Source organism: Pedobacter ginsengiterrae, assembly GCF_039537385.1.
GTDB lineage: Bacteria > Bacteroidota > Bacteroidia > Sphingobacteriales > Sphingobacteriaceae > Pedobacter > Pedobacter ginsengiterrae.
The window spans coordinates 230,685-288,355 of record NZ_BAABAK010000010.1 but is presented as its reverse complement, the minus strand read 5'-3'; the positions used below and the strand labels follow the sequence as shown (position 1 = coordinate 288,355).

The 57,671-nt window shown below is 35.6% G+C and carries 46 protein-coding genes and 3 tRNA genes (2 of these 49 cut by a window edge); 16 read left to right on the top strand and 33 right to left on the bottom strand.

The features are described from left to right. The 7 genes from ABD692_RS10775 to ABD692_RS10745 form a co-directional block, all read right to left on the bottom strand. Nucleotides 1-485 carry the beginning of a cellulase family glycosylhydrolase gene (locus tag ABD692_RS10775; protein WP_344766851.1) on the bottom strand. Its footprint begins 1,300 nt before the window's first position, so the window shows 485 of its 1,785 coding nt (coding positions 1-485); its start codon is at nucleotides 483-485; the stop codon falls past the left edge of the window. A gap of 17 nt (nucleotides 486-502) precedes the next feature. Beyond that, nucleotides 503-3,490 (bottom strand): glycosyl hydrolase family 28-related protein, encoded by a 2,988-nt coding sequence (locus ABD692_RS10770; RefSeq protein WP_344766849.1) that lies wholly within the window; start codon nucleotides 3,488-3,490, stop codon nucleotides 503-505. Between the two features lie 23 nt (nucleotides 3,491-3,513). Further along, nucleotides 3,514-4,917, bottom strand: a complete 1,404-nt coding sequence (locus ABD692_RS10765) for a glycoside hydrolase family 30 protein (protein ID WP_344766847.1) — start codon at nucleotides 4,915-4,917, stop codon at nucleotides 3,514-3,516. 146 nt (nucleotides 4,918-5,063) lie between these two features. Next, entirely contained in the window at nucleotides 5,064-6,596 is a 1,533-nt protein-coding gene (locus ABD692_RS10760) for a RagB/SusD family nutrient uptake outer membrane protein (protein ID WP_344766845.1), read from the bottom strand. A gap of 9 nt (nucleotides 6,597-6,605) precedes the next feature. After that, entirely contained in the window at nucleotides 6,606-9,746 is a 3,141-nt protein-coding gene (locus tag ABD692_RS10755) for a SusC/RagA family TonB-linked outer membrane protein (protein ID WP_316756190.1), read from the bottom strand. A 254-nt stretch (nucleotides 9,747-10,000) separates the two neighbouring features. Continuing rightward, a complete protein-coding gene (locus ABD692_RS10750; protein ID WP_344766842.1) occupies nucleotides 10,001-12,919 on the bottom strand; it encodes a ligand-binding sensor domain-containing protein in 2,919 nt (972 codons plus the stop codon). Between the two features lie 75 nt (nucleotides 12,920-12,994). After that, nucleotides 12,995-13,651, bottom strand: a complete 657-nt coding sequence (locus ABD692_RS10745; protein WP_344766840.1) for a GDSL-type esterase/lipase family protein — start codon at nucleotides 13,649-13,651, stop codon at nucleotides 12,995-12,997. A gap of 219 nt (nucleotides 13,652-13,870) precedes the next feature. Here ABD692_RS10745 and ABD692_RS10740 point away from each other — a divergent pair, with 219 nt between their 5' ends. After that, nucleotides 13,871-14,080, top strand: a complete 210-nt coding sequence (locus ABD692_RS10740) for a hypothetical protein (RefSeq protein WP_316756173.1) — start codon at nucleotides 13,871-13,873, stop codon at nucleotides 14,078-14,080. Nucleotides 14,081-14,099: 19 nt separating this feature from the next. Here ABD692_RS10740 and ABD692_RS10735 read toward each other — a convergent pair. Next, a tRNA-Lys gene (locus ABD692_RS10735) sits at nucleotides 14,100-14,172 on the bottom strand. Between the two features lie 438 nt (nucleotides 14,173-14,610). Here ABD692_RS10735 and ABD692_RS10730 point away from each other — a divergent pair. Continuing rightward, nucleotides 14,611-15,393: a hypothetical protein gene (locus ABD692_RS10730; protein ID WP_344766837.1), complete on the top strand. Its 783-nt coding sequence runs from the start codon at nucleotides 14,611-14,613 to the stop codon at nucleotides 15,391-15,393. A gap of 106 nt (nucleotides 15,394-15,499) precedes the next feature. Here the strand turns inward: ABD692_RS10730 and ABD692_RS10725 are convergent, their stop codons facing one another. After that, nucleotides 15,500-15,883 carry a carboxypeptidase-like regulatory domain-containing protein gene (locus ABD692_RS10725; RefSeq protein ID WP_344766835.1) on the bottom strand — a complete coding sequence of 128 codons (384 nt, stop codon included), beginning with the start codon at nucleotides 15,881-15,883 and terminating at the stop codon, nucleotides 15,500-15,502. A 1,085-nt stretch (nucleotides 15,884-16,968) separates the two neighbouring features. Here ABD692_RS10725 and ABD692_RS10720 point away from each other — a divergent pair. After that, the gene (locus tag ABD692_RS10720) at nucleotides 16,969-17,118 is read left to right on the top strand and encodes a hypothetical protein (RefSeq protein WP_344766833.1); all 150 of its coding nucleotides are present in this window, start codon (nucleotides 16,969-16,971) and stop codon (nucleotides 17,116-17,118) included. A gap of 1 nt (nucleotide 17,119) precedes the next feature. Here ABD692_RS10720 and ABD692_RS10715 read toward each other — a convergent pair whose 3' ends face one another. The 4 genes from ABD692_RS10715 to ABD692_RS10700 form a co-directional block, all read right to left on the bottom strand. Then, complete coding sequence (locus ABD692_RS10715; protein WP_344766831.1) at nucleotides 17,120-17,485, bottom strand: hypothetical protein; 366 nt, start codon at nucleotides 17,483-17,485, stop codon at nucleotides 17,120-17,122. 102 nt (nucleotides 17,486-17,587) lie between these two features. Beyond that, nucleotides 17,588-20,035, bottom strand: coding sequence for a TonB-dependent receptor domain-containing protein (locus ABD692_RS10710; RefSeq protein WP_344766829.1), 2,448 nt, complete (start codon nucleotides 20,033-20,035; stop codon nucleotides 17,588-17,590). 118 nt (nucleotides 20,036-20,153) lie between these two features. After that, nucleotides 20,154-21,911: a PspC domain-containing protein gene (locus tag ABD692_RS10705; RefSeq protein ID WP_344766827.1), complete on the bottom strand. Its 1,758-nt coding sequence runs from the start codon at nucleotides 21,909-21,911 to the stop codon at nucleotides 20,154-20,156. 21 nt (nucleotides 21,912-21,932) lie between these two features. Next, the gene (locus tag ABD692_RS10700) at nucleotides 21,933-22,268 is read right to left on the bottom strand and encodes a PadR family transcriptional regulator (RefSeq protein ID WP_316756162.1); all 336 of its coding nucleotides are present in this window, start codon (nucleotides 22,266-22,268) and stop codon (nucleotides 21,933-21,935) included. A 480-nt stretch (nucleotides 22,269-22,748) separates the two neighbouring features. Between ABD692_RS10700 and ABD692_RS10695 the strand changes: the two genes are divergently transcribed. Together ABD692_RS10695 and ABD692_RS10690 are read left to right on the top strand one after the other, a co-directional pair. Further along, on the top strand, nucleotides 22,749-24,212 hold the full coding sequence (locus tag ABD692_RS10695; protein ID WP_316756159.1) for an amino acid permease: 1,464 nt from the start codon (nucleotides 22,749-22,751) through the stop codon (nucleotides 24,210-24,212). 194 nt (nucleotides 24,213-24,406) lie between these two features. Further along, nucleotides 24,407-24,571: a hypothetical protein gene (locus tag ABD692_RS10690; RefSeq protein WP_344766823.1), complete on the top strand. Its 165-nt coding sequence runs from the start codon at nucleotides 24,407-24,409 to the stop codon at nucleotides 24,569-24,571. A gap of 12 nt (nucleotides 24,572-24,583) precedes the next feature. On the opposite strand, the gene ABD692_RS10685 is transcribed toward ABD692_RS10690, so the two are convergent. The 6 genes from ABD692_RS10685 to recO all read right to left on the bottom strand — a co-directional run bounded on the left by ABD692_RS10685 (nucleotide 24,584) and on the right by recO (nucleotide 28,257). Next, nucleotides 24,584-25,480, bottom strand: a complete 897-nt coding sequence (locus ABD692_RS10685) for an NAD(P)/FAD-dependent oxidoreductase (RefSeq protein WP_344766821.1) — start codon at nucleotides 25,478-25,480, stop codon at nucleotides 24,584-24,586. 57 nt (nucleotides 25,481-25,537) lie between these two features. Then, nucleotides 25,538-26,182, bottom strand: coding sequence for a class I SAM-dependent methyltransferase (locus ABD692_RS10680; RefSeq protein WP_344766819.1), 645 nt, complete (start codon nucleotides 26,180-26,182; stop codon nucleotides 25,538-25,540). Between the two features lie 57 nt (nucleotides 26,183-26,239). Beyond that, on the bottom strand, nucleotides 26,240-27,151 hold the full coding sequence (locus ABD692_RS10675; RefSeq protein WP_344766817.1) for a UbiA prenyltransferase family protein: 912 nt from the start codon (nucleotides 27,149-27,151) through the stop codon (nucleotides 26,240-26,242). A gap of 122 nt (nucleotides 27,152-27,273) precedes the next feature. Then, a tRNA-Val gene (locus ABD692_RS10670) sits at nucleotides 27,274-27,348 on the bottom strand. A 45-nt stretch (nucleotides 27,349-27,393) separates the two neighbouring features. After that, a tRNA-Val gene (locus ABD692_RS10665) sits at nucleotides 27,394-27,468 on the bottom strand. A gap of 63 nt (nucleotides 27,469-27,531) precedes the next feature. Next, entirely contained in the window at nucleotides 27,532-28,257 is a 726-nt protein-coding gene (gene recO / locus ABD692_RS10660) for a DNA repair protein RecO (protein WP_344766815.1), read from the bottom strand. 123 nt (nucleotides 28,258-28,380) lie between these two features. Between recO and ABD692_RS10655 the strand changes: the two genes are divergently transcribed. Then, the gene (locus ABD692_RS10655; protein WP_344766813.1) at nucleotides 28,381-30,732 is read left to right on the top strand and encodes an efflux RND transporter permease subunit; all 2,352 of its coding nucleotides are present in this window, start codon (nucleotides 28,381-28,383) and stop codon (nucleotides 30,730-30,732) included. An 814-nt stretch (nucleotides 30,733-31,546) separates the two neighbouring features. Here the strand turns inward: ABD692_RS10655 and ABD692_RS10650 are convergent. Together ABD692_RS10650 and ABD692_RS10645 are read right to left on the bottom strand one after the other, a co-directional pair. Then, nucleotides 31,547-32,596, bottom strand: a complete 1,050-nt coding sequence (locus ABD692_RS10650; protein WP_316756145.1) for a TerC/Alx family metal homeostasis membrane protein — start codon at nucleotides 32,594-32,596, stop codon at nucleotides 31,547-31,549. After that, complete coding sequence (locus ABD692_RS10645) at nucleotides 32,597-33,568, bottom strand: polyprenyl synthetase family protein (RefSeq protein ID WP_316756143.1); 972 nt, start codon at nucleotides 33,566-33,568, stop codon at nucleotides 32,597-32,599. A gap of 336 nt (nucleotides 33,569-33,904) precedes the next feature. Between ABD692_RS10645 and ABD692_RS10640 the strand changes: the two genes are divergently transcribed. From ABD692_RS10640 to ABD692_RS10630, 3 genes are read left to right on the top strand one after another with little or no spacing between them, the layout of a single operon-like run. After that, nucleotides 33,905-34,417: a DinB family protein gene (locus ABD692_RS10640; RefSeq protein WP_344766811.1), complete on the top strand. Its 513-nt coding sequence runs from the start codon at nucleotides 33,905-33,907 to the stop codon at nucleotides 34,415-34,417. 16 nt (nucleotides 34,418-34,433) lie between these two features. Further along, on the top strand, nucleotides 34,434-35,426 hold the full coding sequence (locus ABD692_RS10635; protein ID WP_344766809.1) for an alpha/beta hydrolase: 993 nt from the start codon (nucleotides 34,434-34,436) through the stop codon (nucleotides 35,424-35,426). A 1-nt stretch (nucleotide 35,427) separates the two neighbouring features. Further along, nucleotides 35,428-35,871: a PH domain-containing protein gene (locus tag ABD692_RS10630; RefSeq protein ID WP_344766807.1), complete on the top strand. Its 444-nt coding sequence runs from the start codon at nucleotides 35,428-35,430 to the stop codon at nucleotides 35,869-35,871. Here ABD692_RS10630 and ABD692_RS10625 read toward each other — a convergent pair. The 6 genes from ABD692_RS10625 to ABD692_RS10600 all read right to left on the bottom strand — a co-directional run bounded on the left by ABD692_RS10625 (nucleotide 35,868) and on the right by ABD692_RS10600 (nucleotide 42,644). Beyond that, nucleotides 35,868-36,836, bottom strand: coding sequence for a YpdA family putative bacillithiol disulfide reductase (locus tag ABD692_RS10625; RefSeq protein ID WP_344766805.1), 969 nt, complete (start codon nucleotides 36,834-36,836; stop codon nucleotides 35,868-35,870). The genes ABD692_RS10630 and ABD692_RS10625 overlap by 4 nt on opposite strands. 102 nt (nucleotides 36,837-36,938) lie before the next feature. Then, nucleotides 36,939-38,351, bottom strand: coding sequence for an MBL fold metallo-hydrolase (locus ABD692_RS10620; protein WP_344766803.1), 1,413 nt, complete (start codon nucleotides 38,349-38,351; stop codon nucleotides 36,939-36,941). 117 nt (nucleotides 38,352-38,468) lie between these two features. After that, nucleotides 38,469-39,485, bottom strand: coding sequence for an asparaginase (locus ABD692_RS10615; RefSeq protein WP_344766801.1), 1,017 nt, complete (start codon nucleotides 39,483-39,485; stop codon nucleotides 38,469-38,471). Between the two features lie 160 nt (nucleotides 39,486-39,645). Beyond that, nucleotides 39,646-40,413: a TatD family hydrolase gene (locus ABD692_RS10610; protein WP_344766799.1), complete on the bottom strand. Its 768-nt coding sequence runs from the start codon at nucleotides 40,411-40,413 to the stop codon at nucleotides 39,646-39,648. A gap of 115 nt (nucleotides 40,414-40,528) precedes the next feature. Further along, entirely contained in the window at nucleotides 40,529-41,527 is a 999-nt protein-coding gene (locus ABD692_RS10605; protein ID WP_316756127.1) for an FKBP-type peptidyl-prolyl cis-trans isomerase, read from the bottom strand. Nucleotides 41,528-41,633: 106 nt separating this feature from the next. Next, nucleotides 41,634-42,644: a DHH family phosphoesterase gene (locus tag ABD692_RS10600; RefSeq protein ID WP_344766796.1), complete on the bottom strand. Its 1,011-nt coding sequence runs from the start codon at nucleotides 42,642-42,644 to the stop codon at nucleotides 41,634-41,636. A 192-nt stretch (nucleotides 42,645-42,836) separates the two neighbouring features. On the opposite strand from ABD692_RS10600, the gene ABD692_RS10595 reads away from it, so the two are divergent. From ABD692_RS10595 to ABD692_RS10585, 3 genes are all read left to right on the top strand, one after another. Continuing rightward, the gene (locus tag ABD692_RS10595) at nucleotides 42,837-43,256 is read left to right on the top strand and encodes a nucleoside-diphosphate kinase (RefSeq protein WP_188416819.1); all 420 of its coding nucleotides are present in this window, start codon (nucleotides 42,837-42,839) and stop codon (nucleotides 43,254-43,256) included. Between the two features lie 103 nt (nucleotides 43,257-43,359). Next, on the top strand, nucleotides 43,360-44,085 hold the full coding sequence (bamJ, locus tag ABD692_RS10590; RefSeq protein ID WP_344766792.1) for a BamJ family beta-barrel-assembly machinery protein: 726 nt from the start codon (nucleotides 43,360-43,362) through the stop codon (nucleotides 44,083-44,085). A gap of 57 nt (nucleotides 44,086-44,142) precedes the next feature. After that, entirely contained in the window at nucleotides 44,143-44,322 is a 180-nt protein-coding gene (locus ABD692_RS10585) for a hypothetical protein (protein ID WP_316756121.1), read from the top strand. 58 nt (nucleotides 44,323-44,380) lie between these two features. On the opposite strand, the gene ABD692_RS10580 is transcribed toward ABD692_RS10585, so the two are convergent. Then, nucleotides 44,381-44,671, bottom strand: coding sequence for a DciA family protein (locus tag ABD692_RS10580; RefSeq protein WP_316756118.1), 291 nt, complete (start codon nucleotides 44,669-44,671; stop codon nucleotides 44,381-44,383). Next, a complete protein-coding gene (gene recF / locus ABD692_RS10575; protein ID WP_344766791.1) occupies nucleotides 44,664-45,767 on the bottom strand; it encodes a DNA replication/repair protein RecF in 1,104 nt (367 codons plus the stop codon). Before recF ends, ABD692_RS10580 begins: the two co-directional genes overlap by 8 nt. A gap of 43 nt (nucleotides 45,768-45,810) precedes the next feature. On the opposite strand from recF, the gene ABD692_RS10570 reads away from it, so the two are divergent. After that, the gene (locus ABD692_RS10570; protein ID WP_316756113.1) at nucleotides 45,811-46,260 is read left to right on the top strand and encodes a hypothetical protein; all 450 of its coding nucleotides are present in this window, start codon (nucleotides 45,811-45,813) and stop codon (nucleotides 46,258-46,260) included. A gap of 124 nt (nucleotides 46,261-46,384) precedes the next feature. Next, nucleotides 46,385-47,050 (top strand): tetratricopeptide repeat protein, encoded by a 666-nt coding sequence (locus ABD692_RS10565; protein ID WP_316756111.1) that lies wholly within the window; start codon nucleotides 46,385-46,387, stop codon nucleotides 47,048-47,050. Between the two features lie 361 nt (nucleotides 47,051-47,411). On the opposite strand, the gene pth is transcribed toward ABD692_RS10565, so the two are convergent. The 3 genes from pth to ABD692_RS10550 form a co-directional block, all read right to left on the bottom strand. Continuing rightward, nucleotides 47,412-47,972, bottom strand: coding sequence for an aminoacyl-tRNA hydrolase (pth, locus tag ABD692_RS10560; RefSeq protein ID WP_316756109.1), 561 nt, complete (start codon nucleotides 47,970-47,972; stop codon nucleotides 47,412-47,414). Nucleotides 47,973-48,191: 219 nt separating this feature from the next. Continuing rightward, on the bottom strand, nucleotides 48,192-48,776 hold the full coding sequence (locus ABD692_RS10555; RefSeq protein ID WP_316756107.1) for a 50S ribosomal protein L25/general stress protein Ctc: 585 nt from the start codon (nucleotides 48,774-48,776) through the stop codon (nucleotides 48,192-48,194). 142 nt (nucleotides 48,777-48,918) lie between these two features. After that, a complete protein-coding gene (locus ABD692_RS10550) occupies nucleotides 48,919-49,860 on the bottom strand; it encodes a ribose-phosphate pyrophosphokinase (RefSeq protein WP_316756105.1) in 942 nt (313 codons plus the stop codon). A gap of 357 nt (nucleotides 49,861-50,217) precedes the next feature. On the opposite strand from ABD692_RS10550, the gene ABD692_RS10545 reads away from it, so the two are divergent. Continuing rightward, on the top strand, nucleotides 50,218-53,244 hold the full coding sequence (locus ABD692_RS10545) for a glycosyltransferase family 117 protein (RefSeq protein WP_344766786.1): 3,027 nt from the start codon (nucleotides 50,218-50,220) through the stop codon (nucleotides 53,242-53,244). A gap of 231 nt (nucleotides 53,245-53,475) precedes the next feature. After that, on the top strand, nucleotides 53,476-56,517 hold the full coding sequence (locus ABD692_RS10540; RefSeq protein WP_344766784.1) for a glycosyltransferase family 117 protein: 3,042 nt from the start codon (nucleotides 53,476-53,478) through the stop codon (nucleotides 56,515-56,517). A gap of 254 nt (nucleotides 56,518-56,771) precedes the next feature. On the opposite strand, the gene ABD692_RS10535 is transcribed toward ABD692_RS10540, so the two are convergent. Further along, a protein-coding gene (locus ABD692_RS10535) for an acetyl-CoA carboxylase carboxyltransferase subunit alpha (RefSeq protein ID WP_316756099.1) crosses the window boundary here: on the bottom strand, nucleotides 56,772-57,671 show its 3' portion. The gene runs 63 nt beyond the window's last position; the window shows 900 of its 963 coding nt (coding positions 64-963); the start codon falls outside the window, past its right edge — the gene reads right to left on this strand; the stop codon is at nucleotides 56,772-56,774.

The window sequence follows — 57,671 nt, the reverse complement described above, 5'->3', positions numbered from 1 at the left end:
TTGCACCAGGCAAGCAAACTATCTGTTAAAGCAAATCCCCTATCCAGCCATGTATTTTGGCCAGCAACAGTTTCCTTCTCTATTGGTAAAGTATATAAATTATAATGCATGGGTAAGCGAACCGAATTAAAGCCCCATGCCTTGAGCGAATCGATATCTATTTTTCGGGTGTGGTTATTTAACCATGCATCATAAAATTCTTGAGTTTGCCTGGCTCCCATTAAATCTTCTAAACGCTCGCGAATTTTATATTGCTGGCCATCTTTGTTAATTTTAAGCATGTAGCCTTCCTGCAACATCCAGCCTCCTAAACCAAATCCACGGAGCAAAACATTTTCTCCCTTTGCGTTAACAATTTTCTTTCCTTCGGCCTTTAAAAAACCCTGAGCATAACTGTTAAAACCAAACGCAATAAGGCTAATAATAAATAATAATGATTTACTTTTTTGAACCAGGAATGATTGATTAAAGATTCTTTTAAACATAATAAATAGATTTTCGGTTAAGGTTTTAGGCTATATAATGCTGAGCGTGTGGTTATAAAAAGTGTACTTCCATCTTTACCGCCAAACGAAATTGTGGTTGGCCTTTCGGGTACATTAATTTGTTTAATTTGTTTTCCTGTTTTATCGAAAACATAGATTTCTCCATCGGCGATGTAAAGGTTTCCATCTTTATCTAAGCAAGAATTAAATTCTCCCTTTTCGGCAAAATATACCAAGTTTGATAAATAGCCTTTATTGTCGACCTGAAGACTGACTGTTCGTTTGTCATATTCATCGGTTGCATACATGATTTTATTTGGGAAGCCTTCTACAAGCGCATTAGATCTTGCTAAATCGTACACTATCGGGATAATTGTTTCGCCATCTTCGGCTACAAACATTTCAGTTGGTTTGTTAAGACTAACCGTATTAAAATCGTGCGAATCTCGCCAGCGATTAGCGGGATAAAGCGCTTTATGGATTTTATTTACGGCGCCCATTGGTGCTGTTTTTAACAGTTTTATGGTTTTTTCTGCCTGATCAGGATTAATGGAATAAACCCAAACGCCAAAGCCAGAATTTCCCCAGCCGCTAAACGATGTTCCATCAGCATCGGCTGGGAGCGGAAAAGTTTCGGGTTTACCGTTTACCATATACCCAGGCGTAGGGTAATACTTGAATAAAACCAATAAATTATCTTGCTTATCAACGCCTAAAGAAAGCGGCTCGAATGGAAAATCGGCAACTAAGCTTAAAGCATTCGTTTCAACTGACCATTTGTAAACTCTTCTCATTCTAGATTCGCTGAAGTAAATGTTCCCTTTGCTATCCTTAGTTATTCCATCGGCAAATTCAAATCCCTTTACCAAAAGCTTTGCCTGCGACGACTCTGCTTTTTTATTTCCCGTTGCATTTCCACTAATATATAGCCTGGTAAACTCCCAGGGCCTAACTTCAATACCTGTATTTATATCGTATAACGGCAAAGTTGCCGAATATTTGGTTTGTGCATAATTGTGAACATTCAAAAATTCGATGTTCTTCGAACTCCAGGTTCTAATGCCTGTTGGCGATGGGGTGTTAACTCGGATAACCCTAAACATATAAAAGTTGGCAAAAAGCATATTTTCACAGCTTTCTACTTCCATTGGTAATACGTCTGAGCTTTCTCTACTTTCTTCTTCAAGCTGCATCGCATATACTTTCCAATTTGCTACGCGATTAAATCGAACCTCGTTTCTTACGTGGTGTTCGATAGACATGGCATAAATGCTTGATGGAGTTTTGGTATCAGATACATAAATGCCAGATGTAGAAAATGTATTTGCCGTCCAGATATTTTTAAAAACGCCACCGCCACCATCGGTAATCCATAAGCTCCAGTATTGCGAATCCCAAGCACTATCTTTTCCCTGCAAAATTCTATTTGGCTGTCTGTTTCCTGCCTGATTTGCATTTCGTGGTTGTTGCGGGCCAGGAGTCATAGAACCATGTCCACCAATAAATTTCACATCGTTCATGTAAGATTTACGTCCCGCCATCCATTTACACGCCACGGCAATGGTATTGTAAATCCCTGTGTTTAAACCGATCCCCGTTAAAATATTTGTACCCTCTTTTGGTGCCTCGAGCAGTGCTTTTGGTGGCCCAAAACCACCGAAAGCCTGCGTATTATCGGCCAGCATAAATTGCGTTGCAATTGGACTTAAACCGATAAGAGCGGTATTTTTTTTGAGCTTTATCGTTTCAGAAACCTTATACCAACCTTGAGGTACATAAATATTGGGGTATTTATCAATTGCGTCCTGAATAATTTTGGTATCATCCGTTTCTCCATCTCCTTTTGCACCCAACGTTTTTAAATTTACCCAGGTTTTTATTTCAGGAAAATCGGGAATATCTTTAGGGGCTGGTTTAGGAAATATATTAAGTGGCTGAAAACTTTGAGTTGTTTTATAAACGGCATCTTGTCCTAAATCGTCGATTTGCAAGCCATAAACAAAGTTCTTAACCTTATAAATTTTAGCAATGCCATTTGTTTGGGTTTTACTCATTCTATAAGAAACGAGCACGGGCACATTTTTACAATCTACGTTCCGAAGTACAATCCCATTGAATGCATTATTCTCATTACTGGTGATTATTGCCGGGCCAGAAACATTTTCGAACTGACTATCTTCTATGTATATCTTTTCGAAATAATTAGAATCGACATCGATTACGCGAGGTACGTTTTTAACATTCATCCTCACAATTGTTAAACCAGCTTCACGGGTTTTTATAGCGGCCTTGCGTTGTCCTTCAAAATAAGTATCAATCATCATAAACTGCCAACCTGGAGAAGCTTTTGTTGTATAAATTCCGTATTCTCCTCCAAAAAAACGAACATCTTCCATTTCGTTGCCAACCTCAAACAAACCTGCTTTTCCGTTTCCTGCGTAAACATCAACATGAGCGATAAAACTATGCTGTGCATAATGCGTCCGCAAGGCTACGGCTTCAGGATTGCCATCTTCAATTTTAATATCACAATTTGAGAAAGCACTATAAAATGTACCTGGATTTGCATCGCGAATCGGTTGCCCGTTCTGCACAATTGAACCAGTAAACCAGAACATATATTTTGCGTTCCCTTTATCAGATGGTACAGGTTCTTGAAAGCCTGGTGATTTTTTAGCAAGGATAAATAGTGGCCGGTTATTACCATATCCAATTAAACGTATTGAGTTTGGAATGTAAATGGTTTTACTTATCAGATATTTTCCTTCGGGGATAAAAAGAATTCCGAAATTATTTTTGGTTTTAACACCATTTATTGCCGCTTGTAATTCGTCTGACACATCAGTTTTACCATCAGCAGTAATTTTGAAATTTGCTGGTGTAAAATAAGTAGCATTTGGGTCATCGAGCTTTTGTTTATAAAAAGATTTACTTTTTATGGGATCGGCCTTAACGAAAGTAATTGCTACAAAAACACAAAGGATTATGATTAAATACTTTTTCATTACCATTATCTTATTTTTAACTCTTACCAGATGTAAGTACCTACTGAGCCTTTATCCAAAGTTGCAGATACCATTTTTCCATTAAAACTGATATTGAAATTCGTGGCTTCTTTGCCTGTGTTGGCTACAATTAATACCTTTTTTCCTTCAGGAGTTTTAAAGGCTACGTTTGATAAATCGGGCAACTCATTAGAAGCAATTCTAACGGAGCCTGGACGAACAAATTTTGATGCGTGCGCTATAGAGTAGTATGCAAGATTTCTGCTTACCTTATCTTTATCAATGGTAACTGCACCCTGGCAGGTTGGGCAACCACCTCTATCGGTAAACGGCTTATTTTCAGGATCGGCAGCTAAATTCCACTCTAGAACATTTCTGCTCCAGTTGCGTGTAGCTCCAATGATTAAGCGCCTAACGGGCCCTGTAATGTTTATTGTTGCGGCATTTGGTCTTTCTACAACCATTTGCTCGGTGAAATAAATATTTTTATCTGGATGGGCATCACGAACATCACTTAAAGCTTCTATTTTACCACCGTAAAGATGAAAAGCAGAACCATCGATGTATTTTCTTGCTTCCTTATCGTTCAGAATTGTGATGGGATAATCCGGGCGATCGGCATTATGATCGTAGATAATTATTTTGGTTTTGATGCCTGATTTTTCGAACGCAGGACCAAGATTTTTTTTAACAAAAATTGCCTGATCAGGTGCTGCCATTAACAGGCTTGGATTATTACCAGGATGCAGAGGCTCATTTTGAACGGTTATCGCATCAATTGTAATTCCCTCCTTTTTCATTTCCTGAACGTATTTAACCAAATACTTTGCGTAAGCATCGTAATACTCGGGTTTTAACATACCTCCACGGGCATCATAAGTCGTCTTCATCCATAATGGGGGAGACCATGGCGAACCCAAAACCTTAATTTTAGGATTTATAGCAAGGATCTCCTTCATTACCGGGATTACATCAACTTTATCAAGCCCTAAATCAAATTTAGCCTGGTTTAAATCTGTCTGTCCTTCAGGTAAATCGTTATAAGAAAATACTTTTTCGTTCAAATCTGATGCACCAACGCTTAATCTTATATAGCTTACACCAATATTATTTCCATCGGTTGCAAATAACTCTTTAAGCAAAGCAGCTCTCGCAGGTGCCGACATCTGGATAATGTGCTGTGCGCTTCCACCCGTTAAGCTGTAACCAAAGCCATCAATTGGCTGGTAAGTTTCCTTTTCATTTATTAAAATAGTAGGGTTGCTGTTTTTAGTTGTCGAGAATTTGAGTGCATCGTTTTGTTTTGCAAAAAGTACAGAACGATCGGCTTTGGTAAGCCATAAAGATGCATCGGTTTGGGCAATGGATTGTACTGTAGAGAAGCTTAATGTAAGAGCAAAGCAATAGCTCATCGTCTTTAATTTCATAATGACAACAGGTTAGTAAGTAGAAGATTTAAGGTAATTTCAGAAGCTATGAGCCTTGCCTCGGTATTTTACAGTTTTGCAATATCTTTTGCAAAATTTAAAAGCGTAAAAGGGGGCAGATAAAAAACCCCACCCCCTTAAATATTTTATTTAGTACCGCCGTACTCTTTGTTTTGAAGTATTTTAGTATTATTTAACTCTGCCTGCGGAATAGGAAAGATTTCATTTTTGTTTGCAGTGAAACCTTTGTATGCCAATACCGTTGCAGCTTTACCCCAACGAACTAAATCTGGAAAACGGTGACCTTCACCTGCAAGTTCCAACCTTCTTTCCTTCATTATATTATCCATGGTTACAGCTACTGGATTTAAGCCAACACGAGCTCTAACTGCATTTAGCAATAAGTAAGCACGACTACCAGGACCTACAGCACCACCGCTTTGCAAGATAGATTCTGCTTCAAGCATATAAGTATCTGCAAGTCTGATTTCGTATGAGTTTTGAGGGAAGTTTAACTCGGTTTGTCCTGTAGGCGCTTTATCAGCAACTCTGCCTATGGTTTTTTCTAAGAAGTAACCACTGTTTTGATATCCTTTTTCGTATGTAGCAATACCATTTTTTTCAAGACTATCTAAATTGGCAACAGTTGCTTTATTACGTGGATCGAAGTGAATAAAATCGAAGAATTCTTTAGTAAAAACTAAGAAACTATAACCCGAGTAATAGTCAGGTGCACTGGCTAACACTGGTTTGTATCCACGAGGACCAACAATAATATTTAACAAGTTACCTTCAGAAGCTCCAGCATCGCCCCAACCACCGTTAGAAGCATTTGAGTGAACAATTTCCAAAATCGATTCGGTATTGAATTTATTGTTCACTTTAAACAAATCGCCAAAGTTTGTAAGTAATTTGTAGCCATAAGTTGCGTTTGCCTGTCCTGGAGTAGTTCCGTTTACCAGCGCAAATTGTTCAGCAGCCTGAGCATATTTTGCCTGTTGTAAATAAACTTTACCCAATACAGCCTGCGCTGCACCCTTAGTAAGGCGACCACCTTCACTTGCCCCTTGCACGGTATTAGGAAGGCCTGGAATGGCTTCGGTTAAATCTTTCTCAATTAAGGCATAAACATCTGCAGGTGCTACTTGTAACACATCATAAATCTGTTTTGGATCTACTTCTGAGGTTAGTAATGGAATGTTTTTAAAGAAACGAACCAAATCAAAATAGAATATGGCACGTAAAGCTTTAGCCTCACCTGTATATCTTGCTTTTAACGTCGCATCCATATTAATGCCACCAATTTTCGACAAGAATACGTTTGCACGGAAAATACCTGCATATCCTTTATTCCAAAGATAACCCTGTGGACCAGTTTGCGAATTTAAGGTAAAGGTATTTACAACCTGAAGGTCGTTAATATCTGATGGACCACCACCTCCTGCAACCTGATCGTCAGATGCGGCATCCATAATGGCAACTTTGTCATAAAGTCCACCACTTTGGAAACCAAATCTATCATAAATGGACACTAAAGCAGCAAATGCATCTTGGGGAGTTTTGTAATAATTATCTAAAAGAACCCGTTCCTGAGGATTAATCTCCAAATATTTTTTACAGCCTCCAAATAGTTGCATTCCAGCCAGGATTACAACTAAATAAGTTATTTTTCTTTTCATTTTAATTAATTAAAAATTAGCATTTATACCAAAAACGAACGAACGAGCTTGTGGATATACACCACGATCGACACCAAATACGTTACCACTGTTATTAGAACCTAACTCTGGATCGTAACCACTATAACCAGTTATTGTGAATAAATTTTCAGACAAGGCATATACACGGAATTTTTGAAGACCTATTTTGCTTGTTACTGATTTCGGAAGTGTATAACCGATTTGGAAAGTTCTCAATCTGAAATAATCTCCTTTTTCTAAATACAATGAAGAGAATTTAGTTAAGTTTTTATTTGGATCAGCATCCGTTAATCTAGGCTGAGTACTTGAAGGGTTTGATGGCGTCCAACGATCTAATCTGGAAGTTGAATAATTCGCGTTCGGAATATCTAATCTTCTCAATCCCTGGAAAATCACATTACCTGCAACACCACTACCAAAGGCAGTTAAATCCCAGCTTTTGTAAGTTAAATTAATTGTTAAACCATAAGTGAAGTTAGGCAGGCCATTTCCGATAAAATCTCTGTCATTTGCATCGATAGCATTATCACCGTTTAAGTTGGCAAATTTAATGTCGCCAGGTTTTGCTAAGGGTTGCAAAGGTTGTCCGTTAGGACCAACATAAGCATTAATTTCTGCCTGAGACTGGAAAATACCTTGATTTACGTAGCCGAAGAACTCATTATATGAATGTCCGATTTGAGTACGTGTTATGGTACCAAGAGTTTGGAAACTCGCCTGGCTATCGTCGATAAAGTTGATACCCGGGCTTAATTTATCAATCGTGTTTTTAATAAATGAACCATTACCGCTTACGTTTAAGCCAAACTGACCAATTTGTTTACGGTATGATAATTCAAACTCAAAACCTTTGTTTGACATATCTGCAATGTTAGCTGCAGGGCTACCACTACCAACATAACCTGGTACTGGTGGATTTTGAAGAATACCCACTGTTTTCTTTTTGTATATATCAGCGGTTAAAGTAACGTTTTTGAAGATTGTTGCATCGATACCGATGTTGCTTGATCTTGTTTCTTCCCACTTCAAATCAGGGTTGGCCGAAGCATTCGGGCTATAACCAATGTTAACAACGTTTGCATTACCAAAAGTGTAGTTTCTACCGCTACCAACTGTAGGAACGTAAGCAAAGTCACCAATACCATCATTACCGGTTACACCGTAACTTCCACGAATTTTTAAGAAATTAACAATGTCGTTTTGCGGGAAGAAATCCTCTTTGGTTGGTACCCATCCAATTTGTGCTGACGGGAAATAACCGTATTTATTATTTGCACCAAATCTTGATGACCCATCACGTCTGATTAAGGCAGAGAATAAATATTTCTCTTTGTAGTCATAAGTTAATCTAGAAAACAACGAGAAGATTTTGTGATCTGTACCCTCGCTACCATCTGATGTTCTACTTGCTGCAACTGGTTTAAATCTCATAGATGCAGAATAAAAATCTGTTGCTGGTACATCAAAAAAGGTTGTACTCACGCTACGGCTAAATCCATCGCTATAAGAACCTTGACCTAGTAACAAGCTTAAATTATGATTACCTAAAGATTTTGTGTAAGACAATGTATTTTCAAGATTGTAAGTAATTACATAATTTATGTTTCTTGAAAACTGTGTTCTGCTATTTGAAGTAGATGAGTTTAAATAATAGATCGGGTTAAAACCATCACCACCATAAAAAGCCAGTTTAGAACCCAAAGTTGAACGGAAACGTAAACCTTTAATTGGCTCGGCTTCTAAAAATCCGTTACCCACGATATTATGATCCCAGCTATAATTTCCGATTTGTCTTTTAATACTTGCTAGAGGGTTGCTGATCTCTTGTGCAACTCTTGTTGAAATGCCATAAGGGAAACCGTTAGCATCTCTGAAAACAGGCTGATTGCTGTAAGGAGGTGCATTGTAAACCGTTGGATCGGTGATAATTGCAGGCGTTAACGGATCTAAGTTAATTGCAGAACTTAAAGGCCCACCAAATTCGCTATTGGTGTTTCCAATTCCATTGGTAATTGAATGGCTATAACCTAAGTTTTCGCCAATGGTTAACCATTTATAAAGCTTGTGTGTAGAGTTAATACGAATGTTCGCTCTGTTAAATTTAGAAACCTCTGTAGAAACGATACCATCGATTTTAAAATAACCGAACGATAAGAAAAATGTAGATTTCTCGCTACCTCCGCTTAAACTAACTTCGTGGTTCTGACGGGCAGCACTATTGTTAAAAATTAACGATTGCCAATCCGTTCCTTCACCAAGTGATGCGGCATTTGGATAAGGCAAAACAGGTGTTGTTCCGGTGTAATCATTTAAGTAAGATTCGTTTCTTAAGGTAGCATATTGTGTTGCATTTAAAAGATCTAATTTCCTTGCAGCACGAGCTTCGCCATAATATCCGTTATACGTTAAATTTAAATTTCCGGCTTTACCTTTTTTAGTTGTTACAATAATTACACCTGATGCTGCACGAGTTCCATAGATTGCAGCAGATGCACCATCTTTTAAAACTTCAATGGATTCGATATCGGATTGATTTAAATAACCGATACCACCGTTATCTACCACAACTCCATCAATAACCCAAAGCGGATCATTTTTGCCTCCGAATGATGTGAAACCCCTTAGCCTTACCGTTGAAGCAGAACCTGGCTGACCAGACTGAGCCGCAATTGTTAATCCTGAAGTTCTTCCTTGTAATGCTTGTTCTAAACGAGTTGTTGTTGGTTGATTTTCTAAATCAGCGGCTTTAACGCTTGAAATTGCACCAGTTACAACACTTTTCTTTTGTGTACCATAACCTACCACAACTACATCGCTTAAATCTTTGGAATCTGTTGCCAGCGAAACTGTAATTTTTCCGCCTGCCGGAACTGTAACTGTTTGTGCTGCCATTCCTAATAAACTAACAGTAAGTTTGGCGCCTACCGCTGCCTGAATAGAAAATACACCATTTGGATCTGTAGAGGCGGCTCGGGATGTGCCTTCAACTCTGATTGTAACACCTGGAAGCGGAGTTCCATCTTTCTGATCTGTTACCTTTCCTGTAACGGCAATATCTTGGGCAAATAATGCCAGCGGAAATGCCATGATACAGTAAATGAAGAATACGAATGTAAATCTTCCTCTCATAGAAAATAATTTTAAGTTAATATTTGGTTAGTTTGAGTTTGGGTTTGGTGCCACAACTCAATTCAAATCTATGTACGGGATTTAATATTGTGTAATTTTCTTGTGCTACACAAACCCTACAAAGCTTAATTTTCTTTTGATAAGACCCTACTTTAAGCACTACATAAGCACTACTACACAAATACAAGTAACTGATTATCAATTATTTAATATTTAAAGAAAAACTCGTATGAAAATTGTTAAAAAAGGTTAAATTATGACGTTTTCTGCCTCGAAATCTCGATTAAAAACTCGTACAGATTGGTTTCTGGCTTTAACTGAAGTTTCTTTCTCAACCTGTAACGGCCTACTTCGACAGCCTTTATGGTAACATTCATTAGTTGCGCCATTTCCTTTGAAGATAAGTTCATACATAAGTAGGCGCAAAACTTCAAATCGTTCTGACTTAAATCGGGGTAAAGGTCTTTTAGTTTATTAAAGAAAGCAGTATTAACATGGTTAAAGTGTACGCTCAAATGATCCAGTTCCTGATCTTTTTTCTCTACATCTTTAATTAACCGGATAAGATGCCTGAAACTTGGGGAGTTTTCGTTGAGCGTATCATCGTGATTTTTGATCACAGAAGAAATTACTTCTTTAATTTTGGCTAAGACCTTTCCACGCTGAACCAAATGCATGGTCATGGTAGAAAGTTCCTTGTTTTTATAATTAACATCGGCCTCCAGCTTTTCATTTTGTAAACGTACAATCTCCTTCTCGCTTCTGTCTATTTCCAACTGGTGGAGATAGCTCATGCGCTCCTGTTCCTTTACATGCTTCTTTTTTTGCCAGGTGATTAACATTCTTAAAAGCAAGGCAAAAATTACCAAGTACACAAGCCTCATCCACATGGTGTTATACCAGGCGGGTAGAATTACAAAACTATAACTTACGATTTCCGATTCGTTGCCAACATCGGTTCGGGCCTTAATATTAAATTTATATTGCCCGGCAGACAAGTTGGTATAATCCTTCTCACTTTTACCATTCCAGGCAGACCATCCATCATCGAAACCAACCAGCTGATAACTAAATTTTGTGTTTTTTTCGTGCTCAAATAAAGTAGAGGAGAATTCGAAGTGTATGGAATTTAACGCATTTTTATATTCTGGAATTTTTGATAAATTCTGCCTGGCAATCATTTGCCCATTCTTCACAAAATAGCCGCCAAATACTGTGCTATCTTTCGGTCCGAGTAGTTTAATGTTACCAATTACAACAGTTGGTTTTGCTATATTATCTAAATATTTATTGTAATTAATATGATAAGCCCCTTTGTTGGCGCCTATAAAAACGTTTTCATCATCAAGCGTATAAATAGACTCAAATCCTCCAACTATCTTTCCATCTAACTCTGGCAAATAGAAAACACTAAAAGCATTTGAGCCAGAAGGTTTATGAAAATCGATAATACCAACCTTTTTATTGCTTACGAACCAAACATTTCCATTATTATCTTCCTTTAAATACTGAATCGAGATGCCATTTAAAACCGATCCAAACATTTTAAATCGAGTAAACTTATTTTGTACTTGATTATATTCGTATAATCCATCGATTGTTGCAATAACAACATGGTTCTTTATATGGTAAACGTAATTGTATAACCGATTTGGAAGGCCGTTTTTATCGGTAAATAATGTTGTTTTGGTAACTTTTTTCTTATCGGGCGATAATTCTATTTTATAAACTCCATGGTACGGATGAGAGGCCCAAATGTTATCGTTATTATCCACAACGATAAATCTTAAGGTTTCGGAGATCCCCTCAATTTTACCTTCGCTTATAAATTTACCACTTGCAAAGCTTATTTTCTGCAGGCCTAAATAAGTGCCAGAGAGAATATTTTTAGCTGGAAAAACATTTTCTAATGGCTGAAACATCCAGGTACCGGGAAGTGAGTAAATTGGTGTAGCTACATTTCCATTAATAACCGACGCACCATCTTCATGCGCCATTATTAATTGATTATTAATCTCATCTAAGCCCCAAACTTGTCCTTTTGTATTCTTTACCTCTTCAAAGCCCGATATAGATAAACTTAAATCCTTAGCGCTTGTATTAATTTTCGTTGTATAAAGTCCGTTGGAGGTGCCTATATAAACATTCTGGTTTATTTTTCTGAAAGCATAGCTGGTAATTTGCTTATTCCGATCGGGCGAAATACTTTTTATGGCGCTATTAATTGCAACGTAAGCAATTCCATCATCCAAAGCCAGCCACATGTTTTTATCATGATCTAATAAAATACCACGAACGTTATTATTTTGCAGCCCTTCGCGGTAGTTGTACTTTTGTACCAGATCGCCTTGTTTATTCATCAAATAAACGCCTCCAGAGGTCGTTCCAGCGACATAAAGGTTATTGTTAATCCGACTTGCAAAGAAAATTCTATCGTTAAAGAATACATTATCCAGCTTAGTTTTTAAGGTACTTAGCTGGTTGTTGTAGAGTAGAAAAAATCCTTTTTTTAATGTAGATACCAACAGGGTATCGCCGTTGTAGTTAGAAATTGATGTTATGGAAGATTTTTTTAAAACATCATCACTACAAACGGGCTTCCATACCTCTTTATCGTAAACAAATAAGCCAACATTTTTTGCCTGAGCGTAAACTTTATTATTCGCCTTACCTAAAAAAGACCAGGTTTCTGCTGGCTTATAGGTTTTCATTGCGCCATCCTTATAATGAAGCATTACGTTTATGGAGCGAAAAAAGACTTCATCATTTAAGATGGAAATATCCCAGATATCCGCAATTTTTCGAAGATTCTCAGGAATAAGATTAAGTAAGGACGTGTATTTTAAAATACCACGACTATCAGGAAAGAAATAACCGATTTCATCTTGTGCACCTATATATATCCTGTTTTTAGAATCGATACCGATTGAACGTACCGAAGTAAAATTTGGTAATCGGTAAATGTTCCAAAACTGTCCGTTGAAGGTGAGTAAACCTTCATTGTTTCCAAAATAAAGAATGCCATTTTTATCCTGCTGAACATCCCAGTTTTGCATTCCTCCATTGTACTGTTCGTTATTATAATTTACAACTTGCGGAATCCCCAGTAAATCCTGGGCATAGGTTATACAGGAAAAAGAAAAAAAAGTAACAAAAAGCAGAAATTTCTTCATGGTTAGAAAGGAAGGATTTTACACAATAATAAATATATAAAATTTAATTTTCTAACCTTCGGTTTTAGGTAGCTCTTATTTGAGTAAATGAGGCTTAACTGCTTTTCTCCAAATGGCATAACCTGCTGCGTTCATGTGGAGCATATCACCTACGTAAAGTTCGGTTCTTCCAGCTCCATCTTTGAGCATTGAAGGAAAAATATCTACAAATACTGTGTTTTTTTCTGTAGAAAGAAACTTCTTAATCAAGGCATTAGCACCAATTACCTTATCCCGAAACTTATCGCGACTTGGACTAGGTTTTATAGAAATGTAAACAATTGGAACGGTTGGCAACTTAGCTCTTATTGCTTTATAAAGTGTAATTGTTCTATTCAAAACGGTATCGGCATTCACTTTATCATCTACCACATCATTTTCACCTACATAAAGTACAATCTGACGTGGATTATATGGGAAAACAATATCATTTAAATAGCGGGTAATATCATTAATAACTGCACCACCAATTCCTCTGTTTAACGCATTATACTTAGCAAAAACCTGTGTTAAATCATCCCATTTCCTGATAGAAGAGCTCCCAACAAATAATACAGGGTTTACTGGTGGTTTAAACATTTGATCGTACTTCTTAATCGTTTGCACATCATCGTAAAAAGCTGGCTTCTTTTGAGCGTGCGATACAGAAATAAAAAATATTACGAGTGCAATCAGAGAAAAGTATTTTTTCATTTTAGGTCAATTAATATTCCACAAGGTTACAAACAAATTTGAAAATACAACAGCATTTATCGGGCATTTAGATGTAATTAATGTGTTGCTTTTACGTTATATACCACTCTATATTAAGTCGTAATGAAAAATAAGCCTGTTTTACCCTTAAAAAAAAGGTAAAAATACCCGCCGATAGGTATTTTAAATTATTTAATTTTGGGGCGTTCTTCTAATCAAATGAAAAAAATATTAATTGCATTGTTTTTTTGTGGCATTTTAACCTCTGGTTGCAAAAAGAAAATATGCGGTGTAATTTCAGCTATAAGTACAGAATCCTCTCCAGCGGACGGACAGCCTATATATAAAGTTTATTTAGAAACGGGCGAAGTTGTACCGATGAAATCGAAGGGAAGTTACCAGGTTGGCGAAGCTTATTGCAATGATTAATTTTATTAATTTTCTGTAGTGACCCCTCAGGGGTTCGAACCCTGGACCCACAGATTAAGAGTCTGTTGCTCTACCAACTGAGCTAAGGAGTCAAAATATTTATATTCAAATATAAATTAAAAAGGTGATGTAATAAACATCTACCCGACAACAAGTTACACAATAATTCAATTATAGTATATCAAAGAATTCTACAATGGAAGTTCAGGCTATATAGGTAAACTTAAGTGTTGTGCGCCAAAATTGCGCCATTTATGAGGGGTGATGCTTTGCTTTCTTTCAGTGGTTTTTAGCGAAAGATAGCGGGTTAAGCTAGGAGATATGCATTCAGCAAGACTAAGTTCGCGAAAAACAAGCACGCCATCATTTCATTCTGTCATGGTTTTAATTTTTGCTAAGCGTCCTTCGGACTTTACTGCAACGACCTTCGCTCCATACGGATGTCGGTACGCAATAATATTTAAGGTAAGTGTATTTGAACAGCAATAATTATTGGTAACTTATCAATCTCTAAAGGAACAACTATTGTTATGCTCAAAACCTCTCTCATTTTCTACCTTTCTTTGTTGACCTTGACATGTTTAGCCCAAGTTAAATTAAAGAATTTTGATGTTTGGACTGTCAAAGCCATTGACACCTCTTCTTTTAATACTCTTACAACATTTGAGACACAAATGGATTCACTCTTAAATGCCCAACGAACTGAGCAACTTCGAACATTACTAGGTGGCAACAGCTTTATAGAGGGGACTTCTCAAGAGATTATTGATTCTGCTATCAATAATCAAAAGATACTAGCGTCACTTAGATATAAGGATAATAGGAGTCGATATAGTTTCAGGCAATATAAAAATTCGATTGAGCTTAATGACCAGACAAAGCAGATCGATGATTATGGGAGTGAATGTAAATGTACAATTGATAACGACACCTTGAAAATACAAATGGGAATATTCGTGTTTGGCGGTTTCGAGTTTACTATCAAGGTTTTTAAGAACATATTTACTAGCCATTACCTTATTGACCAGTATAACTTGAAGATCTTTAAGTTAAATGACCGAGACTCACTAAGCTCGGCTATACAAATTCTTATGGCGCATCAGGATCTTAATTTATCAAAATCATTGAAGCTTAGGATGGGCGAGCAGATTTATGGATATCTAACCTTTCAGACCATTAATTACTTACGAGCAAATGACTACGAGGATGGTTTGGCGGGAGATCAGTATAATTCTGCCAACATGGACAGAATGTATGTCAAAGGAAATCTTCAATTTAAGTGCAAGATTAATAAAGCAATACTCCATGATTGATATCTACATGTTTTACTACTGAACAGCTAGAGTTAAAAGATTAAATAAGCTACTTTCGAACTTTACTGCAACAACCATAGCTCCATAGGCCTGTCAGTACGCATTTTCAATCAATTAAGGGCCTCATATCGTACTTCATCTTAAAGTTTACAACTGCTGTATCGCCTTTCTTTAGTTTCAAATTTCTGGTATATATATGATGATATCCAATCCAAGCTGCTTTTAACTTTTGGGAGCATCCAGTAATATCTAATGTATACTTGCCATCTTTATCTGTTGAAGTCTGCCTTAGTTTATCAATAGTTGAGATTACAACAACAGGCATAGCTAATCCTGTATCTTCATCTATAACCTGACCAGTGACAATGATTCTATCCGCATTACTGCTTAAAACGCTTTTGGTATACTTTAGCGGATTGCAGCTGATTACAACTGATGCAACTAGTATTAGCGCAATCTTGCTTTTAATGTTTTTAAGGTTGTTAATCATGGTTTTTGTACAATCTACAATATACCGCTTTTATCGAATATCAGGTCATTTTAGGCTGATTACTGATTATTTAAACATAGATCGAATCCAGTTGCTTTGCAACTGCTGATTCTCACACATTTTCTCAGTTCGCAGATGGTGAACAAAACATCAATTTAACTTTTAATCTACTTTATTAATGCTTACTTTGCGATTAAATAAACGTCTCTTGAAGTACTTAAGCGTAATTAAAACAAACTGGATACATCTAGTTGGATTTTATATTTCAACCTATATAGGTCTTATAATATTTAGGTTATTGGGAATGCAACGATACTCATATGAGAGTTGGAACAGTACCTTGTTCTTAAATTTACTTACGATTCCCTTATTGTTCTTTACCTATGGCCTAATAATTTTAATTTGCTTCCATCTCATTATTATTCTAATGGACTTATTGGCGTTTAGGTTTATCCCAGTAAGATTTGAATACATATTGATAGTCGAATGGCTTGTTATAATTCCCCCGTTCGTTTATTGGGCATTTAAGTACGATTATTGGCTGTGGCTTTTTTTGACTGCATCATTTTTATGCACACAATTCATTAGAAAGCGATGGTTGAAAGGCATTGTAAATGAATAAAGTTTATGATACCAAATTCAAATAGCCCCTCGTAAAAATTGATTAAAGACTTTCTATCGATATATAAGGGCACTAGTTTCATAAAAATTGCTAATCAATTGAATATCCAAAATTAAAATGTATCCCTTAAATAAAGAAATAATTTCAAAATATCGACACCTATAATGATGAGTTAACACAATCATCAATTAAAAACTATGACACTAAAGCACCTAAGTTCGAAACCAAATTTTTCAAACTATGCTAATTATCGCCTCATAATATTGCATTAATTAAAGAGTTGGATCAAATATTTTGTGTTATTATAATCAATCATTACACAAATTTAAGCTTTAATCTGCCGAAGCGTCCCAGAACTTCCCGCATAAATGCTCAACCCCTTCACACACCCAGTTTATTAGTTTGCTTCTTTGCTTAGATTCAATTAAAGCTTCTATATGTTCCATAATTACTTCAAATCAAGATGGTACAGAATCAAACTGCATTTAAAGTGGCTGAAGTTGAAGTAAGCTACCAGCATTGGCTAATGGGAAGTATAACATTTACACTCAAACATAAATTAAAAAAGGCCGATATAAATACATTACTTCAGCCTCCTAATCAATTAAAATAAATTATTTACTACCTAAAACAGCACTTATCCCATCTGTAAACTTCTTTAATTTTATAAATCCTGTTATTGAGCTGTTTCGCTTATCGAGTTGAATTTGTAATGCCCCTTCGGTAGCCTTCATTCTAAACTCTTCCCCTTTTAATAAACTTACTTTTGTATCGATATTCTGATCCATCGGTAATTCATTTTTTAGCTCTCGGGCAATATATTTTTCGAGTTCATCCGTTTTACTTACTGGATAAACGGCATTGTAAGTATATTCTGTTTCGGTATCTTTAACTCTGATACTTAAATTAGAATCGTTGCTTTTGCAACCCAGTGTTACCGCTATTACCAGAAGCACAATGGTGTAAATTATCTTTTTCATTCTTTTTGAGTTTTGGTTCACTAGTAAATAGTTCGCTAGTCAATCTTTGCAATCTGACTATTGGAAATTGATTAAGAGTTTATTGAGAATTTAAATACTAAACTACCCTCCTGCTCTTCCTTTTATATCATCGGTAGCGGTATTTCTCGATCTTGCAGATTTTACATTTTGATTTCCGAAACCATAACTGATACTGAAATTAGCTCTTCTACTGGTATATCGATTGGTAACCTGAAGATTTACATTTTGATATTCTAAAGCACCTTTCCAATAGTTGGTTAAAAGAATATCATCCATATTTAAACGCAATTTTAGCTTTTTATTGAGCAAACTTTTCTGAATACCAGCGTTTAATGCGTATTGTGCAATGGTTGTTTGCTCTACACCCGATACTTTTGGCGAACTATACCAGAAACTGACTTCGACTGTAAAGTTTTGCGGTAGAATAAAGGTTTGATTGGTGTTAAAATTATAAGCCACTTTCGAAGCACGAAAAGCCGCACCTTCTAAATTCCCATCTTCAAATTTGTTGTAGTAAACACTTGCATTATTTTGCATATTCCACCATTTGGCAACCTTAACCGGGAAATAAACTCCAGCCGAATAATTTTGAGCACGGCCTAAATTTTGTCTAATTACGCTAACAATTCTAGATACTTCATCCTGTTGACTAATTTGAGTAATCATATCGCGGGTATCGGCATAATTTAAAGAAAATGATACTTGTTTGTAACCGTACGATACTTCGAAATTATCGGTGAATTGGGGTTTTAAATAAGGATTTCCCTGATCAACAGCATACGGATCCATATAAAATGAAAAGGGATTAAGCTGCTGATAATTTGGGCGATCTACCCTGCGGCTGTAGGAATAACGGATATTGTTATTTTCGTTAAGTTTCTGATTAACAAAAACGGTAGGGAAAAGCGACAAATAATTACGATCAACTTCTTTATTGCTGGTGATTGAATTACCATTTGAGTGTGTGTGTTCTGCTCTCAAACCTAACTGAACCTGCCACACCTTCCATTCTTTAGAGAAATTACCATAAATGGCATTAATGTTCTCCTTATAAATAAAATTGTTCGATTTGTTTAGTTCGTTTTGCCAGCTGCCTGATAAAAACTGTTCTGATATGAAGTCGTTATTGGTAACGACATAACTGCTTTTTAAACCAGTTTCGAATTTCATCGTTTTATTAATCGGTAAGGTAAAATCGGTTTTCGCAGCAAAAATATCAATGTTTGCATCGGTATTATTTCTTAGCAAAGTTGTATTGGTCTGTTGCCCGCCCTGATTTAAATACCTGGCATTAAATTGCTCATCCTTCTTATTGTTGAAGTTAGAGTAATCAACATCGAAAGAAATATTTTTGCCTGTTTTATCAAAATCGTGCTTAATGTTAAAGTTTGCTGTTAGGTTATTAGCAGGCGAATTCGAATAAGCATCCTGAAGTACAGAATTTGAACTTGCCACATTTGATTGAACTTCATTAATCAATGTATTGCTAAAATTATTAAGTTTTGTTTTAACGGTATTCGCATCAATCATCACTCCAAAAACTGTTTTTTCAGAAGCATAATAATCGGCACCTAGCTTGCCCTGAAAACCTACACCTTTATTTTTACGATCAAAATCCTGAGTAAAAGCGCTTGCCAAACCATTAGCGAAAGTTGTTCTCGTAAGAAAAGTATTATTAAAACTAGCTTTTCTAGCTACCGTACCATTTCCAAAGATATTCCACTTACCTTCTCTATGATTTAAGTTCAGGTTTAAGCCTGCCCGAGCCAAATCTGTCGGCGAATCGGGCATAATGCCTTGTCCACCGTTTAGCGATAATGTTCCATTTGTACCGTAAGCCTTATTTCTTTTCAATTTAATATTGATAATGCCCGCATTCCCTGCGGCATCGTATTTTGACGATGGGTTTGTAATCAACTCAATTGTAGCAATCTGGTCGCTACTCATGTTACTAAGCAAAGTGGTAATATCCGCTCCCGATAGGAAATTCGTTTTTCCATCAATCATTACCGTTACACCCGATTTATTATTCAGCTTAATTTGCTCACTTTGTCGGTCGATTTGTACGCCTGGTGCCTTTTCTAAAACCTCCAAGGCCGTACTTCCAGATGATACAATGCTATTTTCGACGTTTAAAACCGTTTTATCTATTTGATGTTCGACATATGGTTTACGACCTTGAACACTTACTTCTTTAAGTTGCTTTGCTTCGCCATTTAAAACAATTGATGGTAATTTTAAATCTCCTGTTAAAGCAAAGCTTTCGGTTTTTTTGGTTTTATGTCCCATCATCGAAACAGACAGACGATAATTACCCTCTATTAACTGGTCGAAAATAAATTCTCCATCTACATTGGTAGAACCGCTTTTTACTATCGTTGTATCAGGAGAATTTAAAACTTTTACCACGGCAAAGGCCAGTGCTTGTCCTTTTTCATCAACAACTTTCCCCGAAAGTTTGCTGTTTTTTTGGGCAAAGGAAGCCCCACATGCGATTAAGCATGCAATTAGCGTAAGTAATGTTTTCATGGTTTCTTTTCTTTTTAAATCATCCCGACTTTAGCTTAGCGCTAATTAGCAGCACAAAGAAATCTTTTAACTTAGCGTTAGCACCAAAAGATTTCTCTGCCTTGGCCGAAATAACAAGTTATTGGTTGTCTTGATTTTCTTCAATGTTGATACCTAATTCTTGCTTAACTTCTCTAATCCTGTTTGATACAGAATCCTGATAAACCGAATCAACGGGTTTCTGTTTCTGCAGCACTTTTAAATCAGATAGTTCCTGTTCAAGTTTTTGCTTTTTTACAGCTTCTTCTTTTAATTGAGCAACGCATCTTAATCCATCTTCAGTCATAATCCAGGTACTGTAATCGTTGGAGTCGTTTTCTTTATCGGCACAATCCCAGGTTCCATAATTGTTAATGTAACGGTAAGAATCTTCTTTGATAATCACTTTTGTTCCAACAGGTATTTCCAGATTGATCCATACTTCCTGATTTCTCCAGATACTTCCTTTTCTTAACTGAAAGCGAGGATTAAATATTAACGATGATTCTTTAGCGGTATAGGTATAACTTATATTTTGAGCGTTCTGTAAAGCACTTTGAAAGGTTTTTCCCTGCGATTCGAATTTCTGAACCAATCTGGTTACACCTGTTTCGCTTTTGATAATATTAATCCGAACGTTATTTGGCGATACGAAAGGTCCGTCTTCAAAATCATCAATCACAATCTTGTTTCTTTGGTTTCCATCAATGTGGTACGCAACACTATCTTCCTTACTGAAATATTTGCTTCTATCAATATCGATTATGTAAGTTGGCAAAGTTTTCAATTCGGTTGTTTCTGTTAATTCGGCATGTTGTTTAAATTCTGACGAAATTTTTGCAGCCTGATAACCAACCGTTGCAGCACCAGCTAACCAAATAATTAACAAAGCGAACGAAAGTGTTTTGTTTATAGCTTGTTTACTAAAAGCAACACGAATAGAGAAAAGTACCAGAGCTAATATCGGTATGAAACACACAATAAAAGCGCTGAATAAAATTACACCACGATTGCCTTCATTAATAATGGAGAAAGGAAAGAATTCATAAATGCTGGCATCCCAAAATCCCTGAAAGGCAGCCGTACCAATAATTAAAGCCAGTAAAAACAGTACCCCAAAAATTACAATAAAAATTGCAATTATTTTGAAGATCACTTTACCTGTTCCAGCCATAAAGCGACCTAACCATTCGAAAAACTCACCAACAAAGTTTCCAAATTTAGTTATTAATGGTTGTGCATGTTTGTTTACTTCGGTTAAGCGTTCTTTAACGGCCAATAACTCTTCATCTAAATTCTTTTGAAAACCTTGAAGATTTGCTGGCTCGCCTTTCATTTCCATTTTCTCGATCCGTGATTTTGCTTTTGGCATAATAATCCAAAGCAAGGCATAAACCAATAACCCCGAGCCGCCAATAAAGACAGATAAAATGGCTGCTATCCTAATCCAACGTGCCTCAAAATTTAAGTAGTGTGCAATACCCGCACAAACGCCCGCAATTACGCGTTCATCCATATCACGGTATAATTTCTTATCGGTGATTTGATATTGGTATGCGGTGTTCACAACAGGCTCTTCCTCTCCTTCTTCTGCCATATCAAAATCCTGTACCCTACCCATTTGAGCAATTACAAAATTAACATTGGCAGTATCTACAACTTGTTTTTTCTGCTCTTCCAGCTGCTCAAAAAGCAATTCGGCAATACGATTTTCTATATCAGTTACAATTTCCAAATCATCTGCATGATTGGCAAAATGTTGTTTCACCTCGTTTAAATAAGCCTTTAAAAGCTCGTAGGCACTTTCCTCAATATGTATTATGGTGTTGCCTATATTTATGATGATGGTCTTTTCCATTTCTTTGCGGTTATAAATAATTTATGAATTGGCTCCTTTTTGTGAAATACCCACAGCATAAGCCAGCTCCTGCCAGGTTTGATCTAATTGAGATAAAATGCCCCTACCATCTTCGGTAAGTGTATAATATTTACGGGGAGGGCCCGAGGTAGATTCTACCCAGTTGTAGCTTAACAAACCGTTGTTTTTAAGCCTGGTTAATAATGGATATAATGTGCCCTCAACCACCAAAAGTTTTGCCGACCTTAATTCAGCAATAATATCTGAGGCGTAAATTTCTCCTCTTGCGATGATTGATAAAACACAATATTCCAGAATTCCCTTCCGCATTTGCGTTTGCGTATTTTCTGCTATCATAAAACAAAGATATATGTTTTATACAATACTATGTATTACATAGTACTAAAATAATTTCAAATCGTAATACAAAACACTGATAATCAATTAAATAATTTTATTATAAAAATTTAATAAAAGAAAATAATCCAATAAACTGATGTTTTTTTGAGTTTTTAGGAAAGCAGAGCCAGTGAATTTCCGGTCAATTCTGCCCCGCTAATGCTTCAATCTTTTTTCAATTTCGGTAATTGCTGATCGAAAGTTTTACAAGAAAAAAGGATTTTCGCGTATATCGGGTTTAGAAAATTTGGCCAGTAAAATAAACCTGGGTTGATAAAAAAAAGGGCAAGATTTGAACAATAAGTATCTCTTCAGGCCATCAAAGTATTACTACACAATATTCAGTTTAATTTAATTACTCCTATTTAAAAACAAATAACTACAAACGCGATAGATTTAATATATTTTCATAATTTTGCAGCTCTATAACTTTTTTTCATGAAAAAATCTATTGCCAGCATTGTTGCAGAGGCAAACCAAAGTGGCGAAGGCACCTTAAAAAGAACCTTAGGACCAATCAATTTAATATTAATAGGCGTTGGTTTAACCCTTGGCGCTGGCTTATTCTCTATAACAGGTTTGGCAGCTGCTAATCATTCTGGCCCTGCAGTAACACTTTCCTTTGTTATTGCAGCATTAGGTTGTGGTTTTGCAGCCTTGTGTTATGCGGAATTTGCTTCGATGATTCCTGTTGCAGGTAGTGCATATACTTATTCTTATGCTACAATGGGCGAGCTTTTCGCCTGGATTATTGGCTGGGATTTAGTGTTAGAATATTCTGTTGGTTGCGCAACCGTTGCCATCAGCTGGTCGCAATATTTAACGAGGTTTTTGGCTAGTTTAGGTATTTACCTTCCTCCGCAATTAACCTTATCCCCCTTCGAAACCGCTAAACTTGCCGACGGAACTACCGTAAATGGAATTGTAAATATTCCAGCGGCGTTGGTGGTGGTTTTAATGACCGCAATTTTAATACGTGGCACAAAAGGATCGGCTATTGTTAATGGTATTATTGTATTTTTAAAAGTTGGCGTTGTGTTGCTTTTCATTGCATTAGGCTGGCAATATATAGATCCTGCAAATTATCACCCATATATTCCTCAAAATACTGGCGAGTTTGGCCATTTTGGCTGGAGTGGTGTTCTACGTGGTGCGGGCTTGGTATTTTTTGTATTCATTGGTTTCGATGCTGTTGCAGCATCTGCGCAGGAAACTAAAAACCCCGCAAGAGATTTACCAATCGGTATTATTGGTTCTTTGGTTGTTTGTACGGTTTTATTTGGTTTATTCGGCCATGTTATGACAGGCTTGGCTAATTATAAAGAATTTGCAAATAGTGGTGCTCCAGTAGCAATCGCAATCGAAAAAACACCTTACGCCTGGTTAAGTCAGGCAATTATTTTAGCCATATTAATTGGCTATACATCAGTAATTCTAATCGATTTAATGGCGCAATCCAGAATGTTTTACTCGATAAGTAAGGATGGCTTATTGCCGAAAATGTTTTCAGATGTACATTCGAAATTTAAAACCCCCTATAAATCGAATATTATTCTTTGCTTATTTATTGGTTTATTTGCAGCATTTGTACCCATGAATGTTGTAGGAGAAATGACAAGCATCGGTACATTACTTGCCTTTTTAATGGTTTGTGTAGGCATTCTGATTCTGAGAAAAACCGATCCTGATGCAAAGCGTCCTTTCAAGGTTCCTTTGGTACCATTAATCCCGATTTTAGGAATTATTACTTGTGTTGTAATGATGGTTTTCCTGCCATGGGAAACCTGGTTAAGACTTGCAGTTTGGCTAATAATTGGTTTAGCAATTTACTTTTGGTACGGTAAAAAGAACAGTAAGCTAAGTTTAAACTCAAAACAGAATAACGACTCAACAAGCTTATAACCAACCACATAAAAACCAATCTGTGTAATTTTCAGTACATACTGATTATCAAATAGATGGGTTTAAACCTTATTTACAACTAGATAAATATCAATTATTTAACATAAAAACATAAGTTATCCACAATTTAACATCCTGCTACTTTTTTGGCTTGGGATTTGCCTTGGTTTTATCAACCTATAAAACATTTCCCTATGATTATTAAATTAGACACCTCCGTTTTTAGAATCGCAAGACCTAGAACAGAAAACAAAGAAAAAACAATTGTTCCCTTAACTAAAGAACAATGGATTAAGGCTGATAGAATTGTTATTATCTCCATGTTTATTGCAACTATTGCAGGTGCAATACTTTTTTAATCAGTTGCTCAATCAAAAATCTTCCGAAATCATTGCCCTATTCATCATAACAGCAGCCATTGTACCTGATGCTGTTACTACTGATAGACCTCTGGCTGGTGAAATACAATCGCCTGCAGCATAAATACCTTTGGCTGTTGTTTCGTATTGCTCATTAATTACGATTAAACCACTGTCGTTAAGTTCATAATTTAAGTCGATGTACAATTCCGCATGTTGTTTCATTTCTGGCCTTGCATAAACGGCTTTCAATGGCAAATGCTTTCCACTTTTAAAAATTACCTTTTGTAATAAGCCATTATGGTGTTGAAATTCCAGGATTTCATCTTCAATTATGTTAATCGATTTTGATTGCAGTTTTTCTCTTTGTTCATCGTTAAATTGCGAAATACCGTTGGTCAATACGGTTAAATCTTTATTCCAATGATACAGATTTTTAGCCATTTCAAAAGCCATATCTCCATTCATCATTAACCCAATGTTCTCATCCCGAACTTCATAACCGTGGCAATACGGACAATGAATAACTGAAATTGCCCAACAATCGGCAAAGCCTTTTAGATCTGGCATTACATCTTTTAAACCTGTTGAAATCAGAACTTTTCTTGAGGTAAATTTTTCTCCATTTTCCGTTTCAATTAATACACCATTTTCTAAATGCTTTGCAGAGATAACAAAATCATTTAAAAATTCAACCGTTGGATATTTTAGAACCTCAGCTTTTGCCTTTGTTGCGATATTTGAAGGCACATCGCCATCATGCGTTAGAAAGTTATGCGAATGTGGTGTTTGAGCGTTACAAGGCTTACCTGAATCAATAATTAGCACCTTTCGCATCGAACGACCTAGAGCCAATCCAGCTGATAAACCTGCGTAGCTGCCACCAATAATAATTACATCGAAATCCATAATCGTATCTTTTGATACAAAATTATAAATTCAATCTACAAACGCAATGTAGTTGCATTAAATATTTGTCATATTATTTTTAATAAACACAGAAGCTTTAATAAAACCCGCATAGTAAAATCGCTCTTCAACTACTTGATATTGTTCTGCTACAAAATAAGGCTTTACATCGATTAGGTTTGTGGCCTCTACTATGCCTAACATTTTAAAAAACACGTACATCGATTTTAAAACAAGCCACTTCCACCATTTACCTTTATTCGTATTTAAGGAGAAATCGACCAGTAACCATTTGCCATTTTGTTTTAAAAGGTTATTTAGTTTTGAAAACACAACTCCTATTCTTTGTTCAGAAAAGTTATCAAATAAAAAGGGTGTTAGGATGACATCAAAAATTAGGTTGGTTTCAAAAGCTTCAATACCAATATTTACAAACTCAACTTCATTACCTCCGTAGTTTCGAGCCTTAGAAAGTGTCAGCATTTTTGCAGAAATTTCTACGTAGATAATTTTAATGCCTGATGGATGAAGCTTAACAATTTCTTCTAAAATCCACCCTGTACCACCACCAACAATTAAGACAGAACTATCCTTAGGGATGTTATGTAACTGATTGATTTGCGCATTAACCTGCGATTTAAAAAACACCAATCGACTTAAGGTATCATACTGATTGGCTATTTTATCGTAGTTGTTGATCAAACTTTTGGGATTAAAAAATTAAGATTTTGCTTGTACCGAATTAAAATTCACTAAAAGTTATTTCACAAATTGCATACCTATTATTCCGCAAATCGCTTTAAATAATATCAAGCCATCGATTACCATTAAATAATATAGGATGTTTTTTCTTTTATGCATAGAATAGGCAACATAAATAGTAAAAATGAATGGTAGTACATTGAAAAAAACCTGCCAAATACCAAAGCCTTTAAAATAGGCAAAAACACCAAGCGAGGCCAATCCGATTACTAATAATGGAATCAGAACATTGAAAATTGTTCGTCGTAACCCATAACGCACTACAAAAGTTCTCAAGTGTTTATTCGCATCTGTCGGGTAATCTTTGATATCGAAAATAATGGCATTAACAGTGCAAAACATCCAGTTTTTAATAAACAACCAAGTCCACAAAACTGAATCGTGGTAACCAATTCCTGTTTCAATTTTGAGCATTATTAAAGGCAAAACATTTGCACAGCAAGCCCAAACGAAGCCAATAACAAAGGCCTTAAACCAACCCGTGTTTCTTAAATTAAATTTAAGGAATGATTTGGGGAGCAAACCATAATATAGCCCTCCTGCAATAACGATCACGATAATCGCAATCCAATAGCTTAATGGCAATTCTAAAATATTACGAAAGTTTTGATACAATAAATTTAGCGCAAGCAGCATACAAACAACGAAGAGAATAGTCTGGCTCCAGTTTATAAATTGTTTGTGCTTAAAATACCACTGGTTTCTTGGATTGGTTGCCGAAGGTGCTACGGAAACCTTATTGTACGCATACGTGTAGTAAATTGTTGGGGCTAGAAATAATAAAAGGAAATAATTAATTGAATTATAAGGCAGGCGCAGTTGTTGTGTAGCCTCGAGCGTTAAGGCAACGGATAAAATTCCAACAAAGTAATTTCCAAAGAAAATAAACCGAATAATTTTATTCAACATTTAGGGTAAATTATTTTCTGATTGCCAATTTCGGATATTAAACCGAATATATGCCTAGAAGTTTATATTTTAAAAATCAGCGCATAAAAAAAGCCTCTCATTTTAAAATGAAAGGCTTGATGTGGGAAATGAGGGGTTCGAACCCCCGACCCCCTCGGTGTAAACGAGGTGCTCTGAACCAGCTGAGCTAATTTCCCATTTGGGTATTGTATTAAAATCTTCTCAAATCCTTGAAAAGTGTGTGGGAAATGAGGGGTTCGAACCCCCGACCCCCTCGGTGTAAACGAGGTGCTCTGAACCAGCTGAGCTAATTTCCCTTTCCTTTTGGGAATGCAAATATAGTGCTATATTATTGTTTCGCAAATCTTTTTTATTTTTTTTCAGCTTAGCAATGTTTCTAAGATTTTATGGGATTGAACTTCGCCAAAGGAGGCTGTATGTAAGGTATAGAAAACCAATATCTTATCTAACAAAAATCGCCTTTGGGTGTTACTCATTTTTATTTCAGAAATTTTTTCAAGCGTTGTATTAAATAAATAAATAAAGCTTAATGCGTCTTCTAGCTGAAGATAATTTGCATGAATAGGCACTTTGGAAACAAATGCTCCTTCTTGTAAATCGAAATAAATTTGGTCTGTTCTTCTTTTTTCGTTTGGCGAAAAACCTAAAAAACGGGTTAATTTTAAGAGGAAAGATAAATGAAAGTTCGGATTAATTTCCTCACTCTCATCAAACCAGGCTATTGAATTAAAAATGTAGTCAAATAAACTTTCATCGGCCGATTGCTGACGGATGCTTTTATAAAGCACTTCATTAAGAAAAATTACAATACTTGTTTTAACTATATCGTAAGGAATAGTTTTGAAAACAGGCGTTTGCCTAACTTCTGAAACCCGTTGAATACTTGTATTTGCTTTGTGATAAACCACCATATCCAATAGATGCAGCGATTGAAGCATGTTCATCTTAATCTTCGCTTTAGGCTTTTTCACACCGTTAATTAGATAAGATTGCATACCGAATTTATCGGTTAAAACCTGAACAATTACACTGCTTTCGCTGTAATTTGTAGTTTTTAAAACAATACCTCTAACCTTGTGCAACATTCGATTAAAACAATTTTTTCAAAAGTATGTTATTTGTGCAAATTTAATTGCGCAAAAAGTCATTCTGATTTATAAATAAGATTAGTTTTGCCGTTATCATTATAATTTAAAACTAGACTACACATGTGGGTAAAGCTATCGAGGTTTATTCTTCAGAACCGTATTGCTATAATCGTTTTCTTCGTACTCGGCACTGTTTTTATGGCCTATCAAGCCAAAAACGTAAAACTTTCTTACACAGGCAGTAAAATCTTACCTGTTACCGATAGTGCTTTTATTGAATATAATAATTTCAAAAAAACTTTTGGTGAAGATGGAAGTGTGATGGTTGTTGGCATACAATCGCCCAATATTTTCAAAAAAGAAATCTACAACCAGTGGGTTCAGCTTTCTAACGACATCCAGAAGTTAAAAGGCATAAAAGCAGTTTTATCATCTGGTAGAATTTTTCAGTTAGAGAAAGATACTGTCGAACAAAAATTTGTATTAAAAGCGATTCCTGGAGGCTTGATAAAATCGGATGCAGAAATGGATTCGACAAAAAGCATATTGTTTAACACGCCATTTTTTGAAGGCTTGGTTTACAATAAGCAAAATGCCACTTTAATGGCTATAACTTTTGATACTAAAATTTTAAATACCGCCCAACGTAATCCTATTTTAAAAGAAATTGAGGCAAAGGCAAAAGCATTTCAAGAGAAAACCAAAATACAGGTTCACATTTCGGGCCTGCCTTATATACGCACTGCGGTAAGTAAATTGGTAAGCAACGAGTTTGTATTATTCCTGGGCTTATCAATTCTTGTTTCAGCACTCATTTTACTAATATTCTTCAAAAAGTTTTATGCGGTTTTCTTCCCGATTTTAGTGGTGATTATGGGTGTAATCTGGAGTATTGGAACTTTAGTTTTATTTGGATTTGAGTTAACCATATTAACGGGATTGATACCACCGCTTATTGTAATTATCGGCATTCCTAATAGTATATTGCTTTTAAATAAGTATCAAAATGAATTAAGAAAGGATGGAGATAAACAGCGTGCTTTAAGTGTAACAATTGAGCGAATTGCCATTACTACCTTAATTGCAAACATAACCGCAGCCATTGGCTTCGGCGTTTTATACTTTACGGGAAGTGAATTATTAATGCAATTTGGTAGTGTTGCATCTATTAATGTAATGATTACCTGGTTAATGTGCTTATGTTTAATTCCTATTATTTTCAGCTACTTACCTGCTCCAAAACTAAAAGCGCAAACTCATGTTGAAGAGGGATTTTTACACAAACTATTGGTTAAAACAGATAAGTTGGTTCAACAAAAAAGCAGCTTAATTTATATTGGAACAATCGTTATTTCTATTATCGCCTTTATTGGCGTTATGAAAATTAATGTAAATGGTTATGTGGTTGATGACTTACCTAAAAATTCTGAAATTCTAACGGATTTAAAATTCTTTGAAAAGAACTTTGAAGGGATTTTGCCTTTAGAAGTAAGCGTTGACACAAAGAAAAAGAATGGCGTTTTTAATCTTACCAATTTGAAAAGAATGGAAAAAATGGAAACGATGATTTCTGCTTATCCAGAGTTTTCGCGTTCGATTTCGGTTAATATGGGCTTAAAATATGCTACACAAGCTTTCTATAACAACGATTCTACTTTTTTTCGTTTACCAGATAACATGGAAAAAAACTTTATCCTGGCCTATATAGCAAGCGGTGGAAAAGGCAATGCAAGTTTGTTAACCAACTTTGTTAGTAAAGGCAACCAAAGTACTAGAATTAGCTTCCAGATGGCAGATGTTGGCTCAAAACGCTTAGATGCAATAATGGCTGAACTTAAACCACGCATCGATAGTATTTTACCTCCAGATAAATTTGATGTAGAGTTAACGGGCTCGAGTGTAATCTTTTCGAAAGGAACTGATTATATGCTGAAACATTTATTCGAAAGTATTGGCTTAGCAATTGTTTTGATTTCTCTGTTACGTTTAGCACAGTTTAAAAGCTTAGGTATCATGTTTATCTCTCTGTTACCAAACATTGTTCCTTTAATTATTACAGCTGGAATTATGGGTTATTTCGATATTTCATTAAAACCATCTACCATTTTAATTTTCACTATTGCTTTTGGTTTGGCCTCCGATCAAACCATATATTTCTTAACGCGTTATCAGCAGGAATTGAATTTAACTAATTTTACTGTTCCTAAGGTTATTACCGATACAATTACAGAAACGGGCGTGAGCATGACCCACATCGCCTTAATTCTATTCTTTGGTTTTGGAATTTTCACTGCTTCTACCTTTGGTGGAACAGTTGTTTTGGGTCTCCTTCTTTCAATTACGCTATTCGTGGCACTAGTTTTCAATTTAACATTACTGCCTGCTTTGGTTTTGTGGTTAGATAAAAAGAAAGTTAGAAAATTTGTTTCTGCAGAAGATACAGCTAAGCACTTAAAAGAATTTGATCATTAATAAGTTAAGCCGTTCTAGATTCGCAACCATAAAAATTTAAAGAGATAATTACTTCGAGCTTAAATTAAACTTATGTTCTTAGATGGTGAAATAACTCAAGCATTAAGGAATTAAGGCTTCCAGCTTAAATAAATCTTACAATTCTTAGATGGTGAATTATTTCAAACATTAAGGAATTAAGAAAATTAAGACTTCCAGATTAAATTAAACTTATGTTTCTTGATGGTAAAAATACCTTAAATATTAAGAAAATATAAAGCCACAAGCTTAGATGAGCCTTGTATACTTAGATGGTGAAAAAAATATATTAACCGTTAAGGAATTAATAAAAATAAGGCTTCCAGATTAAATTAAACTTATGTTTCTTGATGGTAAAAATATCTTAAATATTAAAAAAATATAAAGCCACAAGCTTAGATGAACCTTATATATTTAGATGGTGAATTATTAACCATTAAGGAATTAAGAAAATTAAGGCTTCCAGATTAAATTAAACTTATGTTTCTTGATGGTGGAAATATCTTAAATATTAAGAAAATATAAAGCCACAAGCTTAGATGAACCTTATATACTTAGATGGTGAATTATTAACCATTAAGGAATTAAGAAAATTAAGGCTTCCAGATTAAATTAAACTAATAATTCTTAGATGGTAAAAGAATATCTTAACCATTAAGGAATTAAGAAAATATAAGGTTATCAGCGTAAATAAACCTTGCAATTCTTATATGGTAAAAATATATTAACCATTAAGGAATTAAGAAATATAAGCTATCAGATTAAATTAACCGTATGTTTCTTAGATGGTTAAAAATTATTTGTGCGCTACCTTCTTCGGGAAAACCAGCGATGCCACTACACTAATTACCAGAATACTTAGAATAACAATTAACGAATGTTCTGTGGTAAAACCCCATTTCTCCAAGTAATCGTGGGCGAGCATTTTAACTCCAATAAATGCTAATAAAAAGGCTAAGCCTGTTTTCAGATAATGAAATTTATGGATAATATTTACCAGTAGAAAGAACATAGAACGCAGTCCCATAATCGCAAAAATATTCGAAAAGAAAACAATATATGGATCTTTGGTTACGGCAAAAATTGCTGGAATAGAATCGACAGCGAAAAGCAAATCGGTAAATTCTACAATTAAAAGCACCAGGAATAATGGGGTAACGAATGTTTTGTGATTAATTTTTACAAAGAAATTTTTACCCTCATACTTCGGATGAATGGCAAATATTTTCGAGGCCCATTTTACCACAGGGTGATTTTGAGGATCTATTTTGTCGTCTTCCTCTTTACTGAAAAACATTCTAACTCCTGTAAAAACTAAGAAAGCGCCAAAAACATAAAGTATCCAGGCGAACTTTGTTATTAATGCTGCCCCAATGAAAATGAATATAAAACGCATAATAATTGCGCCCAAAATACCCCAAAACAATACTCGGTGATAATATTTCTCCTCTACCGCAAAAGCCGTAAAAATTAAAACGATTACGAAAATATTATCTACAGAAAGTGCATATTCTATCACATAACCAGTCAGGAATTCTAGTCCAAGATTTTGCCTGTAGATGGCCAAACTACCGTCAAAATCATCAGGAATAAGCTTTATTCGATGTTGGTGTTTGGCTACAATCTCCTTTAGGTGTGCAAAATCTGTTATTCCATGTAATTGGTGACCTTCAGTAAGCAAAATAAAGTAAAATCCGATTGCAAGCACAATCATAATTAAACTCATTATTCCAGCCTGTTTTAAGCTTACAACATGTTCCTTCCGACTAAAAAGACCTAAATCTAAAGCCAGAATAAGCACAATAAATAGAAGAAAGCCTATGCTAAAAAGTAACTCGTTGCTCATTTATTTTTTACGTTCAGTTGTGTATAATACAAGTTGTTCTAAGCCAGTTCTTGCTTCACCAGTTTCAAACTCGTGTAAAATATCAAAAGCTTCCTTTTGGTATTCCTGCATTTTCTGATTGGCATAGTAAACACCTTCTTTAGCGTTTACAAAATCTATAATCTGTTGAATTTTAACTGGGTCATCCTGATGATTCTTTACCAAATTAATAATCTGCTTACGCTCTGCTTTTTCTGCCTTATTTAAAGCGTAAATTAAAGGCAAAGTAACTTTCTTCTCCTTAATATCAATACCAAGCGGTTTACCAACATCGTCAGTTCCAAAATCGAAAGTATCATCTTTAATTTGAAAAGCAATACCAACCTTTTCGCCAAACAACCGCATTTTCTCTATAGTAGCATCATCGGCACCAGCCGAAGCCGCACCTGCAGCGCAACACGAAGCAATTAAAGAAGCTGTTTTCTGCCGGATTACGTCGAAATATAAATCTTCCGAAATATCCATTTTTCTAACCTTTTCAATTTGCAACAATTCGCCCTCGCTCATTTGTTTTACCGCTTCCGATACAATTTGTAACAAACGATGTTCGTTATTGTTTACAGATAGCAATAAACCTTTTGCTAAAAGATAATCGCCAACTAAAACAGCAATTTTATTCTTCCATAAAGCATTTATTGAGAAAAATCCGCGACGCTCGTAGGCATTATCCACCACATCATCATGTACCAACGTTGCGGTGTGTAAAAGTTCTACCAAAGCAGCACCACGATGTGTCGATTCGGTAATTCCACCGCAAAGTTTTGCGGCAAAAAACACAAACATCGGGCGCATTTGCTTGCCCTTTTGTTTTACAATGTAGTGCGTAATCCTATCTAGCAACGGCGCATCGCTGTGCATAGATTCTTTAAAGGTTTTTTCAAACGCTTTAATATCGGCTGCTATAGGTTTTTTTATCTGTTCGATTCCCGGCATTAAGTCGAAAAATTTTGAATGCAAACTTAAGCTAATTTCCCATAAAAAGATAATGTATATTGCTAATAATAAGGATTTGGAAAGCTAAGGAACTACAAATTACATTCTTCAGTCCTGCGCTTCACTTTACTTCTCCCGATTAAACCTGTAAAAGCTCGAAAGCTTCAATTCAAATCATTAGGGCAGATGTTAAAAATCGGGAGTCGTGCTCGTTCCGCTCAGGTTTATAAACACAAGTTTATGCAATCCAAACCGAAAATGCAGATTTTCAAATCCATTGCAGGTTTCAGTTATTCATTAAATATTTTACCTTTAGTTAGATTAAAAAGCAGTTAAATGTCCCAAAAACTAGAAGTCTGGCAAAGAGGCCCATCGCCCGAATTTATAACTGTATTGCAACCTATTGCTCACGCATTATTGCAAGCCAGAGAAGAAATTAATGAATACATGCAGCACTTCCCTGTAGAATTACTATGGTTACGCCCGGCAAACATGGCATCTGTAGGTTTCCATCTTCAGCATTTAAGCGGTGTACTCGATAGAGTTTTCACCTATGCAAGAGCAGAAAAACTCACAGATTTTCAATTCGAACAACTATATGAAGAAGGGAAGGATTCTACTGAAGGCTATAGTATAAATGCATTGGTTGAAAGATTTAATAAACAGGTAGATTTAGCATTGCAGCAACTCAAATACACTGACGAAGCGATTTTGGGCGATTATCGTGGTATTGGAAGAGCAGGTTTACCATCAACAGTTATTGGCTTACTATTTCATGCTGCAGAACATACCATGCGCCATGTTGGGCAATTGATGGTTACCGCAGCAGTTGTAAAAGAGAAGCATTAAAAAATCAATTATCCAGATGAAAAAACGTTATAAAGTTCTGCTCGGGTTATCTGCAATTTTGGTTGCAGCTTATTTTGCTGGACCAAAGCCTAAAAAACCATTATATCTGGCCACACCTGTAAAGGTTCCCGAACTAAAAGAACTTGAAAAATATGTAGCCGAGATTGAAAGCAAGCATAAAATTAAGCCTGGCAACGAGGCAGAAATTATTTGGGCAGATTCTACACACCAGCAAACCGAATATGCAGTTGTTTATCTACATGGTTTCTCGGCTTCGAAAACAGAAGGAAACCCAGTGCATTTAAATTTGGCAAAGAAATTAAAAGCAAACTTATACCTCGCCCGCCTTGCTGATCATGGCATAGATACCATTGCACCAATGCAATATTTTACAGCCGATAGACTTTGGGAAACCAGTAAACAAGCCTATGCAATCGGAAAAAAATTAGGCAAAAAAGTAATTTTGGTTGGCACTTCTACTGGTGGAACCGTAGCCTTAAAACTTGCAGCAACTTATCCACAAATCAACAGCCTAATCTTACTATCGCCAAATGTTGCAATAAATGATAAAAATGCCTGGATGCTTAACGACCCATGGGGTTTGCAAATAGCCAGAAAGGTACTTGGCAGCGATGAACGAACGGTTGATGGAAGAACGCTGGAATACAAAAAATACTGGTACACCAACTACAGAATCGAATCGTTAGTAGAGTTACAAGAATTTGTAGAAACCACGATGACTAAAAGCGTTTTCGAAAGAGTAAAACAACCTGTATTAATGCTCTATTATTATAAAAACGAAACCGAACAAGATCCTGTTGTGCGTGTTGATGCCATGTTAAAAATGTTTGATGAGCTTGGAACACCAATCGAATTAAAAAAGAAAATAGCCATTCCAAATGCTGGAAATCATGTATTGGGTTCTTACTTGACTTCGAAAGATCTATCAAGTGTAGAAACGGCCATTGAAAATTTTGCGGGTAATGTTTTAAAAGTGCCAATAAAGTAATATGTTTTTTAAAAGCACAAAGAGCACCTATTTTATTGTTATCGTTTTAATTGCGGTTTTTGGGCTCTTATTTGGGTCTTTTTATCAGCTTTTTGCTAGAAATGATTTAATGGTAATAATTCCATTTCAGCTAATATGTTGGGCTTGCATTATTCTCTTAGTTTGGATTTATTTTAAAACCTATTACCAGCTTACTTCTGAATATTTATTTTATAGAACAGGCCCTATAGCTGGAAAAATAAAAATAGATCGCATTTCTGAGATTATAACTGGAAAGATTGCTTTTGCAAATTTTAAACCCGCAACAGGTATTAATGGATTAATTTTAAAATATAATCGTTGGGATGAGATTTACATTTCACCCGAAAACAATGACAAATTTATAGAAGAGCTATTAAAACTGAATAAAAATATTTTGATTACCGATTTAAGTAAGAAAGTTTAAACAACAATATCCCCTATAATCATCTCTGCATGAACCCTCGAATTTTCGATAAAAAGCTTGTGCGTATCTAAACCACCGCAAACTACACCAGCCAGATACAAACCTTTAACATTTGTTTCCATGGTTTCTTCATTGTAAACTGGGCACAGGCTTTCGGGCAAATCGATTCCAAATTTACGAAGCATAGAAAAATCGGGTTGATAACCCGTCATAGCAATAACAAAATCGTTGGCAATGGTTTTTAAACCTTCAGGAGTTTTTATATCAATTTCATTCTCTCTAATTTCTACTAATTCAGAATTGAAAAGAGCTGCAACTTCACCTTCTTTAATTCGATTTTGAATATCAGGACGAACCCAATATTTTACATGCGGACCAAGCTCTCCACTACGCACAACCATAGTTACATTTGCACCCTTACGGTAAGTTTCGAGTGCAGCATCTACACCAGAATTATTTGCTCCAGCCACAACTACATTTTGAAATGCATATAAGTGCGGGTCTTTATAATAATGCGTAACTTTAGGTAAGTCTTCACCAGGTATATTCATTAATAATGGGACATCGTAAAAGCCAGTTGAAACAATTACATTGTTTGCCGTATAATTTGTTTTTGATGTATGAATTTCAAAAACTTCATCATCATTTTTAACTACCTGCTTTACTGTTTCAAAAAGATGAATATTCAAATCGAACTTCTCAGCAACACGACGATAGTATTCAACTGCTTCGTTTCTATTTGGTTTAGGATTAATCGTTACAAATGGCACACCACCAATCTCCAGCTTTTGAGAAGTGGAGAAGAAAGTCATGAAAACGGGGTAATTAAATAAACTATTTACGAGCGCACCTTTCTCTACAATTACGTAACTTAAGTTAGCCTTTTTCGCTTCAATAGCACAAGCCATACCAATTGGACCAGCGCCAATAATAAGGATATCGTAATGATTTTGAGTTTGTGACATATTGTTTTGTTTACCAGCTTAGACCTTTAAATTAACAGGTGAACATTGATTAGTTTAATATAACTACCTCTAAAAAATCTTGGAGGGTGAAAACCAACTTGATTAGCCTTTCATTGCTTTACTAGGGCAAGCAAAACCTGTTCTTTTTAAGTTTGTATTTTTTATAGCGCCATAACCACCTGCAACATCGATTACGCTTTCTACCCCACGAGATTTTAAAATCGAAGCTGCAATCATAGATCGATATCCGCCAGCACAATGAATATAATAAGTAGATTTATTATCGATCTCATTCGTCCAATCGTTTATAAAGTCTAGAGGACGACTTAGGGTAAACTCTAGATGTTCGGATTCATACTCGCCAGGCTTACGCACATCAAGCGCTATAATTTCACCCGAATTTGAAGCAATTTCAAATTCATCTGCAGAAATAGATTCAATGGTATCAATTTCTTTTCCAGCTTCCGTCCATCTTTCAAAACCACCATCCAGATATCCAATTGTACTATCGTAACCAACACGAGTTAAGCGTGTAATGGTTTCTTCTTCTTTGCCTTCATCGGTAATTAATAAAATCGGCTGCTGCAAATCGGTAATTAATGCACCAACCCAAGGCGCAAACTGCCCGTTTAAACCAATATTTATAGCATTTGGAATAAATCCTTTAGCAAAAACCTGTGGGTCGCGTGTGTCTAACATTATGGCTCCTGTTTGGTTAGCCAAATCTTCAAAAGCCTGAGGCGTTAAAGCATTTAATCCCTTTTCGTAAACGTCATCAATACTTTCTACTCCACCTTTGTTAATCGCTGCATTTTTTGCAAAATACTGTGGCGGAGGCATAATACCATCCGTAACTTCTTCAATAAATTGCGCTTTAGTTGTTGCCTTTAAGGCGTAGTTAACTTGTTTCTGATGACCTAAAGAATCAAAAGTTTCTTTACTCATGCTTTTGCCGCAAGCCGAACCAGCACCATGCGCTGGGTAAACAATTACATCATCGGCCAAAGGTTTAATTTTTTCATTTAACGAGTCGAAAAGCATTCCTGCCAAATCTTCCATTGTTAAATTGCCTTTTTGTGCTAAATCTGGCCGACCTACGTCACCAATAAAAAGTGTATCGCCACTGAAAATGCAATGATCCTTTCCATTTTCATCAGTTAACAAATAAGTTGTAGATTCTAGCGTATGACCAGGCGTATGCAAAGCCGTGATTGTAATATTTCCGATTTGAAATTGCTCGCCATCTTTGGCTACATAAGACTTGAATTCAGTTTTCGCCGTAGGACCGTAAATAATTTCGGCACCAGATTTTTCGGCTAGATCTACATGCCCTGAAACGAAATCAGCATGAAAATGAGTTTCAAAAATATATTTAATGGTTGCACCAGCTTTTTCTGCTTTCTTTAAATAAGTTCCAACCTCTCTAAGCGGATCAATAATTGCAGCTTCGCCATTACTTTCGATGTAATATGCAGCTTCTGCTAAACAACCCGTATATATTTGTTCTATTTTCATGTTATCTCCTTTCCGTCATGCTGAAATAAATTCAGTATGACGACTATGCTTATCGACAAAAATAGAGCTTATTACTTATAACCGAAATGATGAGGGTCATAATTGCAGAAGTTTTACTTAATTAGTTAATTCGCCACGCAATGATTGCTCCATTAACTTCTTACTTTCATCGATCGGTAAACCTAAACCCATTACAAACATAAGTTTGGTTACTGTTGCTTCGAAAGTTAAATCGAAACCACTTAAAATACCCATTTGCTGTAATTCACGGCTTGTTTCGTACCTACCTAACTGAACAGAGCCTTTCTTACATTGAGAAATATCGACAATAATCTTATTGTTATCTAACGCATGTTGCAAGCTATCTAAAAACCATTGTGCCGTTGTAGTGTTCCCCGAGCCAAAAGTTTCGAGAATAATGGCATCTACTTTAGATTCAGTTATGGCTTGTACTGCCTGTAATGTAATTCCAGGATATAGTTTTAAAACTCCAATATTAGAATTAAAATTAGTGCGCAAAATTAACTTTTCTGTTGGCGCATTTAAAATATAATTACTGTGAAACTGTAGATGAACGCCTGCTTCTGCTAACAAAGGATAGTTTGGAGAACGAAAGGCCTCAAATTTTTCTATATTATATTTTATAGAGCGATTACCCCTAAATAACTGAGCATCGAAATAAATACAAACCTCAGGCACTAAAGCTTTGCCCTTCTCTTTGGTTGCGGCTATTTCCAACGCAGTAATTAAATTTTCCTTTGCATCTGTTCTAATTTCGCCTATTGGTAACTGAGAGCCTGTTAAAACTACGGGCTTGCTTAGGTTTTCTAACATAAAACTTAAAGCAGAGGCCGTAAAAGCCATTGTATCTGATCCATGAAGAATTACAAATCCATCGTATAAATCATAATTTGTATGAATAAGTTCGGCCAATGTTTTCCAAATTTCGGGATCCATGTTGGATGAATCCAAAACTGGACTAAAAGAATGAACATCCAAATGATAATTTAAACGATTTAATTCAGGAACATTTTCTTTAATCTGTTCGAAATTAAAGGGAATTAACATTCCGTTATCTGGGTCGTTTATCATACCGATGGTTCCACCAGTATAAATTATAAGAATTTTGTTCATTTGGTTTGGTAAGGGTTGCTCACCGCAAAGAAAGCAAAAAATTACAAATGATTAGATAATATTTATAAAATCACAATAAACAATCCCATAAATCAATTATCATTAACAATAACATAATTTATGAGAGCTTTATTTATCAATAACGTAAAATATATATGTTTTAAACCCCGAAAATTTTCCTTGAATTTTCTGTTGTTACATTCGCAATCTCTTCAACTGTGCAACCATAAATATCGGCGAGTTTTTGAGCTACGTAAATCAAATAGCTGCTTTCGTTAGGCTTTCCTCTAAAAGGAACAGGCGCTAAATAGGGTGAATCGGTTTCTAAAACTAAATCAGCCAAAGGAATTTGAGCTAAAACAGCATCTAACCCCGATTTTTTGTAGGTTACGACTCCTCCAATACCCAAATAGAAATTCAAATCTATGGCTTGCTTTGCCTGTTGTTCGTTTCCTGTAAAACAATGAAAAATACCTCTAAGTTTTTCATCCCGCTCACTTTCTAAAACTTCAAAAACTTCATTAAAGGCTTCTCTGCAATGAATAACTATTGGTAAGCCCATTGTTTTGGCCCAGTTTATTTGCGTGCGGAAAGCGTCTTGCTGAATTTCCAACGTCGTTTTATCCCAATATAAATCAATACCAATTTCACCGATTGCATAAATTTTTCTATCCGATATGCTTTTGTAAATTGTATCCAATTGAGCAATGTAATCTTCCTTAACATCGCATGGATGCAAACCCGCCATAGCAAAACAATTTTCAGGATATTTGCTTACCAAATCATCAATCATTGCAATTGATTTTACATCTACATTGGGCAAGAATAAACGATTTACATTATTCTCAAAACAGCGTTCCATTAACTGGGCTTGTTTTTCTGCATCTTGCTCGTAATATAAATGCGTGTGTGTATCGGTAAAAATCATGGTGCAAAGTTAAGGATTAAGCCGAAAGCGAAAAACTTAAAATTTAAAGTTTAGCCAAAAGAAAAGCCCTGAGATCTTAAAAATCTCAGGGCTTTCAAATATAATTAATGTTTTATTATTGAGCTGGAGTTGCTTGAACTGGAGGCAATGTAACTGGAGCACCTACTGGTCCTTTTTTAATTGCTTTAATTTCAATATCAAAAACTAATGGAGTAAATGGATTAATTGGACCACCACCATTTTCGCCGTAACCTAATTTAGAAGGGATAATGATTTTGATTTTACCACCAACACCGATTAATTGAACACCTTCAATAAAACCTGGAGCTAACTGACCTAAAACTAACGGACGAGCTGCGTATTGAGCCATTGGTGAGTAAAGACCTGCTTCTTTCGCAATTTTCTCGTCAGATGTGTCAAATACATTGATTTTACCATTACCTTTTTTATTAGTAAACTGACCTGTGTAATCAACAAGAGCTGTATCAGTTAAAGCTGCTCTTTCAGCATTACCTGGTTTTTCGATAATGTACTGCAAACCTGAAGCTGTTGATTTAACTTCTAATTTATTATCATCAATGTATTTTTTGATTTTAGCATTTTCACCTGCTTTGTTTTTAGCAATTAATGCTTTGTATTCTGTTTCAAAGAAATCTCTTTTCTTTTTCTCGAAAGTAGAATCAGCTTCGTTAGCTACTTTATGCAAAACTTTCTCAATTTTAACCGTGAAAGTTGCATAGTTGCTTTTTAAACCAGCTGGTTTTGGTTGACCAGAATATTTAGCCATTGAATCTAAATTCAATTTGAATGATGCGCTATCACCTTCACCTAACATTTTTAAAGCCGCAACTAAATCGCCTTTAAACATCGATTTGTTAATTGGGAAAAACGCAGGACGTTCGTTATCGTAAGTATTTACTAAAGTAGAATCTGCATTAGTAGTACCTTCAACAGTTTGAATACCATTTAATTTAACGAAATCGCCTTCTTTAATTTTTTCTTTGCCTTCGTCATTTAAGATTTTGTACTGCAAATCGCCTTCGCCTTTTTTGTAGTTGTTACAAGCAGCTAAACCTAACGTTGCTGCAAACAGAATAATAATTCCTTTTTTCATTATTGATTTGATTGTTTTTTTCTTTGTTATGAAGCTTGCTACGCAGGATTCAATATTGATTTGATTGTTTTTAATTACTATCAGGCTTGATGCCTGTTTATTTTTATTATACTATTAATTGACTTTTATAAGCTGGCAAAATTGATTTAAACTCTTCAATAACCTCAGTTAACGATTTATCGGAAGCACCACCAGCTGCGTTTCTATGCCCACCGCCATTGAAATACTTTTTACAAATTTCATTAGCAGGAAAATCGCCAGTTGATCGTAAAGATAGCTTGACCTTATCTGTTCTTTCGATAATTAATGCGGCCAAACGGATTCCATTAATAGATAAAGCATAATTTACCACACCTTCTGTATCGCCTGTTGCACTGTGGTATTTTGCAAGCTCCTCTTTAGTAACGGTAATAATTGCGGTATTGTATTCGTGAAAAACCTCTAATTTGTTGGATAAGCAATAGCCTAAGAAACGTAAACGGTCTTCACTGGCATTATCGTAAACCAATTGATGAATCTTCCAATGTTCGGCACCTGCATCAATTAAATTTGCCGCTATGCGATAAACATTAGAGGTTGCTAAAGGAAAACGGAATGATGCCGAATCGGTCATTATGCCAGTATATAAACAAGATGCAACATCTTTATTTATGCCTTTTTCATCTTCTAGTTGATTAACAATAAAATCGTAAACCAATTGGGCAGCAGCACAAGCATTAATATCCCAGTGGCGGTAATCATCAAAATCTTCAGGATCGAGGTGATGATCAATCATCACTTTCTTTGCAGAAGCTGCTCTTACCAACTCGCCTAATTCGTTAATGCGACTTAAAGTATTAAAATCCAAACAGAAAATTAATACGGCCTCATCTACAAGCTTTTCGGCCTTTTCTCTTTCTTCAGTAAAAATTACTACATCTGCGTTATTAGGCATCCAATGTAAAAATGATGGATAATCTGTAGGTGTAACCACTTTAACGTGATGACCTTTTTGAATCAGATAACTGTACAAACCCAAAGATGAACCCATTGCATCGCCATCAGGTTTATGATGCGTAGTAATTACAATTTTCTGTGGCGTAGCCAGTAAAGATTTTAGTTGTGTTAATGTAAGCATAATTTTGCGCTGCAAAGCTAAGTAAATTTAGTATTAGTTACGTTGTAATTTAATGCTTTAATTAGGTAACATATTAAGAACACATAAGCACTAATATTGTTATAGTTGTAATTTTTAATAGATGAGTTAATTAAACATTTTTCTTTCATCAATTAAAATGTACTTTTGCACAAAATTTGATATCAAAGCACAATGAGCACGAACAGAACTTTCACTATGATTAAGCCAGATGCAGTAGCAAACGGCCACATTGGATCTATTTTAAACGACATTACAAATGCAGGTTTTAAAATCATTGCATTAAAATATACTAAGCTAACTGAAGAAACTGCTGGTCAGTTTTACGCAGTTCATGCTGAGCGTCCTTTCTACAAAGATTTAGTTGGCTTCATGTCATCAGGACCAATTGTTGCGGCTATCTTAGAAAAAGATAACGCTATCGAAGATTTCAGAAAATTAATCGGCGCTACTAATCCAGCTGAGGCTGCAGAAGGCACAATCCGTCAGAAATATGCTAAATCAATCGACGCTAACGCGGTTCATGGTTCAGATTCTGATGAAAATGCAGAAATTGAAGGTAACTTCTTCTTCAAAGCTGACGAGCGTTTCTAAAACCTCATCACCAAAAAAAACACAATTTAAAACCTCGAATATTCGGGGTTTTATTGTTTTATAAGTTTTGTATCTTTCGCACTTTAAAAACAATTATTAACAAATGAAAAAAGTTTTCTTTACGATATTAATTTCAGGTATCGCTGTTGCATCTTTTGCACAAACTAAAAAACCCATAGCTAAAAAACCAGCTACAACAGCAAAACCTGTAGCCGCTCCCATTGCTTTAAAATCTTCGTTAGATTCTGCAAGCTATGCTTTCGGAACATCAATTGGAGCAAGTTTAAAAACAACTGGTCTTTCTACCTTAAATTACGATATTCTACTTAAAGGATTAAAAGATGCTTTTACTGGTGGCAAATTAATTTTGGATCAGCAACAAGCGCAGGAATGTATTAGCAATATTTTAACCAGTGCTAACAAAAGCAAGTTTACAGGCCAAATTGCCGAAGGAAAAACTTTTTTAGAGCAAAACAAGAAACGTGCTGGTGTACAAACTACAGCAAGTGGATTACAATATGAAGTTTTAACTGCAGGAACAGGCGTTAAACCAACTGCAACAGATTCAGTATTAGTAAACTATAAAGGCACTTTATTAAGTGGCAAACAATTCGACAGTTCTTACGACCGAGGCGAACCAATTACATTTACTTTAAATCAGGTTATTAAAGGATGGACAGAAGGTGTGCAACTTATGCCAGCAGGTTCCAAATATAAATTCTTTGTGCCTTATACTTTAGCTTATGGAGAACGCGGTTACGGACCCGATATTCCGCCTTACAGTACTTTAATTTTTGAGATTGAATTATTAAAAGTTAACGGTAAATAAGCTTAAGTAAAACTTTATTTCTTTTCTGATGTTAGCTATTACAAAATTAACATCATTATGAAAAGAGCAATCCCTTTAGCACTAATTGCATTAATATGCAGCACCCTTAGCAGTTGTGAACTTGTAGGAGGTATATTTAAAGCTGGCGTTTGGTCGGGCGTTATAGTTGTAGTAGTTGTAGTTGCGCTACTAATCTGGATACTGGCAAAAGTATTTGGTGGCGGAAGTAAAGGGTAAATACTTTACTTAGCCGTAAAATTAAAGCTTGAAGGTTAAAAAAGCCTTCAAGCTTTTTTTATAAAAATACCATTTCGGTTATTACCTGGCTGCCAGCATGTGCATTCAGTTTTTGAATTATACCGTCTCTAACTAAAACCAATTCATTTTTAATTACCGAAGATTCTATCCTGATAAATAACTTTTTATCGTGAATGTAAATTTGCTTGGTACGATTGGCAATTGCGGTGCCCATTATTTCTGGCCAAATGGCAAGAATAGAAGTTTCGTCGAATTTACGGCGCAAACGATACACATCGAGCATTTTGCTGACTGCATCTTTCATGGTTAAATCATTAGGTTTACGCATTTTGTATTTGTCCGTTATCTACTTCAAACAAAGTTACATCAACTTCTATCTTTTTAAAAATTGATTTTACCCGCTCTATTCCAGTATCAGTAATAAATATTTGCCCAAAATCGTGATGAGAAACCATTTGCATAAGCTTCTGAACACGGTTATCATCAAGCTTATCAAAAATATCATCGAGCAAAAGCAAAGGTTTGAATCCTTTATTTTTAGCCAGGTAAGCATATTGAGCTAATTTTAATGCAATTAAAAAAGATTTCTGCTGGCCTTGTGAACCAAACTTTTTTAAAGGCATTTGGCTAATTACAAAAGCAAGCTCATCTTTATGTATGCCAGTTGTTGTTCTTTCTAAAACCCTATCCTTTTCAACCGATTTTTGAAGAAGTTCTTCAAAAGACTTTTCGCTTAACTGAGATTGGTAGTTTAATTCAACCGTTTCTTTATTATCAGTAAGGTAGGTATAATACTGGTTAAAGAGCGGAATAAATTCATCCATAAAAGCTTTTCGCGTAGCAAAAATTTTGTTGCCAGCAAAAACCAACTGCTCATTAAGAATCTCGAGTAAAGTTGGATCGTACTTTCTGGTAATAGCTATTTGCTTAAGTAAAGCATTTCGGTTAGCCAGAATTCGGTTATAGGTAATCAACTGATCCAGATAATGAGAATCGGTTTGCGAAATCACGTTATCAATAAATTTCCTACGCTCTTCGCTCCCTTCCATAATTAAATTCACATCGTAAGGCGAAACCATTACAACAGGAAATAAACCAATATGATCAGCCAATTTATCGTATTCCTTCTTATTTCGTTTAAATTGCTTTTTTTGATTACGTTTTACACCACAGCTTATTTTTTCATTTTTACTGCTCCGATCAAAATCGCCCTGAATCATAAAAACATCTTCATTCGTTTTAATCTGCTGACTATCAATCGGATTAAAATAACTTTTACAAAGGCAGAGGTAATGAATTGCATCGAGCATATTGGTTTTGCCAGAGCCATTATTACCCGTAAAAACGTTTACAGTTTCAGAAAAGCTGATTCCTGCATCGCTATAGTTTTTAAAATTGAGAAGGGTAATGTTTTTTAACCACATAAATATTGCGCAATTTACCTAATTTTTACCCTTCAAGTATTCAATGTTAAAAATTAAAGCTTACATTCATCGCAAGGAAAATTATATGGTAGCGCAAAAAATGTTAGAAGGAAATGTTCTTTGGTCATACGACTATGAGCTAAACGAAGAAAAAAGATATGGATGGTTAAAAAAAATTAGTGGAATATTTTCTTTTTTAAAGCCCATGCACAATCACGAAGGTAATATTTTACTGGCTTCAAATGGTCTTTTCATTACGGGCGATGAACATCTAGAACTTCCACTTACACACATTGAAGAAGTTTATATGGGCTTTGATGATGTATTTCCAGCATCATCTGTAAAAAACTTTGGCGCATTTTGGCAACCCATCCGTATTAAGTCTTTTATAAGCAACTCCGAAAGTCAAACCATTTACCTTATTATAAACTACAGCGGTCTTTTCAGCGATAATAAAACCTGGTTTAACACCCTAATTAGTTTATTGCGGTAACGAAAACACAATATCCTATATTTCTAGCACTTAAATAACTACAGTTTAATCAAATACTTCAAAATAAAGGTTGATACTTTGATTGAAAAACGTATTTTTGCAATCTTAAATTTTTTAAACAAACATGTCTACAACAGATAACCAGACAACTCAACCTATTAGAAAAGGTTCTTTTTTACAGGAAAACAATAAAAGCTTGCTATTTATAGCTGGTGCTGTAATCGTTTTAATTGGTGTGTACTTTTGGTACCAAAACGTTTACTTAAAAGATCGTGCACAAGAAGCTGCAAGCAAAATGTTTAAGGCAGAGCAATTAATCGGTGTAGATTCTTTATCTAACAAAGCAATTAAGGGCGAAGGTGGTTACCCAGGTTTAGAGCAAATTGCTAAAGATTACGATAACACTAAATCAGCTAACTTAGCTAACCTTTACTTAGGTGGTATTTATTTACGTAAAGGCGAGTATAAACAAGCTGTTGAAGCATTAAGCAAATATACCGCAACAGGTAGCCCAGTAGCAGACCCATTAGCTTTAGGCTTATTAGGCGATGCTTACAGCGAATTAAAAGACTACAAACAAGCTTCTACTTATTACAAGAAAGCAGCAGATAAAGCAAGTAAATTTACTTCGCCAATGTTTTTAAAGAAATTAGGCTTAGTAAACGAAAACCTTAAAGATTTTAAAGGTGCTGTTGATGCTTACACAAAAATTAAAACACAATACCCTGAAAGCCAGGAAGCTCAATTAGTTGATGCTTACATTGCAAGGGCTGAAGAACAAGTTAAATAAATCATTAACTAAATCATACTTAAAGACTATCGAAAGATGGTCTTTTTTTTTGCCTTTATATTTTTGAGGTTACTTTATTTTTTTTCTGAAAATTAATGGTATCGATGCTTTTGGCTTATGCAGCCCCGCAAATCGCTATAAGTCCTCGCTTCGCTGTGGGCTTTACGCTAATATCGGCCTTAGGCACATTGGCTTGTACAAAAAGCGCTAGAACCCATTGTAAAATAGACCTGATTGGAGTGAGCACGAAGCCGATTTTTTATCGGCGCAGTAAAACGTAAAGCAGGATTACTGGAACCCAAAAGCACAGAAACCTGCTCTACTAAAAATTATAATGTATGTTATGCAAATCAACCGCCTTTTATTTGTTAAAAGCCGTCATGGTATGTGCTGGCCCAATTGTTACGTAGCTCTTTATTAAATCGACACTTTTATCGATAAGAGCAGGCAACTCTAATTGTTCATTTTTATCAAACAAGCCTAAAACAAAATCAACCTGGCGGCCTTTAGGGTAATCGCTTCCGATGCCAAAGCGTAAACGAGCGTAATTTTGCCCGCCACAAACCTCTTCAATACTTTTTAAGCCGTTATGCCCTGCGCTACTTCCCTGTAGTTTTAAGCGAAGTTTACCTAAAGGCAAAGCTAAGTCATCTACAATAACCAAAACGTTTTCTGGAGCTATTTTAAGCTCTTTCATCCAATAGTTTACAGCTTTACCACTCAGGTTCATAAATGTGGTTGGTTTTATCACATGAAGCTTCTTTCCTTTAAAACCTACTTCAGCATAATAGGCCAAACGGATGTTATCGAAACTGCCACCCAAACCTTTAACCAGTTCATCGGCAATATCAAAACCTATGTTATGGCGTGTGTGCGCATAATCTGGTCCGATATTTCCTAAGCCAACTATTAGATATTTCATAGGCGCAAATGTAAAAGCTTAAAGCTAAAAGACCAAAGATAAATGGAAGATAGGTAACGGGGAATAGACAATAGGGAATGAATCTTCAGGATTAGCTGATGAGAAATGGGTTACGGAAAGCAAAATAAATTACATTAATACTGAAATCCTTAAAAATACAGCATAAAAAAACGGCCCGAATAAATTCGAGCCGTTTTCTGTAAAATCAAGAAAACTTGATTATTTTTTACCTTTAGCAGCTTCAGTTTCTGCTTGTTTTAATGCTCTAGACATTGCAACTGAAACGATAGTATCTTCAGGAGTATTAGTAATAACATAATTTGTTCCTTTTAAATCGCGAACGCGGAACAAGCTACCTACTTCTAATTTCTCTAAACTTACTTCTACGTTTTGAGGCATATCAGCAGGTAAAGATTTAACACGAAGTTTACGTAATTTTTGGATTAATTTACCACCCATTTTAACACCTGGAGAAGTTCCTGTTAATTTTACAGGGATTTCCATAACGATTTCTTTTTCTTCGAATAACTGAAGAAAATCGATGTGCATTAACACATCAGTTAATGGATGAAACTGAGTATCTTTTACGATAGCTTTAGTTTTAGTTCCGTTAACTTCAATTTCTACGAAGTTTACTTCTGGTGTATAAATTACATCTCTTAAGTCAGCAATTACAACAGCTAAATGTTGTTGTTCTTTACCACCATACAATACCGCTGGAACTTTACCTTCGTAACGAAGTTCTTTGGCATCGCGTTTCCCTACGTTCTCTCTTGGAGAACCGCTAATTGCGATTGTTTTCATTTTTATTTTATTTATTATTAGTATTTAAATAGTTAGTATCGAGTATTAAAATCTAAATTTTAAACTTTTACCGCCTAATTTTTTCTTTATTCTTATCAATTGTGAATATCGCTTTGTTATTCACTATAAGCTTTTAACTTAATTATACTCTAAACAAGTCGCTAATCGAACCGTGTTCATTTACATTAGCAATTGCTCTTGCAAATAAACTGGCTGTACTCAACACTCTAATTTTCGGACTTTCCGTTCTTAATGGAATGGTATCCGTAACAATTAGTTCAGTTAAAACCGAGTTTTCTACTGTTTCAATTGCTTTGCCCGATAAAACGGCATGTGTACAAACTGCTCTAACACTTGCAGCACCATTTTCCATAATTAAAGCCGCAGCTTTTGATAAGGTTCCTGCTGTATCGCAAATATCGTCAATTAACACAACATCCTGCCCAGTAACATCTCCAATAATCGACATAGATTCGATTTCGTTGGCACGTTTACGGCGTTTATCGCAAATAATAACTTCTGCATTAAAAAACTTAGCAAAAGTACGAGCTCTGTAAGAACCGCCCATATCTGGCGATGCTATTGTTAAATTTTTTAAGCCTAAGCTTTTAATGTAAGGAACAAATATTACAGAGCCATCTAAGTGATCTACTGGAATATCAAAGAATCCTTGTATTTGAGCTGCATGCAAATCCATCGTCATAATACGGTGAATACCTGCAGATTTTAATAAATTGGCAACTAACTTAGCCCCAATAGCTACACGTGGTTTATCCTTTCTATCCTGACGAGCTAAACCATAATACGGAACAACTGCCGTAATGTAATGTGCCGATGCTCTTTTTGCTGCGTCAACCATTAACAAAAGTTCCATTAAGTTATCGCTTGGCTGACAAGTAGATTGGATTAAAAAAACATCGCAACCGCGGATTGATTCGTCGAATGAAGGCTGAAATTCGCCATCGCTGAATTTGTGGATAGTAACTTCGCCAAGTGGCTTGCCGTAACTTTCGGCAATTTTTACTGATAACCCTCTTGAACCTGTTCCGGAAAATAATTTTACCGGGTTAAACTGCAATGGCATGGTCCGTGTGTAGTTTACGGTTTAAAAAAAATCGGATCATGTAATTTTTAAATACACGATCCGATGCTAAATTTTGTTGTCCGACCTGGATTCGAACCAAGACAAACAGTACCAAAAACTGTCGTACTACCCTTATACTATCGGACAAACTACTTATCGAGGATATATCCCCGATTGGGAATGCAAATGTAGGAAGCATATTTTAAATATGCAAGAGCGATTTAAAAAAAAATTAAAATTTATTTCATTGACTAAAATTTCTAAAAAAATCTTTTCATCCTATGCAACATTCCTTTTTTAAATCCGACTTTATAGGTTAAACCTATAACCCTTTTACTATCAATCAATAACCGAACTATGACGTACTCCAGAATTAACACAATTACTGGTTGGCTGTGTTTTTTTACCGCTGCTGTAACCTACATTTTAACTTTAGATCCATCTGCAAGTTTTTGGGATTGCGGCGAATTTATTGCTTCAGCTTTCCGTTTAGAAGTCGTTCATCAGCCTGGAGCACCCCTAGTTTCGATGATTCAAAGATTATTTTCTACCCTCGCTTTTGGAGATTTAACTAAGGTTGCTTACTTCATGAACATAGCTTCGGCTATGGCAAGTGCGGCAACGATCTTATTTCTTTTCTGGACCATAACGGCATTAGCAAAACGAACTCTAGTAAAACAGGAAGAAGAAATCAATTCTTCGAAAATTATAACCATTATTGGCGCAGGGCTTGTTGGCGCCCTGGCTTACGCATTTTCGGATAGCTTTTGGTTTTCGGCAGTAGAGGCCGAAGTGTATGCAATGTCTTCTTTATGTACGGCAATTGCATTGTGGGGGATTTTAAAATGGGAATCGCAAGCCGATAAGCCGCGAGCTGACAGATGGCTTGCATTTGTTGCCTACATTATTGGCTTATCTATAGGTGTTCATTTGTTAAACCTACTCGTTATACCAGCTGTTATTTTCGTTTATTATTTCAGGATAACACCAAAACCAACAAACAAAGGCATTATAAAAACATTTGCGGTTTCGATTCTAATACTGGCTTTTGTACAGTTCGGAATTATCCAGTATATGGTTTCAACGGCTGCCTTTTTCGATCTGTTTTTTGTAAACACTTTAGGCTTAGGTTTTGGAACGGGAGTTTTACTCTTTGCAATTTTACTAATCTCAGCCCTTACGCTTGCGATTAGATACTCCATAAAAAGAAATAAAAAAGTATTAAATCTGGCATTAGTTTCTACCACTCTATTAATATTCGGCTACAGCTCGTTTGCCCTTCTGATTATCAGAGCACAAGCCAAGCCTAACCTAAACAACACAAATCCAGAAAATGCCTTTACATTTTTAAATTACGTTAATCGGGCACAATATGGCGACAGACCATTGCTTTATGGCGAAAACTATAATTCAGAGAAAATAGATCTTAAAGAAACTGGAAAACTTTACAGAAAAGGTTCAGAAAAATATGAATCTGCTGGCACGAACTCTAAATACGTTTTTGATAAAAACACTTTCATCCCTAGAATGTATAGTGATAAACCTGAGCACATCAAGTTTTACAAAAGCTGGATGGGTTTTGATGACGAGCATAAATTGTCGCTTGCCGATAACTTGAAATATATGTTTTCGTTTCAGGCAGGCCACATGTATATGCGTTATTTTATGTGGAATTTTGTTGGTCGTCAAAACAATCAAGATGGGCAATTAGGTGAAAACGGAGGTGGTTGGCTAAGTGGTGTAAAACCTATTGATGCAATAAGACTGGGTGATCAAAAGAATTTACCTCCATCAATAGTAGACAATAAAGCTTATAACCGATTTTTCTTTCTCCCATTAATTTTGGGTTTAATTGGTGCTGTTTGGCATTTCAAACGCAACCAGAAACATGCAGGCGTAATTGCATTACTATTTTTCTTTACAGGCGTTGCCATTGTCCTTTACCTAAATTCAGTTCCTATCGAACCAAGAGAAAGAGATTATGCCTATGTAGGTTCGTTTTATGCTTTTGCAATTTGGATTGGCTTAAGCGTAATTGGGTTAAAAGAATGGCTTTTTAAGAAATTAACACCCGCCAAAGCTGCTGTATTTGCTTCCTCAATTGGTTTATTGGCGGCGCCAGTTATTATGGCTACTCAAGGCTGGGACGACCACAATCGTTCGGAAAGCTATCTAGCAAGAGACATTTCGGTAAACTACCTAAAATCATGCGCTCCAAATGCAATTTTATTCACTTATGGAGATAATGATACTTTTCCAGTTTGGTATGCACAAGAAGTAGAAAACGTTCGTCCTGATGTAAGGGTTGTAAATTTAAGTTTGGTTAATTTCGATTGGGCAATTGATGGAATGAGAAAAAAGCAAAACGAATCTGCTCCATTACCCGTTTCTATGAAACCCAATCAATACGCCGCAGGAACGAGAGAAGTCATGTACTATCAGGATTTTAAAATTGCACAAAGTATTGAACTAAAAGATATTATGGAGGTTTTGCTATCAGATAACGATGCTGATAAAATAACACTTCAAGATGGGTCAAAATCCAATGTTTTGCCGACAAAGAACTTCAAATTAACCATTAATCCTAAAGAGGTTGTAGATACAGGAACTGTGCCAGTTGAAGATGCAGGTAAAATTGCCAATACAATGGAATGGACTTATGACAGTAACTACATCACTAAAGGCACTTTAGCGGTACTTGATATTTTAGCCAATAATGATTGGAAAAGGCCAATCTACTTTACTAATGCTATGCCAGATGAGCAATACATCGGCTTAAAAAAGTATTTATACTCTGAAGGATTAAACTTGAGATTACTCCCCTTAAAACCAGCTACGGCTAAAGAGGAAATATTTGAACAGGTAAATGTGAAACCATTTTATAATAATATTATGAACAATTATAAATGGGGAAATATTAAATATGCTAATCACCTCGACAGGCAATCGGCTGATGATGTTACCATGTTTACCAATATGTTTAACGGTTTAATTGGCGGATTAATTAGCGAAGGAAAAATAGCGGAGAGTAAAAATGTAATTGATAAATACTATGCAGTTATGCCAGATAAGTTTTACAGCATGCGACAAATTATGAGTTCATTCTATTTCACAGAAAATCTTTACCGTTTAAACGATCTTAATCGTGCGAATGCTTTTATCAACAAATCTGCAGATTACATGAACAAAGAGTTAACGCATTTAGCAGCAGTTTCTGAAAGTAAAAACCAGCTATCATCAGAAAGAGAAATTCAGGTTTACATGACTTATTTAGGTCAGATGGTAAAGCTTACTCAGGCATATAAACAAACAGAGCTAAGTAATAAGCTCGAAAAACAGTATAATCAGTTTATGACAAGGTTTACGCCTTTTCTAGGTAGCTAAGGCTGTTCTCCTTGTTAAATCGAAACCCGTGAATACTATTATTGCATAGCATTTTACGGGTTTTATTGTTTATTTACAAAGCCCTACTTAACACTTTATATCACGCACAAAATTTTAAACCGTTAAAAAGTGTAAAAACAATGGGAGATTTTCCTCATTTATCGACTATATTAATTAATTTCGGCAGCATTTTTATGTGCGAAACATTTAATTTATCATTATCAAATACCAATGAATTATTCAAAAGTTAATAATATTACTGGCTGGATTTGCTTTTTTATTGCAACGCTAACTTACGTTCTAACCTTAGAGCCTTCTGTAAGTTTTTGGGATTGCGGCGAATTTATCGCTTCTGCACTTAAAATGCAGGTTGTTCACCAACCAGGTGCTCCCTTATTCTTAATGCTACAAAGATTTTTCTCTGTATTTGCTTTAGGCGATGTTACTAAGGTTGCTTATTGGATGAATATTGGTTCGGCGATTTCTAGTGGTGCTACTATCCTATTCTTATTCTGGACAATTACAGCTTTAGCTAAAAAAACTTTAGTAAAAGCAGATGAGGTAATAACTTCTGGCCAATTAATTAGTATTATGGGCGCTGGTGCCGTTGGTGCTTTAGCTTATACATTTTCAGATAGTTTCTGGTTCTCGGCTGTAGAGTCTGAAGTTTATGCGCAATCATCATTATTTACTGCAATTGTTTTTTGGGGTATCTTAAAATGGGAAGCTCATGCAGATGAACCAAGAGCAGATAGATGGTTATTGTTTATAGCGTATATAATGGGTTTATCAATTGGTATCCACCTTTTAAACTTATTAACGATTCCTGCTATTGCCTTTATCTACTATTTCAAAAAATCAGAGAAAGTTACCACTTCAGGTATTTTTAAAACCCTTTTGGCAGGTATATTAATTTTAGGTGTAATTCAGTATGGTATTATCCAATATCTGGTTTCATTTGGCGCCTATTTCGATTTATTCTTTGTAAACACTTTAGGCTTAGGTTTTGGAACAGGTGTATTGTTTTTCGCTGTTTTAGTTATTGGCTTGCTGGTTATGGGTATCCGTTATTCAATTAAACACCAAAAGAAACTTTTAAACTTGGGTTTAATTTCTACCGTTTTAATCATTTTCGGTTATGCTTCTTTCTCTATGATTATTATTAGAGCTAAGGCTGACCCGAATTTAAATAACAGCGCTCCAAAAGACGCTTTTTCTTTCTTAAGCTACTTAAACCGTGAGCAATATGGCGATAGACCATTAGTTTTTGGTCCGAATTATAACTCTGAAAGAGTTGGTGTAGAACAAGGAAAAACCATCTGGAGAAAAGGTGCTGAAAAATATGAAGTAGCTGGTAAGAAAAGTGACTATCAATATAGCGATAATACTTTTTTACCGCGTATGTATAGCGACGACCAAAAACATGCTGAGTTTTATAAAGAATGGATGCACCTTGATGAAAGTAAAAAACCAAATACTGTTGATAATATTGGTTTCTTATTCAGCTATCAAATTGGCTATATGTACTTACGTTATTTCGGATGGAACTTTGTGGGTCGCCAAAACGACGAGCAAGGTCAGGGAAGCGGATTTGAAGGTACGTCATTAAGTGGCGTTAAACCAATTGATGCAATCTGGCATGGTAACCAAAGCAATTTACCGCCTTCAACTGTTGATAATAAAGCATATAACAGATTCTTTTTCTTACCATTAATTATTGGCTTAATGGGTGCAATCTGGCACTTTGGCCGTAATCAGAAAGATGCGGGTGTTGTTGGCTTATTATTTTTCTTTACAGGTATTGCTATTGTTTTATACCTAAATCAAAAACCTTTAGAACCTCGTGAACGTGATTACGCTTATGTTGGCTCATTCTATGCCTTTTCGATATGGATAGGTCTTGGTGTTTTAGCGATAAAAGAATGGCTGTTTAAAAAGCTTACACCTGCAACTGGCGCAATTGGAGCTACAGTTATAGGCTTGTTGGCAGCGCCAGTAATAATGGCTCAGCAAGGATGGGATGATCATGATCGTTCTACCAAAATGGTGGCACATGATATTGCTTTAGATTATCTTCAATCTTGTGCTCCAAATGCAATTTTATTCACCTATGGTGATAACGATACTTATCCCCTTTGGTATATTCAGGAAGTAGAAAAGGTTCGTCCTGATGTGCGTATTGTAAACCTAAGTTTATTTGATACCGATTGGTACATCAACGGGATGAAACAGAAACAGAACGATTCTGAACCGCTCCCAATTTCGATGAAAGAATCGCAATTTGTGCAGGGCGAACGTGATGTAATGCCATACGACGATTACAAAATTGCTGGTAGTGTAGAAATTAAAAACGTTGTAGATTTATTGTTATCAGATAATCCTGATGATAAAGTAGCTATGCAAGATGGCACTAAATCGAACTTCTTGCCGACTAAAAACTTCAAGCTAACCATCAATCCACAAGAAGTGATTAGCACAGGCACTGTTGCAGCTGCCGATGCTGATAAAATTACACCTGCAATGGAATGGAAATTTAACAAAGGTTATGTAACCAAAGGTACTTTAGCCATGTTAGATATTCTTGCACACAATAACTGGAAAAGACCTATTTATTTCGCTTCCACTGTTCCATCTGATCAATATAACGGATTAGGTAGCTATTTATACAGCGAAGGTTTAGCTTTGCGCTTATTGCCGTTGAAAGCGGATACTACTGCCAGCGATGAAAGAGAAGAGTTACTGAACACACCTGTATTGTATAAAAATGTAATGGAGAAATTTAAATGGGGCAATATGAAAACTGCCAAATATTTAGATCCACAATCATCAGATGATACATTCATTTTTACAAATCTATTTAGCAGCTTAACAGGTAGCTTGATTAAAGAGGGTAAAACGGAAGAAGCTAAAAAAGTTGTAGATAAATATTTTGATGTAATGCCAGATAAATTCTTCGGTATTCGTACAGTTGTGGTTAAGTACTACATGGCAGAAAACTTATATAAACTTGGCGAAACAGAAAAAGCAAATGCGATTTTACTTAAATCAGGCGATTATATCCAAAAAGAATTAACCTATTTAGCTGATATTTCTGGTTCGAAAGGCAGTTTAACAGGAACTCAAAATGTTCAAACAGGACTTTACTACTTAGATCGAATGATTAAAACTGCTAAAGCTGTTGGTCAAACAAAAGTTAGCACACAACTGGAGAAACAATTTGCAGGATTAGAAGCAAGGTTTTCACCTTATTTCGGTCAGCAACCTGGCCAGTAAACAAAATTTACAATTCAAAAAAAAGCAGCTAAATTAATTTTTAGCTGCCTTTTTCTTGCAAAGAATTATCCATTTGCTACCGAAAGTAATGGTTAAGTTCTAGTTAAACAATCTCGGTAAACCCAGCTTTATTTCGGTCATCTTAATGATTAATAGGCTGAGATAATCTGTAACCAACTAAATCTAATAATTAAAAGCATAAAAAAATCCTGCGAGACAAGTCAGGCAGGATTTCAGTTATAATTAGTTAATGATTATTCGTTCACAACACCCATCGCACAGAATTTATCAATTCTTTGTTCGATAAGTTTATCGGTTTTTAATTTACTTAAAGAAGCTAAATCCTTAAGAATATAGTCTTTTAAAGTTTGTCCCATTAATTCAGGATCTTGGTGTGCACCACCTAATGGCTCTGGAATAATACCGTCGATTAATTTATTACCGAACATATCATCAGAAGTCAATTTCAAGCATTCTGCAGCCTTTTCTTTAAAATCCCAGCTTCTCCATAAAATAGAAGAACAAGATTCTGGAGAGATAACGGAATACCATGTGTGCTCTAACATATAAACTCTATCACCAATACCAATACCTAAGGCACCGCCCGAAGCTCCTTCACCAACAACTACGCAGATAATTGGCACACGTAAAACCGACATTTCAAGTAAATTGCGGGCAATTGCTTCACCTTGACCACGCTCTTCTGCTTCTAGTCCTGGGTAAGCACCCATTGTATCAATAAAAGAAATTACTGGTTTGTTAAACTTTTCAGCTAAACGCATTAAGCGTAAAGCTTTACGGTAACCTTCGGGGTTAGCCATACCAAAATTGCGAAACTGACGCTCTTTAGTATTTTTACCCTTTTGATGACCGATAACCATTACGGTTTGGCCGTTAATAGTTGCAAAACCACCGATAATTGCTTTATCGTCTTTTACTGTTCTATCCCCATGTAACTCAATAAAATCATCACAAATCATGCTGATGTAATCAAGCGTTTGTGGTCGATCTGGATGGCGGCTCATTTGAACCTTATTCCAGCCAGTTAAATTTTTATATAAGTTTTGGGTAGTTTCATCTAATTTACCATCAAGCTCGTCTAACGTGGCAGACATATCTACCTTAGTTTTTTCGGCAACTTGTTTAACCTTTTC

What these genes read in the sequence shown, in the direction of transcription:
- ABD692_RS10595 (WP_188416819.1), top strand. Translation starts at nt 42,837, where the DNA reads ATGAGCACGAACAGAACTTTCACTATGATTAAGCCAGATGCAGTAGCA.
- ABD692_RS10610 (WP_344766799.1), bottom strand. Translation starts at nt 40,413, where the DNA reads ATGATTTTTACCGATACACACACGCATTTATATTACGAGCAAGATGCA.
- ABD692_RS10750 (WP_344766842.1), bottom strand. Translation starts at nt 12,919, where the DNA reads ATGAAGAAATTTCTGCTTTTTGTTACTTTTTTTTCTTTTTCCTGTATA.
- ABD692_RS10545 (WP_344766786.1), top strand. Translation starts at nt 50,218, where the DNA reads ATGACGTACTCCAGAATTAACACAATTACTGGTTGGCTGTGTTTTTTT.
- bamJ (WP_344766792.1), top strand. Translation starts at nt 43,360, where the DNA reads ATGAAAAAAGTTTTCTTTACGATATTAATTTCAGGTATCGCTGTTGCA.
- ABD692_RS10740 (WP_316756173.1), top strand. Translation starts at nt 13,871, where the DNA reads ATGAAAAAAATATTAATTGCATTGTTTTTTTGTGGCATTTTAACCTCT.
- ABD692_RS10605 (WP_316756127.1), bottom strand. Translation starts at nt 41,527, where the DNA reads ATGAAAAAAGGAATTATTATTCTGTTTGCAGCAACGTTAGGTTTAGCT.
- recO (WP_344766815.1), bottom strand. Translation starts at nt 28,257, where the DNA reads ATGTTGCACAAGGTTAGAGGTATTGTTTTAAAAACTACAAATTACAGC.
- ABD692_RS10710 (WP_344766829.1), bottom strand. Translation starts at nt 20,035, where the DNA reads ATGAAAACATTACTTACGCTAATTGCATGCTTAATCGCATGTGGGGCT.
- ABD692_RS10695 (WP_316756159.1), top strand. Translation starts at nt 22,749, where the DNA reads ATGAAAAAATCTATTGCCAGCATTGTTGCAGAGGCAAACCAAAGTGGC.
- ABD692_RS10565 (WP_316756111.1), top strand. Translation starts at nt 46,385, where the DNA reads ATGTCTACAACAGATAACCAGACAACTCAACCTATTAGAAAAGGTTCT.
- ABD692_RS10615 (WP_344766801.1), bottom strand. Translation starts at nt 39,485, where the DNA reads ATGAACAAAATTCTTATAATTTATACTGGTGGAACCATCGGTATGATA.
- ABD692_RS10600 (WP_344766796.1), bottom strand. Translation starts at nt 42,644, where the DNA reads ATGCTTACATTAACACAACTAAAATCTTTACTGGCTACGCCACAGAAA.
- ABD692_RS10555 (WP_316756107.1), bottom strand. Translation starts at nt 48,776, where the DNA reads ATGAAAACAATCGCAATTAGCGGTTCTCCAAGAGAGAACGTAGGGAAA.
- ABD692_RS10625 (WP_344766805.1), bottom strand. Translation starts at nt 36,836, where the DNA reads ATGTCACAAACTCAAAATCATTACGATATCCTTATTATTGGCGCTGGT.
- ABD692_RS10760 (WP_344766845.1), bottom strand. Translation starts at nt 6,596, where the DNA reads ATGAAAAGAAAAATAACTTATTTAGTTGTAATCCTGGCTGGAATGCAA.
- ABD692_RS10715 (WP_344766831.1), bottom strand. Translation starts at nt 17,485, where the DNA reads ATGAAAAAGATAATTTACACCATTGTGCTTCTGGTAATAGCGGTAACA.
- ABD692_RS10550 (WP_316756105.1), bottom strand. Translation starts at nt 49,860, where the DNA reads ATGCCATTGCAGTTTAACCCGGTAAAATTATTTTCCGGAACAGGTTCA.
- ABD692_RS10540 (WP_344766784.1), top strand. Translation starts at nt 53,476, where the DNA reads ATGAATTATTCAAAAGTTAATAATATTACTGGCTGGATTTGCTTTTTT.
- ABD692_RS10630 (WP_344766807.1), top strand. Translation starts at nt 35,428, where the DNA reads ATGTTTTTTAAAAGCACAAAGAGCACCTATTTTATTGTTATCGTTTTA.
- pth (WP_316756109.1), bottom strand. Translation starts at nt 47,972, where the DNA reads ATGAAATATCTAATAGTTGGCTTAGGAAATATCGGACCAGATTATGCG.
- ABD692_RS10765 (WP_344766847.1), bottom strand. Translation starts at nt 4,917, where the DNA reads ATGAAATTAAAGACGATGAGCTATTGCTTTGCTCTTACATTAAGCTTC.
- ABD692_RS10585 (WP_316756121.1), top strand. Translation starts at nt 44,143, where the DNA reads ATGAAAAGAGCAATCCCTTTAGCACTAATTGCATTAATATGCAGCACC.
- ABD692_RS10570 (WP_316756113.1), top strand. Translation starts at nt 45,811, where the DNA reads ATGTTAAAAATTAAAGCTTACATTCATCGCAAGGAAAATTATATGGTA.
- ABD692_RS10755 (WP_316756190.1), bottom strand. Translation starts at nt 9,746, where the DNA reads ATGAGAGGAAGATTTACATTCGTATTCTTCATTTACTGTATCATGGCA.
- ABD692_RS10725 (WP_344766835.1), bottom strand. Translation starts at nt 15,883, where the DNA reads ATGATTAACAACCTTAAAAACATTAAAAGCAAGATTGCGCTAATACTA.
- recF (WP_344766791.1), bottom strand. Translation starts at nt 45,767, where the DNA reads ATGTGGTTAAAAAACATTACCCTTCTCAATTTTAAAAACTATAGCGAT.
- ABD692_RS10690 (WP_344766823.1), top strand. Translation starts at nt 24,407, where the DNA reads ATGATTATTAAATTAGACACCTCCGTTTTTAGAATCGCAAGACCTAGA.
- ABD692_RS10640 (WP_344766811.1), top strand. Translation starts at nt 33,905, where the DNA reads ATGTCCCAAAAACTAGAAGTCTGGCAAAGAGGCCCATCGCCCGAATTT.
- ABD692_RS10745 (WP_344766840.1), bottom strand. Translation starts at nt 13,651, where the DNA reads ATGAAAAAATACTTTTCTCTGATTGCACTCGTAATATTTTTTATTTCT.
- ABD692_RS10720 (WP_344766833.1), top strand. Translation starts at nt 16,969, where the DNA reads ATGGTACAGAATCAAACTGCATTTAAAGTGGCTGAAGTTGAAGTAAGC.
- ABD692_RS10730 (WP_344766837.1), top strand. Translation starts at nt 14,611, where the DNA reads ATGCTCAAAACCTCTCTCATTTTCTACCTTTCTTTGTTGACCTTGACA.
- ABD692_RS10675 (WP_344766817.1), bottom strand. Translation starts at nt 27,151, where the DNA reads ATGTTGAATAAAATTATTCGGTTTATTTTCTTTGGAAATTACTTTGTT.
- ABD692_RS10655 (WP_344766813.1), top strand. Translation starts at nt 28,381, where the DNA reads ATGTGGGTAAAGCTATCGAGGTTTATTCTTCAGAACCGTATTGCTATA.
- ABD692_RS10580 (WP_316756118.1), bottom strand. Translation starts at nt 44,671, where the DNA reads ATGCGTAAACCTAATGATTTAACCATGAAAGATGCAGTCAGCAAAATG.
- ABD692_RS10620 (WP_344766803.1), bottom strand. Translation starts at nt 38,351, where the DNA reads ATGAAAATAGAACAAATATATACGGGTTGTTTAGCAGAAGCTGCATAT.
- ABD692_RS10635 (WP_344766809.1), top strand. Translation starts at nt 34,434, where the DNA reads ATGAAAAAACGTTATAAAGTTCTGCTCGGGTTATCTGCAATTTTGGTT.
- ABD692_RS10705 (WP_344766827.1), bottom strand. Translation starts at nt 21,911, where the DNA reads ATGGAAAAGACCATCATCATAAATATAGGCAACACCATAATACATATT.
- ABD692_RS10685 (WP_344766821.1), bottom strand. Translation starts at nt 25,480, where the DNA reads ATGGATTTCGATGTAATTATTATTGGTGGCAGCTACGCAGGTTTATCA.
- ABD692_RS10645 (WP_316756143.1), bottom strand. Translation starts at nt 33,568, where the DNA reads ATGCCGGGAATCGAACAGATAAAAAAACCTATAGCAGCCGATATTAAA.
- ABD692_RS10650 (WP_316756145.1), bottom strand. Translation starts at nt 32,596, where the DNA reads ATGAGCAACGAGTTACTTTTTAGCATAGGCTTTCTTCTATTTATTGTG.
- ABD692_RS10770 (WP_344766849.1), bottom strand. Translation starts at nt 3,490, where the DNA reads ATGAAAAAGTATTTAATCATAATCCTTTGTGTTTTTGTAGCAATTACT.
- ABD692_RS10700 (WP_316756162.1), bottom strand. Translation starts at nt 22,268, where the DNA reads ATGATAGCAGAAAATACGCAAACGCAAATGCGGAAGGGAATTCTGGAA.